This window comes from Leptothoe sp. LEGE 181152, assembly GCF_032906605.1.
Lineage (GTDB): Bacteria > Cyanobacteriota > Cyanobacteriia > Phormidesmidales > Phormidesmidaceae > Leptothoe > Leptothoe turfae.
The window spans coordinates 1-57,671 of the sequence record NZ_JASATU010000067.1 but is presented as its reverse complement, the minus strand read 5'-3'; the positions used below and the strand labels follow the sequence as shown (position 1 = coordinate 57,671).

The window sequence follows — 57,671 nt, the reverse complement described above, 5'->3', positions numbered from 1 at the left end:
CCTGGCCAATGACTAAATTAAACGTCCCAATCGGCACAATTTGCATAGTGCGACATTCAAATGCAACAGGAGATTCTGCAACCCTTGGCGCTTTCACCACCTGGCTAGGAACTGTTGTCAGGTCAATATGGTCAAACTCAGAATCACCATAGGGTAGCGGTTCTGATGCCTCAGCCACCTGACGAATGTACGGCGCTACTGCCAAGTTGATTACATACTCACCCACACCACCTTCAGAGACAGGACGTACATTGCGCAACGTGTCTTTTGCCGAACCGTCTGACTTTGGGGCAACGCTAAAGGCTAATGCCAGAGGGTTATGTCCCACTGCATTGAAATAGGAAAAGGGCGCTAAATTTGTTTTTCCGGTGGTTGAGATGCTGGAAACAAAAGCAATAGGTCGGGGCACCACTGTCCCAATCAGCAATTTGTAGCGAGATGGTGGATCGAGTGCTTCAGGATTGATTTCCATAGAGGGGCATGGACTAGTAGTACCAACTACTCCAAATTAGATTGAATATCATCGAATAAATCATAAAAGAATCAAAATGGCTTGACTATGGCAGGTGAGCTGCAATAACTCTTTCAAAAGTCTCGCCTTAAAACTTACTGTCGGATCACATTTACTAATGGTTTAAAGAGTTCTGTTAGCTCTTTTCGGGCGCTTAGTAATGTAGGAAATGGACGATTGCCATAGTTTTGACCAATCTTTAAAGGAAAAATATCTATGTCCTCTAAGGGAGTCCAGGCTGCGCCAGCCGCTTGAGTGATGGCCCAGACAGCGGCGATATCCCAAATTTTGGGTGTGGCTTCTACTGCCCCTAAGCTAATGCCTGCGGCTACGGTCAGTAAGTTATAGGTGGCTACGCCCAGCATGCGAATTTTGCAGGGGAAGGGGTTTTGTAATACTTTGAGGCTGCGGGCACAGAGGCTGAAGAATTGACTACCTGCAACATTGTCTGACGATGTATGAATAGGTTCGCCATCGAGAAAAGCACCACTGGGTCCCTCCAGACTGGAGGTGCCCATAAAGAACCCATGGAACCGCTGATCCAGCGTTGGAATGTACACATGGCCAAAAACTGGTGTGCCTTTGTATAACAGGCCTAAGGAAATTCCCCACAGAGGCACACCACGGGTGAAGTTTGTGGTGCCATCGATGGGGTCAATAATCCAGCAAAAGTCCTGTTCAGGAAAAATATGGGTGCCCTCTTCGCTCAGTACACCATGCTCTGGTAACTCTTTTTGTAACCGTCGCCGCAGTTCACCATCAGCCCACTTGTCTGATTGGGTTACCAGACTGCCGTCGGTTTTTTCTTCTGCTGTAGCCTTACCAAAATCTTTGAGTAACTGCGCACCGACAACGGTGGTTGCAGTTTCAGCGATGGTGAGAATGTGCTGCCAGTCTGGGGTCATGGGGTTAGTCCATATCACTTTCTAGGGCGGTTGCGATCGCACTCTTTGCAGTGGTCTGAAACTCGCGAATGTTCACACGACTGACAATGGCTACCGCAACTAACATACCAACTGCCTGCGTACCAAAAACCAAACCATAGGCAGGCAGCAGCTGCGATTCAGGCACTGGGCCACCCGCAATAGTTTCAACAATACGTTTGCCTAAGGAAAGTAAGCTGCCACCTAGCACTGTAGCCGTGCCTCGGGCAATGGCCTGGGCTAACCCCCAAGCACCAATAAAGGTACCAGCTACTTCTGTTACGGTTAAGTCCAACATCAGCAAGATTGAACCTGTCGTTAAAACCCCAGAAGCCAAGCCAAATAAACCCACACCTAACATCAGCTGTTGAGGATTCCCCGTGGTACCAAAGACAATTAACAGAATTAAGCAAAAGGCAGCCCACCAACAGCCAAATTTAATGGTGCGCTTTTTACCCAGTCGAGGAGCCAACCAAAAGCCAGTTGCGACAATGCCAAACAGAGTACCCATGCCAAAGTAAGCATTGAGCTGGGTAGTTTCGGCAATTGACATACCAAAAATCTGCCCGCCGTAGGGCTCCAAGACGGCATCCTGCATAAACAGGCTGAGACTGAGTACGAGCAAAAATACAAAGAACAACCCAGTCTGACGGCTGGCGGTTAAAACCTTTAAAGCCGCTCCAAACGTAATCTGATCGTCTCGCTGACGTGTGCGTTCTTTCAAGCGTGAATATTTTTTCTCAATGCCAAAGGTACTAATGATCGCAATCCCACAGACAATGGCAGGCGCAATGATAAACAACCGATTAATCGAGCGCCGTAGTTCATCAAGTGTGGGGGTCTCACCTAAAGAGTCGAGGACAATGGTGGTGATGATTACGCCTGAGACGATGCCCACCATCAACATACCCCAGCCGATTCCCACTAGCTTAGACTGGGTTTCCTCATCCGACACATCCACCAATAACGCTGTGAAGGGGGTAGACGTAGAGGCTAAGGCCAAACCATAAAGGGCAAAGATCAAGGCTAGTAGGCCAACCCAAGGATAGACATCAATAGTCCAGCCTGCAGTTTCAATGCGACTACCAATTTGCCAAACAATTTGGACAGCGCCAAAGGCCATCACCGCCATGGAAACAATGCCCAACCATATGTAACCGCTGCGATGGTAGCCAAAAAGTGGCTTAGAATCGGACATCTGACCGATCCATACACGGGCTGGGGCCATAAATTGATGGACTGCGATCGCACCCGCCGCAATCAAGGGAGGCATACTCAGCTCAGTAATCATGACGCGATTCAGCACCCCCAGTGTGAGCAATGACATAATGCCAAGCCCCATATTGAAAATGCCCAGCCGTAGCATCGTGAATAGGCCAAGTTTAGGAATAGCGGTGTCAGAAGCCGTATAGCTATTGGTCAGATCTGGACTGCTCATAGCCGTCGATTTTGCTCAAAGGATTTACTAATACGCAATACTCAGCTTAAACGCCAACAGCCCTTAACGCGTAACCTTTAGTTCCCAATCTATAACCCCGTAGGGGCTCCCCTGGTGGGTGCCCTGCCAAAATGTTTGCCCAGCAACCAACATCGCAATAAAAAAAGCGGCAGGTATTACCTGCCGCATAGCCAAACTAGGAGAGTTAGAGAAGAGTCATAGAGAATGGGTCAGGCGTGATTAGGTATTCCCAACTAAACACGCCTGTATACAACTAGAAGACGTTATTCAGCAGCTGTGTCAGCAACATTTACCTTAACTACCTGGTTACGAACTTCGGCAGCTTTAGGGACATGTATTGTCAAAATGCCATTGCTGTAGTCAGCTTTCACCTGCTCATGATCAACTGCTACAGGTAGATTGACTACACGCTGGAAGCTACCATAGCGACGCTCGCGACGGAGGATCTGCTGATCATCGCCAACCTCAGTAGCCGTACGCTCACCTGAAATAGCAATGTGCTTGCGGCTGGCTTCGATATTAATATCGTCAGCCTTGATGCCCGGTAGAACCACCTCTAGGACATAATCATCACCAGCATCAACGAGATCAACGGCGGGAATCCAATCTGTTGTTGTGGGGGTGAGATCCTCAAAAATGTTATCGAGCTGTTGTTTGATGGTTTCGATTTCTTGAAAAGGTTGCCAGTAGCGTACGATCATGTGTTGTTTCCTCAGTTCTCGATTGTGTTGTGTCGTAGCAGAAGAGAGACTGTTGTCTGTCTGTTGAACCTCTTCGCTTGCCTTACAGTCACTATGATGCCGTAATGCTTTTACTGTACCCAGGGGAGAGAACCCTACCCGAAATTAGGGCTTGCCGAAGAGATATTGCTGCCCAAATAGAATGGGGTGAAGAGAACCCTAATAGTTGGATCGGTTGGCCGTATCTTAGGGCTATGGTGGAGAAGAAATAGAGCTAAAACCTATGGCAAAAACAGCATTAATTACGGGCGCATCTGGTGGAATTGGATACGAACTGGCTAAGGTTTTTGCCACGAACGACTACGATCTGATTTTGGTGGCTCGCAGCACCGATAAACTACAGCAAATTCAAGCTGAGCTTACGCAGTCCAATAATGTGCAGGCCCATGTGATCAGTTTTGATCTGAGCCAACCTGAATCCCCATCAAAGCTATTTGAGCAAGTCCAGCAGCAAGGTCTGACAGTAGATGTTCTAATCAACAACGCAGGCTTTGCCGATTATGGTCCCTTTGCTGACTGTAATTGGGCTAAACACAGTGCCCTATTGCAGCTTAATATGGTCACCTTGACCCATTTGACACGGCTGTTTTTGCCGCCGATGTTGGAGCGGGGCTACGGCAAAATTCTCAATGTGGCGTCAACGGCTGCATTTCAGCCTGGTCCCTATATGGCCGCCTACTACGCCAGTAAGTCCTATGTCATGTCGTTTACTGAGGCCTTAGCCCATGAAGTCAAGGGGACAGGGGTGACGGCCATGGTGCTGTGTCCTGGCCCTACCCGTGGTACTGACTTTCAAGCTCGGGCCAATCTAGGCGATATAGAGTTCTTTAAGCAGCTAAAGCTACCCAATGCTACAGATGTGGCTCAGTTTGGCTATGATGCCTTAGGGCGTAACCAGGTGGTGGCTGTTCATGGTATTTTCAACCGTCTATTGGTGTTTACCAATCGTCTGATGCCCCGTCAGGCAGTGACTGACACCATTGGGCGGTTACAAGAGCCTAAGGAAAGCGTATAGATCGTAATTCTTAGGGGCGGATATTTTTATTGATCGTAAACGAGATGGATGGAGCGGCTTGGGTACGGGGTTGAGCTGGAGGGGCCGTTGCTGTGGTGGGCTGTTCGGCTTCTGCGGCATCGAGTGGCGTTGAGTTGCTGGTGTCAGCAGCGAGCGTCGTTGAAGCCGATTGGATAAGTTTGGGGGCGGTGTTGCTTGCGATCGCAAGCCCTATCCCTGCTAACACCGACATCGGCAGTGAAAAATCCGCCAGCCAATGTAGCCCGGTTACCCAGTTAAACAGTTCGATCCCTACGTATAAACAGACAATGCAGATTGCCCAGAAGTGCATTCTTCTTTACCAATGCTTTAACGTCGTCCCTTTGTATCACATCCCTTGAAATATAAATCTGAATTCCCAACCCTTGATTCTCTATGGGTATGACTCCTAATTTTTAATCAATTTTTCATTATCTAGCGGCTAGAGGATGGCAATAGCGCTAGAGTGAGGTAAGTGGGGTGACGCCCATTCGATAGACAACCATTGAACGAAACTATTGTGGACGCTGCTTTCAAAGGAATCATTCGGCTATCAAAACGGGAAATTGAACAGATGCGTAAGGCTTGCCAGCTAGCTGCGCGTCTATTGGATCACCTTGAGCCAATGGTTAAACCCGGTGTTAGCACCCTGGAACTTAATGACGAGGCTGAGCGTTGGACCCAGGCTCATAATGCCAAGAGTGCTCCCCTGGGATACCCTGGTGGCGAGGGCGTTGAGCCATTTCCCAAGTCTATCTGTACCAGCGTCAACGAAGTCGTTTGTCATGGTATTCCTAATGCCAAGCAAATTTTGCAAGACGGTGACATTATCAACATTGACGTCACCCCCATTTTGAACGGTTACCATGGCGATACCTCCCGTACCTTCTTAGTGGGCGATGTCTCACCCCAAGCGCGCCGATTAGTGGAGGTCACCCAAGAAAGTATGTACCGTGGGATCAAAGCCGTTAAACCCGGTGCCCGCATTGGTGATATCGGGGCTGCCATTCAGACCTACGCGGAAGCAGAAGGGTTTTCTGTGGTGCGTGACTTTGTCGGGCACGGCGTCCACCGCATTTTTCATACAGAACCTCAAATCCCTCACTACGGTACAGCTGGCAAAGGGAAAAAGTTGGCAACCGGTATGGTATTTACCATTGAACCCATGATTAATGTGGGTACCTATGACGTTGAATTATTGGCTGATGGCTGGACTGCCATTACCAAAGATCGAGCTCTAACCGCTCAGTTTGAACACACAGTTGTGGTGACTAAAGAAGGGGTAGACATCTTGACCCAGTTACCTGTGGCAGCAGCGGTTTAAGTACAGTTACTGCCTCAATTCATACGCTCAAGCCCATGCATAGAGTTTTATATTTACTTTTACTTTTGCCGATGTTGGCCTGTACGGGATCTCCAGATCCCAGTAGGCTAGACTCTGCACCGACTCCTGTACCTGAGACAGTGGCTGAACCTGTGGTTGAACCTCTTTCGACAAACCCTACCGATGCTAGCGGTCTCCCTGTGGCTGATATAGACGCAGTCGCCGTTACTGGTGAAGCAGGCAACTACACATTTGCCGTAACCATTAGCAGTGCTGATACCGGGTGTGAGCAGTATTCTGATTGGTGGGAAGTGGTTGATGCTCAATCAGGCGATCTCATTTATCGACGTATTTTGGCCCACAGTCATGTCAATGAGCAGCCGTTTACCCGCAGTGGTGGACCTGTTGCCATTGAGCCCGATCAAAAGGTAGTCATTCGAGGGCATATGGGGGGGCTACAGAGTCATTATGGTGGTCAGGCGCTGGGCGGTAGCGTGGAGTCTGGCTTTCAACCCGTTGAGGATTCTTTACCCAGCTTAGAGACTGTTGAACCTCTACCAAAAGGCTGCGCTTTTTAGAGGCCCAGCGTTGCTTAGGCGCTTGCAGCTAAGTAACCACCCATTTCCCATCCACAGCCCTAGCCTGGGACTTTATTGCTGGGTAGTCCCCCTAGTGGGATAACTATCGGCCATATTGAGCAACCTCAATTGTTTCAGGCCTCATGTACTGACAGCCTCATGTACTGACATAGGAACTGTTGCTAGAAAATCTCTTTTTTCTTTTTTACAAAGAATCTCTTTGTTACATTTTAAGTTCTCTTTTCTTACAAATTAACCACCCTATAATGCCTTAAGATTTCAAAGCATAGAATCTTTTTAACTGGCCAGGACACGGGGTTAATAATGTTGCTGAAAAACCGCGTTGCTCTCATTACATCAGGAGACTGTCGAGTAGGGCGTCGAATGGCCAGCTTGTTGGCACGTCATGGGGCTAGATTAGTTCTTTGTGGCATCAATAAAGCCCATGGTGACAAACTGGTTCATCGTTTAGAACAACAAGGCGCTAAGGCGAGATTTTGTCTAGTGGATGTGGCTGTGTCCAATGATGTGGAAACCGTCATTAAAGATGCGATCGCTACATTTGGTCGTATTGATATTTTGTGTAATAACGCTAGTTTTAGCCTCTTAGGGAATGAAGCCTCTGTTCTAGATCTCACTACAGAATCATGGGAGCATATCGTTGGCCTAAGTTTGCAAGGAGCCTTTCTGTTCAGCCAGTATGCTTTGCCATTTTTGCAGCGTTCGGCCACGGGTTCGATTATCAACATTGTGCCCTATCCCCATAAAGGAATGCATGTTGTAGAGGGCATAAGCCGGGGTTGGATGATGGCAATGACCCGTGACATTGCCGACGGCACTACTCAGTCAGGAGTGCGAGTTAATTTAATTTGGCCCCATGTGGCCGTCAGTGGAGCGACCCTATCGAGTTATCAGACTGCCCTTGCCCATAGGGTATTTCACATGGCTAAACGCGATAAAGATGCTGCCCGAGCCATCGCCCGAGCAACTCTATATCTGGCCTGTGATGCTTCTGTAGATATTACGGGCGCAATGGTTATAGTGGATGCCGACTACCCACAATGGACATAGTTTTTTCAGAAGGTTTGAGAGCAGTCGTTGGAAATATCCATCAAGTCTGCTACTAAGCAGCCAGATCATCTTGAACTTCTAATTCCCCTGTCCATACTTGTGTAAGCAGCTCAACACCAGCCTCACTTAGTAAAACGTCGCCTCCCTCATAATCAATGTCTTGGGCGGCACCCCCTGCAGCAATGACCAGATCTTCTATCCACAGATTGCAGGGAGTGAGGGGGGTAAGCTTGAGTAGCTGATCCAACTGCTGACATATTGCTGGTGGAAGATCCCGTTGGATGATTTGGTAGAGGGCGATTCCGGTGCGCTGTTCTATTCCACCGAGAACTTGATGCATATACCAAGCGGCTTCGTTCGTGGGGAGTTGTTCTAGCCGCTTTTGCAGTTTTTGTAGGAGGGTCGCTAGAAAATCAACACCGAGATGTTGATTCAGTCTTTGCACAGGACTATCTAAATCCCGTTCAATGACGTTAGAGATTTCATGCCAGTTAATATCGGGAAATGCAGTTTGCAGCAAAATAAAGCCGCGCTCGTTAATGTGACAAGTTCCTTGACTGAGGTCATAGGAGAAATCCTCCCCCGGTTGAGCCCCGGCTTCAATTAGCATACGAAATAGTTGAACGTTGTCAGAATTCATAATAAGAGCAGTTAGAGATGGTCGCTATACGTTTTTTAATATTTTGATTTTCATATCAACCTAGCTACTACGGATGAAGACTGGTGTATCTGTGAGTACAGAATCCTCAAAAGGATTATAAAATCAAGCCAAAAAATTGAGTTGTCAAAGTGTACGACGTGTATAGCTTTCCTGGTAGCGTATGAATACGTAGCTTGTGTCAGTTTCACCGTGCGTCTACGGAACCTAGGTTAAGCTTGAGTAGGCTTTGTATACGGTGCCTATCTAAATAATAGATAAATTTAAGTCAGTATAGCCTCACCCATAGGGGTACGCCTGCGTGCTATGGCTGCTCTCGATAGGCCGCATAGACAGCGTTGACGTTATACCAGTTCAGAAAAATGCGGGCGACTTCTAGGGAAAGCTGAGGACGTCCTTGGTCAATCAGCCACTGCAATAAAGGTTTGAGTGTGCGTTCGTTCAGCAGACCACCCAGGGAAAGCAGGCCCCATAGCAACCGATGTAACCAGGTCATTTGAATCATCATACGCACGTCCAGGGTGGGGTGTTTTTGATAAAACACGACGCCCATGCGTGCCCGCTGGATTTCTACATCAATGAGTCGGGGTAAATCGTCCAGGCTGAAGGGTGGATGCCAGTGATACCCTACGGCTTCCGGGCATTTGACTAGCTTTAGCCCTAAGTTTTTGAGGCGTACGCCTAGTTCTAAGTCTTCCCAGCCATATTGGGTGAACTGGGTATCAAATAATCCTGCTTCAGTGAGCCAATGTTTTGCGATCGCAACATTCCCTGTTGCAAAAAAGGCTTGGGAATAGTCCGTCACCTTAAAGGGTTCTGACGTAGGTTCGTCAAAATTGCAGGTATTCACCACTCGCCCATAGGTAAATACGCGGTCATTGCCCTGACTAGTGTAATGCTTGGTTAGGGCATCGGCATGGTGCTGTAAAAAGCCATCGAGCACCACTAAATCGCTATCGATAAAAATGATGGTATCGCCGATGGCCTTCTCTACTCCCAGGTTACGGGCAACGGCAGCGCCCCTGTGGTTTTGCTCGTAGAGTTTGACATGGGGAAATTGTTCAGACCGTAACCACTCAACGGTGCCATCAGTGGAGCCATCATCCACCACCACGATTTCATACCCTTTGATTTGTGTATTGGGGCGAACTATCTGGTGTTCCATGGCCCGCAGGCATTTTTCTAGAATGGGTCTGCGGTTGTATGCGGGAATAACAACACTGAAATACATGGATACATGATTAGGGGCATTGCCCTCTATGATAACGGTCTGGTCAGACTATCTCAGGCAAGTTTGTTGGCCTTCTCACTCTTGTCCGTAATAATTGGCGTGTCACGATTTAATCGCAAATATCAAGAATCTAGATACCTTGAGCCTTCTTAAACTGCAATAATAAATGGCTGTGATTTTATTTCTAGGTTAAAACTATGGGTCGGGCTGAACGGGTTGTACTAGCCTATTCTGGCGGTGTGGACACGACTGTGTGCATTCCCTACTTGAAAAATGAATTTGGCGTCAAAGAGGTCATTACTCTGGCGGCGGATCTAGGTCAGGGTGAAGAACTCGGCCCAATTCAGAAAAAGGCACAGGCCGCAGGCGTGAAGGAGTCGCTAGTGGCCAATGTGACCGAAACATTTGTGACGGACTATGCGTTTCCGGCAATTAAAGCCAATGCCCTCTATGAGGATCGCTATCCGCTGTCAACGTCCCTGGCCCGACCACTCATTGCCAAGGAACTGGTAGCTGCTGCGGAAAAATATGGGGCGGATGCAGTGGCCCATGGGTGTACAGGTAAAGGTAATGACCAGGTACGGTTTGATGTTGCGATCGCGGCCCTCAATCCCAACCTCAAAGTTCTGGCTCCTGCCCGCGAATGGGGCATGAGTCGTGAAGAAGCCATCGCCTACGGAGAGAAGTTTGGCCTCACCTTCCCAGTCAAAAAGTCTTCCCCTTACAGCATTGATCGCAACCTGCTAGGCCGCAGCATTGAAGCCGGTATCCTCGAAGATCCGTGGGCCGAACCCCCGGAAGAAGTGTATACCCTGACTAAGGCCATTGCCGATACCCCCGCCGAACCCGAGTACATTGAAATTAACTTTGAAAAAGGGATTCCTGTCGGCATCAACGACAACAGCCTGAGCCCGGTGGATCTGATTAGCCAGCTCAACGATATTGCAGGCAATCACGGCATTGGTCGTCTTGATCTGCTCGAAAACCGGCTGGTGGGTATCAAATCTCGCGAAATCTACGAAACCCCGGCTCTGATTACCCTACTTGCTGCCCACCGCGATCTTGAAAGTCTCACCCTGCTGGCCGATGTCACTCAATATAAGCGTGGCATTGAACAAACCTACAGCGAGCTTGTCTACAATGGTCTCTGGTTCAGTCCCCTTAAGGCAGCTCTTGATGCCTTTATCGACAAAACCCAAGAGCAAGTTTCTGGCACCGTTCGTCTAAAACTCTTCAAAGGCAATGCCACCATCGTGGGACGTAAATCCACTAACGCTCTCTACACAGAGGAACTAGCCACCTACGGCGCAGATGACCAGTTTGATCACAAAGCCGCCGAAGGCTTTATCTACGTTTGGGGTCTACCCACCCGTATTTGGTCAGAGAAAATACGCTCATCCTCATAATACCCAAATTTTGCCGGGGCATTCCTTGGTGGATGCCCCACTGTCTTAAATATCCCCTAATATTTAACATCCCCAATATTTTGGAATATTGTTGCTTCAACCTAAATTAAACCAACCCGTCATTGCAACGGCCAATGCATCAGCAGCATCATCTGGACGGGGAATCTTCTCAAGTTTTAATTCTCGCTTGACAGCTTCCTGTACATCTTGTTTATCAGCGTTGCCATGACCTGTAAGAGACTGCTTAATTTGGGCTGGGGTAAACTCCACAAAAGGTAATTTATGCTGGGCTAACACCAACATGACAACACCTCTCGCCTGGGCTACCAAAATTGTGTTGCCCATGCGATAAAAAAACAATTTTTCAATGGAAACAGAATCGGGATGATAAGTCTCAATCAAACTGTTGAGATCTTCGTAAATCGTACACAACCGTGAACCGACCTCGGTCCCTGCTGGGGTTTCGATAATACCAAAATCGACCACCGCGAGATCTGGTTTCAGATCTCGGGTGGTTGCTGGATCATATTCAAGAATGCCGAATCCTAAAATGGCTAAACCAGGGTCCAGTCCTAGGATTCGTTTGCGCATTTATCGAGCACCTACGGGAGTACGACCATTGGTAGACGGATCAGGGATAGTAACGCCAAAGACATTACCAAAGGTTTTCTCCACCTTGTATCCCGAGTCGATGGACTCCAGCGGATCTTTGCGCAGACGATGGCGCAGGCAAAGGGCAATCACTGTTTGGATATCGTCAAGGGTTACTTCAGTGCGGCCTTCGTAAGCGGCAAGCGCCTTCGCTGCCCGGTTAGATACAATATCGCCTCGCAGGCCATCCACATCTAGCTCAGAGCATACTTGAGACACTTGCAATTTATACTCTTTGTCAATGGTGACATCCTTGAGTCGTTGTTGTGCACTAACGATTTTGTCCTGCAAAGCCTTCTGCTCAGCATCGTACTTAGCCAAAAATGCGTCGGGGTCTTGGTCGAATTCAGAGCGCTGTTCCACAATCTGAACGCGCTGGACGGGGTCCTTCACGGTACGAATTTCAGCGTGCATGCCAAATCGGTCCAGCAGCTGAGGGCGAAGTTCACCTTCCTCAGGATTACCCGAGCCAATCAATACAAACTGGGCGGGGTGACGAATGGAAATACCCTCACGTTCTACGGTGTTACGTCCTGATGCAGCAGAGTCTAGCAGTACGTCTACCAGGTGGTCATCTAATAAATTGACCTCATCTACATATAGTAAGCCGCGATTAGCTTTAGCCAGCAGACCAGGTTCAAAAGCTTTAACACCCTCAGATAGTGCTTTTTCAATGTCAATAGTGCCGCATACACGGTCTTCAGTTGCACCCAGGGGAAGGTCCACCATGGGTACTTTCATGGTTCCTTCTGGAATAGACTGACCTTCGTACTCACGCTTAACCTCAGGATCTTGAGGCTCACGGTTAAACGGATCGTTCTCTACCACACTGATCTCAGGCAGCAGGTCTGCCAAGGCACGGATTGTCGTGGACTTGCCAGTACCGCGATCACCCATGATCATCACCCCGCCGATCTTAGGGTCAATGACATTCAAGATCAGGGCCAGTTTCATATCTTCTTGGCCGATTACCGCAGTAAAGGGAAAAACGGCGCGCCGGGTAGAGGTAGCAGTACTCACAGGGCTTCTTAAATGCAGGGTTATTTAACGACTAGGTTTTATTGTGCCACAGTGCGGTTCGCCTACTGCTGTCATTCAGTTTCTGCTCATTTAGGCCTCAGGTGCATACGTTAATCTATCAGCAGCTGCATTTGTCACGTTCTCTGTTCGCCGAAGTCATGAGCTTTATCCACATTCGTCCCAACTGGCAATTGCCTGAAAAATTCGCAACGTCAAAAGCTGCTTACCTAAACCGTCGTCGCTTTCTAAAGAACTTGGCCGGTGTGGGGCTGGGGATTGCGGCTACGAGCTGTACCGGTCGCCCCTTAACTGCACAAGGGACCGAGGAACTAGCCAGCACGTTTGGTGACCCCCTCAGTAATTTCACAACGAATTCGGTATTTGCAGATGCTGGGCGTTCGGTGACTAACCAATTATTTGCCAGTCGTTACAACAACTTTTATGAATTTGGCCTTACTAAGAATATCTGGTCGAATGCCCAAAGACTGCCCACAGATCCCTGGAAACTGGAGGTTTCAGGGTTAGTCAAAAACCCTAAAACCTATGATCTAGACGATCTCTATAATAGGTTTCCTCTAGAAGAACGCATCTATCGATTTCGCTGTGTTGAAGCGTGGGCCATGGTGGTTCCCTGGTTAGGGTTTCCCATGCGTAAAGTTTTAGAAGATGTAGAACCGACATCAGATGCCAAATTTGTGCGCTTTGAATCGTTCTATGACGAGAACATTACCGAAGGTCCCTCAATATCGTTCTCAAACTTACCTTGGCCTTATCACGAGGGGTTACGCATTGAGGAAATGGCCAATGACCTAGCCTTTTTTGCTGTGGGTATCTACGGTCGCACCATGCCCAAACAGCACGGTGCTCCGATTCGTATGGTGGTGCCCTGGAAGTATGGCTTTAAAGGCGCTAAATCCATTGTCAAAATCGAGTTCCTAGCAGAGCAACCAGCCACCTATTGGAATACAATTTCTCCCAACGAATACAAATTTGAGGCTAATGTTGAGCCTGACGTCCCTCATCCCCGCTGGTCACAGAAACGAGAACGCTTGGTGGGTGCAGGCGAAGCATGGGATTGGGAAAAGCAGGATACGTTGATTTACAACGGCTATGGTGACTATGTAGCTGACCTTTATGCCTAGGTGGGGAAAGTTTTGCTCATTTTGCAATGAACAATGCCAGCTTCTAAAAACTCAGGGCTCGTAATGTCATAGCCCAGGGATTGATAAAACGGGACTGCCATTTTCTGTGCATGGCACCATAGTTGGGGTAGCTGATGGTCGCGACCAATAGATTCGATTTCTTCCATGATTCGCCGTCCCAGTCCTCGACGTCGAAAGCTAGGTAATACGGCTAGGCGACCAATTTTTCCATCATTACGGATGTCTAGGCGGGCTGTGCCTGCAGGGCAGCCGTCAACCAAGGCCAGTACATGCTTGGCAATGGGGTCACGGTCATCCATCTCAAGTTCTACAGGTACACCTTGCTCAGCTACAAATACGGTTTCGCGGATGGTACGAATGGCAGAATCGTAGGCCGAAAGTTCGCAACGGACAATTTCGATGGCCATAGAGAGGGCTGAATTGGGTTATAAAAAACGAGTGCCACGGTCACTTTGCCATATTATGCATATTGCTGACCCCGACTATATCAATCCTGTTTTTTCCTTTCCCTATCGCGGTGTGACGATCCAAATTACCCGTGGCACCTATCTGGGAGCAACGATTTATACAGCCTGGGTTGACTATGCTACAGGCAGTGCGGTAGCTGTACCCAAGGCCTATAGCCGAAGTGAAGCAATTAGACGCGCAAAGGATTGGGTTATCAAGAAATTTGTGTTCTGAATAAAAAACAATTAGTGAGTGATCAGCCACTGGCTTACCCACTAATTGTTTTCATGTGACAAGAATTAAATATCATTGCTGATTTAGGGATGAGTTGATCTAGCAAAATTACCTTAGCCCTCATATCTTGCAGAGCAAATCCTCCCGAGGATAAGCAATGGTAATAATTTAGTCGATTGAGTCGGTTGATTCTTCAGTACTTACATCTTGAGCCGAGGAGGCATCTTCCTTCTTGTCTGGAATGAATAACTTTTCCAAACGTTCTTTCGACCAGCTTTCACTGACAAATGAGACGGCACTGATCTCTTCCAGACGCACTAGCCAAACGGTTCGGCGAGAGACTTCGTCGTCGGGCTCATCGTCTTCATCAGGCTCGTATACATGAACATAAACGATTTCAACACAGGTATCGTCCAGGTATACAGGAACACCACTTAACCCCCCCCAAGGAAGGCGAACCTGAACTTCAGTGCCTTCTTGCATCGCCTCATCTAGACGCTGATGTAAACGCCCAGAATAGGACTGCTTTTTATTATCCCCAACGAGGTAAGGTCCTTGCCGATTAGTAGTCATGGCGATCCCTGTCAGCTAATGAACAAATTAAATTAATCAATAGTTACGTTGAGGTTGACCAACGCGTTCAAAATGCAGCTATCAAAATGCTACTGTTTCGTTATGGTTATAGATCGATAACGATTGAACTTCATTAGATCCCCTTATTAAAGGTTTGGTTTCTTATTTGAATTACATCGCTAAACATGGATTTAGGGGTATCTTAACTATGAGCTTAGGACGATCATCCTGTATATCTAGCTTACTCAGTTGGCTTAGGCGTGACAGTAAGTATTTCTGCACATTGTGGAAATAAGCTATGGGGGGGCATCTGCTCACCTGGCTAATGCTTTCAGGCAGCAAAATGTCAAATGTCTTTAGAATTTTGGGCGGATTAGGTTGGGGGGACCTAAATTACCTGTGGTTATTGATGCTTGCACCGTTGCAAATATTCATGGGCAATTTCCTAAAGATTGCCTAGATATGTGACACATATTATACACAGGCAGTATGTTGCTGATTTCGCAATTCTAGCTGATCTTTTTAAGAACGGTTTGCTTTGATTTAATTAGCTTTGATGGTTATTGAGAACAATCTTTTTGATTGGCCTTTACCCAGAGAAAAAACTCTTGATATGTACGATTTGTCACATCTGTCAAAATTCGAGAGCGATACGTGAAATGGCCTATTAAAATGAGTCAATTCTGCAAATGTTCTTTAAGATTAAAGCAATCGAACAACCAGTTTGTAACCTGTCCTAGTAGTGGCTAGAGGCATGGAGCTGAACGCTACTGTAGTAGAAGTACATTGGGATATTATGGCGTTTGCCTTAAACCAGTACAGAAAAAAATTCCATAGGGGATGTAAACTCAGACTTACGGTTTCGAACTTTTTGTACTACAACTGTAGTATGTAAGTGTCCATTCTATATAATTCCTAAAAACGATTAATGAGCCTGAATACCAAGCTGCCCACTACTGATATGCAAGTCACTAGCATCCGTTTCGAGCGGGAGCTGATTGATAAGCTCAAAACCCTGGCAGGCAGTCGTGGGTATCAGTCACTGGTACGCGAGGTGCTGTGGGATTATGTGCGTCAACATTCTGATGATCCTGGCTTTCAGATACAGCGTCAGCAAATTCGTGCCATTATGGCTGCCGAAGCGCAACGTCGTGAGCGCTGTGCCCTAACTGGAGTCACCATTGAGCCTGAAGAGGAGATGTGGATGGCGTTTACAACGGATCATGAATTAGTGCCATTAAGTGTCGATAGCTTGGAAATAGACTAGAGTAGCGGTTTTGTGGCAAAAATTCTTGGTAGGACTACACCTGTTTGTGTATGGGGTTAGCCTTGTTCAACCCTATGTCTGGTAGTCTGGCGGCTATATGCTTCAATCTTGCCGTCAATGCTTTTAAATCTTTGCCCTTGTGGAAGTGGATCTGCCTATGCCAGGTGCTGTGAGCCCTATTTGATAGGGGGCGATGTAGCACCTACGGCAGAGGCTTTAATGCGATCGCGATATACAGCCTATTGCGAGGGTAATGTGGATTATCTACTCGCTACCCATCATCCAACCAAGCGGACGTTTGACGATCGCATTAACCTGCTTAAAAGTATTAAGACTACGGTTTGGCAATCCCTGACCGTGGTCAGCACCCGCAAAGGCCGTGCTAATGACACCGTTGGCCAAGTGGAATTTATGGCGGTTCACAGCCAGCCAGAGTGGGGCCAACTGCATGAACGTTCCAGGTTTACCAAAGAAAAGGGTCGCTGGTTTTATCTAGATGGTGAGATGCTGCCGCCGATACTACCAAAACGTAATCAACCCTGTTGGTGTGGGAGCGGTAAGAAGTTTAAACATTGCCACGGTAAATAGATTGTGAAGTATGGGTTTTGAGTTCTAAGGAGCAAGCCATAAATAAATTCCAAAAGTAAATGCTGAAGAGACGTTCCATGGAACGTCTGTACATCCAACAATTTGGAAATTAATTAATTTTTGCTTCCTAAGTCACTTGCTTTACGGCAAGTTAGGGCCAAATAAAGGACGCCAACTCTCATAATTCATCATTCAAAACTAAGAACTATTAACCTCAACCTGTTTACTACAAACTACGTAGCCAATTTACGCACTGGCCCTCACTCGATACCCTCCTCATTACGCTACGTTAGTCTCAGTGAGGAGACATCGGCTAAGTTTACGGTAATAAGGAGCGAATCATGGGCTGGATGACAATGCCTCAGATTTCAGGTTTGAAAATTCTCCCCTTCTCCCATATCCTATCGATCACTAAGGTCAGCGTACTTGCCTTAAGTGTGACATTGGGGCCTACTCTGGGGGGTGGTTTGGTTTTAGCCAATGACGGTGAAGAGGCTCCTGAACCTGTTAGCTCTCGGTTTACCTGTGAGATTCAAGATGGTGAGTACACAGTCATGTATCGTCCCAAGAGTGAGCCTGGTCAAGCATATCCTTGGGCTGTGCCCGCAGAAATGGGTGGTGGCTGGACTCCTGAACGTCGTTGTGAGACTATTAGTGCCCGACTAGAGGAGTATCGTCCTGACGGTCTTGTCGAGCTACGTACAGATGTTGAAAATGGTTACAACACGGTGTGTGCGACTACTGAAGAATCATTAGAATCTTGCCGCATCGTCTTTACTGTACCCCCCGGTCAAGACCCAGTAGCAACACGGGATGCTGTCTTTTCTAACATTACCCTAGCGGATGCCGGAACAGGTACTAACGCAGTCAATACCTTTGTGGGTGGTGCAAGATTGCCCGAGACTGATTTGTTCGGAGTCGGGGCTTTGGATAGTGAGATTTTGGGAGCGGTGGATGAGATTTTTGGAGGTCGTCGTTCCTCCACGCAGCATCACGGTATTTATCTGAAGCCTTATCTAGACCCTACAGATGGTGGTACTGGTGAGTATCTCAATCAGGCAGGTCGCAGTTTCAATCCTGACAATTTCCGTTAGGTATTAGTCCACACAGTTACATAAATGGGGGTGACACCACGATGGTGTCGCCCCCATTAGGTTGTAACTCTGACTAGCTGAGCCAGCCATTTATATCTTTGTGCCCATAATCTTTGTGCTCATGGTTCACACCCTATTGGAGCCTGCCCTAATAGGGTGGCAGTAACTGATCGGACCAAAGGCCTTTAGTCTCTAGCCATGCTCGGTTAAATATTTTTGACTGATAGCGAGAGCCACTATCACACAGTACGGTGACAATGGTGTGTCCGGGGCCTATTTGCTTAGCCAGGGCAACTGCTGCGCCTACATTGATACCTACGGATCCACCCATGTAGAGACCATCTTTATACAGAAGCTGATAAACCACGCGCAATGCTTCAGGGTCATCAATTTGAATGGCATCATCGGCAGGGGCTCCAGCCATGTTGCCGGTAACGCGACCGTTGCCGATGCCTTCGGTAATAGAGTTGCCTTCAGCCTGGATTTCACCTGTTTTGACGTAGCTGTATAGACCGCTGCCCATGGGGTCGGCTACTACACACTTAATGTCAGGATGTTTTTCTTTAAGAAACATCGCTGTACCGGCATAGGTGCCGCCGGTACCGGTTGCCGCAACCCAGGCGTTAATTGTGCCATCGGTCTGCTGCCAGATTTCGGGGCCAGTGGTTTCATAATGAGCCTGTCGGTTGGCCAAATTTTCAAACTGATTTGCCCAAATAGCATTGTCCATTTCTTCGGCTAGACGGCCCGATACTTTAACGTAGTTGTTGGGGTCGCGATACGGAACAGCTGGAACCGTGCGTACCTCTGCACCTAAGGTGCGGAGCAGATCAATTTTCTCTTTAGATTGTGTTTCGGGAATGATGATAACGCACCTGTAGCCCTTGGCATTACAGATGTGTGTTAGGCCAATACCGGTATTGCCAGCCGTTCCTTCAACAACGGTGCCACCGGGTTTGAGCAATCCTTTCTTTTCGGCGTCTTCAATAATGAAGAGAGCCGCTCGATCTTTCACCGAGCCACCGGGGTTAAGAAATTCAGCTTTACCTAAGATTTCACAGCCAGTTTCGTCGGAGAAGCTATTGAGCCGAATCAGCGGGGTGTTGCCAACGGTGCCAACAAAACCTTGCTTGATATCCATAGGAGCCTTCGTGCAGTAAACGTTGGTAATAATCAGTCTTTTTATCCTAATGGGGAATGGGACGTGGTTAACGGTGGAAAAGAATAAAAAGAAACGTAACGCCTTATGGCCAAAGGCTAAGGTCAATGGAGGTGGTTAACGGTGGCAGTGTATCAATTAAACCGGCCTGGGCAAGTTGCTGAGCAGAGTGCTGCCACCGTGTTGCATTGAGGGTGCCGATAGTCTGGTTACTGTTTTGTACATAGTTGGCAATAATCTTGAGGGATTGGGTTTGATAATCGGGATCTTGGTAGTTTGGTTCAACGTATTGCTCTACCAACAGACGGGCGGTTTGTTCGGGATGATTGATGGCCCAGTGCCAGCCTGCAAACGTGGCGGTCAAAAAGCGTTTTATGGTTTGGGGGTGCTTGGCGACTAACTGGGTAGGGGCAAAAATTACTTGGCTGTAAGCATCGAACCCGTAGTCATGGAAGGTCAACACTGTTGGTGATTGGCCCAGACGACGGGCAAAATCTAGGGGTTCATCCAGGGCATAGCATTGGACAGCATCGAATTCGCCATTGATTAGACGCTGAGGCTTATTGCGATAGGGAATAGTGACAATATCGATTGGGTCTGAAGGGATATGATTTTGGGATAGAATCTGTTCTAAGGCTTTGCGCCCGTCGCTATGGACGCCAACGCGTTTTCCGGGTAGCTGTTGGAGCTGGCTGAGGCCTTTTTGGGGCAGACTCATGAGGGCTAACGGAGATGCTTGGAGCATGGTTGCGATCGCAACCACATCCACTCCCTGAGCCTGGGCTGCTAAAATCAGCGACTCCTCAGCACAGCCAAGGGTATGGGGCTGTGAAGCCACTGTTTTCACCACATCCAGATTGGGCGGTGCCGGATTTAGGGTGACGGCCAGTCCCTGGCGGCGATACTCTCCATGGGCTTCTGCTACACAGAGTCCAGCAAATTGAGCATTGAGTCGCCAGTCGAGCTGCATGGTCAATGGCTGTGTCCTGCGCCAGGGAATTAGTCCGAGCCCAGCTTGCAACAAAAGGCGACGCGATAGCACTCCTATCTCTCTCCATAACAATTACCTGACCGCTTTACATCGTAAAGATATTTGCCCTCAACCACATCTAAAACAAAGGGGGCATTGCCCAATTGTGAGTTTTGGTCGTCGACAATCCGGGCAATCTAAACCCGTGGGTATGAAGTAGGAAAAGTTGATGGTTCAAGGCAGCGCAACCTTTGAAACCCTGGCGAATAGCCATCAGTTATGGACAACGCTATTCAACCATTTGAGCACAGCGATTCACCTTAAAACCCTTAAGGGAAAATGGCTCTATGCCAATGATGCCAGCTATCGCCTGTGGGAGCACGGTCCGATCAGAGGGGTGAGGACCCAGCTTCCTCAGACCGATCGAGAGCTCTTGCCCCTGGCCCAAATCGCAGACTTTGCCCAGGCAGATGCCCAGGTCATTCGCCACGGAGACTGTATTGAATTCACAACGCGATACTCACGGCGCGCCAGCACAATTTTCGTTCGCAAATCTTTGATTTCATTGCTGCCAGGCAATCGGTTAATTTTGACCGAATGCCAGGATGTGACCCAATGTTATGAGCAGTCTGCCGCCGTTGGTCCTGAGGCTTTGGCAGATGCCTTACAAGAATTACAGCAAACCCAGCTACAGCTGGTGCAGAATGAGAAAATGTCCAGCTTAGGGCAACTAATGGCTGGAGTTGCCCATGAAATTAATAACCCCGTTAATTTCATCTATGGCAATATTCGCCATGCCCAATCCTACACAGAGGAACTCATGGATCTGATTGATGCCTATCGGTCTGGGCATACCCAGCCTACGGCTAGTGTGCAAGCTATGCTAGATGAGATCGATTTTGATTTTCTCTCTGCTGATCTACCTAAAGTATTAGCCTCTATGCAAGTGGGGGCTGAGCGCATTCGAGCAATTGTATCGTCACTACGCACATTTTCGCGCATGGACGAGGCGGAAATGAAAACTGTTAATCTCCATGATGGCATTAACAGCACGTTGATGATTTTAGAGCATCGATTTAAGGCTAATAACCAACGTTCTGGCATCGTTGTTCAAAAACAGTATGGTGATCTACCTGCCATTGAATGTTACGCAGGACAGCTCAATCAAGTTTTTATGAATCTCTTGACCAATGCTATTGATGCGTTAGAGGAGACCATTGACCACAATGCTACACCCCTGGAAATTAAGATTTCGACTCGGTTAGAGCAGCAGCAGGCAATGGTTGCTATCCATAACGGTGGACCAGGCATTCCACCTCATATTCAGGCACGGCTGTTTGATCCTTTTTTCACGACTAAGCCGGTGGGCAAGGGGACGGGTATGGGGCTGTCCATTAGTTATCAGATCATTCATGAACGGCACCATGGCCAGTTAACCTGTGAGTCCAGCGATGCCACAGGGACAACATTTACAATTGCAATTCCCGTGAAGCAATGTTCCTGTACTATGGCACGAAAAAAGGATGCCCCAGTGGAGCATCCTTGATGGTTCCAGCAGAGTGGATGTTATTGCCTACTTGTTAGGCTGGGGAGTCATACGCAAATAAGGCTTGAGTTCTGTAACCCCCTTGGGAAACTGCTGCTTCGCATCTTCAGTAGAGATTGAAGGTACAACGACACAGTCGCCACCATCTTGCCAGTTAGCAGGGGTGGCAACCTTGTGGTAGTCAGTCAACTGTAGGGAGTCAATGACCCGTAGAATCTCATCAAAGTTACGGCCAGTGCTAGCTGGGTAAGTAATGGTGAGACGTAGCTTCTTGTTGGGATCAATGACAAATACGGAGCGTACAGTCAAGGTGTTACCAGTGCTGGAGTTGGGGTGAATCATCCCATATAGCTCAGACACTTTCTTGTCTTCGTCAGCCAAGATGGGATAGTCAACGCTAGTACTCTGGGTTGTGTTGATGTCACCAATCCAACCCTGGTGAGATTCTACACCGTCAACGCTGAGGGCGATAGTTTTAACGTTGCGCTTGTCAAACTCAGCTCGATACTTGGCTACAGTACCTAGTTCAGTGGTGCAAACGGGAGTGTAGTCAGCAGGGTGAGAGAAAAGAACGACCCAGCTGTCGCCAGCCCATTCATAGAAATTGATATCCCCAGCGGAAGATTTCTGGGTAAAATCTGGGACCTGATCCCCTAGTTGAAGAGCCATAACCGAATTTCCTGATATTTCCTTACATCAACAACGCTTGCATTAAAGCCATGTGATTAGGCTAGTTGCGCTAAGAATCTCATAAACCCCGGTATTCCGGTCGGAGTTTAGATGATTCTTAATCATCCTATCGTGAAAGGACCCAAATGGTATCAATTGCAGCAGTTGTCTACGGGCAAATATGTATATTTTTTAACCTTGCACAGACTGCTGTGTGAGTTCTGAATACAGGTCTACAAGGAGTCTTATGCCCCAATGTTGCCATTGGTAATTTACTGATAAATGTCAGGACTTGATATCAGTTCTTCTTAAATGACAGCGATCTCATCCTGGTTTTGTGGGGCTATCCAGGTGTCGTGACCCTGAGCGAAACGAATGGAATTTTGACGAACTTTGCACAAACGATGGTCAACAGTGAAGTGGGAAGATAGTATTTCCCAGAGTTGGGGACTGCATATGATGAGAGTACCCAATTCCGATTAAGCTTAGGAACTGTAGCATCAAAGGAAAAGCCATGGCAGAGGCAGCTAAACGAGTCCTGTTGGTAGATGATGAGCCCGGCTTGCGTGAGGCGGTTCAAGCCTATTTAGAAGACAGTGACTTTCAGGTGCGCACGGCCAGCAATGCCACTGAAGGACTAGAGCTATTGCAGCAGGAACCCCCGGATGTGCTGATCTCAGACATTATGATGCCTGAGGTGGATGGCTATGCATTTCTTAAGCAGGTGCGTGAAGATCCTCGCTACAAATCGCTACCGGTAATTTTTCTGACAGCCCGTGGGATGACTAGCGATCGCATCCAGGGCTACAACGCTGGCTGTGATGCCTACCTATCCAAACCGTTTGATCCAGAAGAGCTGGTGGCCATGGTCAGTAATCTGATCGAACGCCAGGCCGCACGTACGCCAGAAGCTGGAACCGTGCCTGATATCGCTGCTATGGCCCGCCAAATTGAGGAAATTAAGGCTCTGCTCACACAGCGAGGAACGATCCCTCAAAAAACATCGCCGATTCGTATTGATCTGACGCCCCGCGAACAGGATGTATTAAACCTGGTGGCAGAAGGCCTCATGAATAAGGAGATTGCGAGTCGTCTGGGCACCACAGTCCGCAACGTCGAAAAGTACGTCAGTCGTTTATTTGGTAAGACCGGTACTAATAGCCGTACAGAGCTAGTCCGATTTGCCCTAGAGCATGGGTTGGTAACTACGTAGGTCTCGCTTTGTAAGGATGCACTGCTGCTGTGCATTCAATCGAGTGCATGGTGGATATGTGCTGACATCTTGAAGGGCGTACGTCGGTACGCCCCCACTGGAGGCTGGTTGATTGTTAACCGCTCCCTTGTGCATCGACTAACGATCATTCATCAAATAAGTCCAATGGAAAAGGTCCATAGGTGCCATTAACCAGGTCATACTCGGGCTCACTAGCGTGGAAGGAGACCAAAACGCCGCGATTTGGCCCCCCATAGTCATCTAGATACCAAGCGCCTTTGAGGGTATTGAACTTCAGGTAAATAGCACCGTCTCGTTCAGGCAAGTCTAAATTGATGGGACGGCTGAGGCGACCGACATAGGCTTCGGTTGCTGCTTTGCCTTCGGCCAGGGTATCGGTACATACACCCAGGGTTTCGTAGTCAGCTAAATCGCTAAACCATAGCAGAGCATTAATGAGATCACGCTTCTGCGCTTTAGACAGCTGGGGGGGAACTGCCAAACAGCTAAATTGCGCTAACTGCTGGCGGACTTTTTTAAGGTTGGTGGGTGACGGGGTGAGGTTTAGCATAGCGTCTGAGTAAATGTAGGCTTCGCTATGATTTCGTGGTGATAAGGTCGCTCTTAGGCGGGCTGATGGGCTCACTAAATCATGATGCCGCGCTGCCTTAGAAAACAGTGCGGTGATTATTATGCCATTGCACCTCTATCTATGACACTTACCTGCGATCGCAGCCAAGAACAGATTCACAAACGCTACAATCTGCGGGTTAAAGATATGCCGACGGAGCAACGTCCCCGCGAGCGATTGATGGCCTATGGTGCTAAAAATTTAACGTTGGCTGAACTGCTGGCGATTTTGCTGGGCACAGGGGTTAGCCGTGGTCATAAGCTATCAGCTGTGAATCTCGGTCAATGTATTCTCAATCAACTTGCCCAGGATAGTGCCACAGCCCTGGATGCTTTACGAACTGTTACACCGCAGGAGCTGATGACCATATCCGGTGTCGGAGAGGCGAAAGCTGCTGCCATCTTAGCCGCATTAGAACTGGGAAAGCGAGTTTTGCAAAATCGTCCTGCTGATCGCACAATAGTGGATGATCCCGCCGTAGCTGCTGCTGCCCTCAGTCAAGATTTAATGTGGCAATCGCAAGAGAGATTTGCGATCGCACTGCTCGATGTTAAACATCGACTCCTGGGCACCAAAATTATTTCTCTCGGTACTGCCACTGAAACCCTAGCCCACCCAAGAGAGATTTTTCGTGAAGTCATTAAACAAGGGGCTACCCGTGTGATTGTCGCCCATAATCATCCCTCCGGTATTCTTGAGCCCAGTGATGCTGACTTAGCGTTGACCCGCCAGTTGCTGGAAGGAGCAAATATTTTAGGGATTCCTCTGTTAGATCACCTAATTTTAGGAAATGGAGACTTTGTAAGTCTACGACAAACTACAGAGCTATGGAATACGCAGGCTGAATAAGCTTGGCGGCACAACAACTTGTGGAAGTGATCATGGAGTATTTAAACCCCATTGGCTACGTATAACTCAATAAATATTCGTAAATAATTACCTAAAAGTATTCTTCAATACTCTGCTTCACATTCGATGATAGGTTTGAATTTACTTGACACACAGCTGCTATCGGTCGCCGCACTTTACTAAAGTGAGCTATGGACTCTAGCTTGATTCTTTCGAATGTTTTAAACTCACCTGTCTTGTTTTTCGTTATTGGCCTGACAGCTGTGTTTCTCAAGTCAGACTTAGAGATCCCTCAGTCGATCTCCACGCTGTTCTTTGTGTATTTATTATTTGCCATCAGCTTTAATGGGGGGGACGGATTCTACGAAAGCGGTTTGAGTTCTGAGGTGGCTATAGCCTTAAGGTCAACTGTGGTGGTGGTTGCTGTCGTCTCTGTTTATTCTTTCTTTATTTTACGGCTAAAGCTTGATCTCTACAATGCTTCAGCGATTGCAGCAATCGATAGCTTTCTCTGTGCGGTAACGTTTGTAACCGCTAGTTCGTTTCTCTCTCCAGTAAATGTTGACGTTGGCAATTATCTGGTAGCTACTTTAGCGTTGATGTCATCACCAGCAATGATTATGGGTCTTTTATCGGTGAGAGTGTTTGTCAATCGACTCAAGGATAAGAGTTTGCAAGACACACTTGATTGGGGAGAATGTTTCAGGAGTCCTGCCCGAATGGTTTGGCCTTTTTGTTGGTGGGTAGTTTGTTAGTGAAGCTAGTTGCCAGTGATTTTTTCCCTTCAATACCGGCATTTCTATTTACTTTCATTTAATTCAAAACGTTTGGAGTTAGATATCGATCATGGCATTGTCTCCATCTGTTCTACTGCCAAGTCTCAATTTCAAGAATCTGCGGGGAGACTTATTTGGTGGTGTCACGGCAGCGGTTGTTGCCTTACCTTTAGCTCTGGCCTTTGGTGTTGCTTCTGGAGCAGGACCCATTGCTGGGCTATATGGAGCCATGTTTGTTGGCTTTTTAGCTGCTCTGTTTGGGGGTACTCCTTCCCAGGTCTCGGGGCCTACAGGCCCAATGACGGTAGTCATGGCATCTACCTTTGCGGCACTGACGGCTAAGTACCCAGAGGCCGGTCTCGCCATGGCCTTTACGGTGGTTATGTTGGGTGGTCTGTTTCAAATTTTGATGGGGCTTTTGAGATTAGGAAAATACATTACTTTCATGCCCTACACCGTTATCTCTGGGTTTATGTCAGGGGTGGGGGTGATTATTATCCTGATTCAAATTGGCCCTCTGTTTGGGGCTGTCGGGCAAGGTGGTGTTGTTGATTCAATTCTGCTGTATCCAACTGTTTTTAGTACTATCAATCCTGTTGCTGCCGGGCTGGGGTTGCTGACTCTAGCGATTGTGTTTGCTGCCCCGCCAAAGCTGAATCGCATCTTGCCAGCGCCTCTGATTGCCCTGGTTCTTTGCACCTATCTATCAGTGAGATTCTTCCCCAATAGCGGTATTCCTCGCATTGGTGATATTCCTTCGGGCTTGCCTAGTCTGCATATGCCCTACTTCTCTTGGGGGGCTATGAAGGACATGCTGGGGTACAGCATTATGCTGGCTGTACTGGGAGCGTTAGATTCACTGCTCACCTCCTTGGTAGCCGATAGTATTACACGCACCCAACATGATTCTGACCGTGAGCTAATTGGTCAAGGTATTGGTAATTGTGTGGCTGGCTTGTTCGGTGGTTTACCCGGAGCTGGAGCTACTATGCGTACCGTGATCAATGTGCAGACGGGGGGTAAAACTAATCTTTCGGGCATGATTCATGCCCTTGTGCTAGCGGCAATCGTGCTTAAGGCTGGTTCTTTGACTGAACCAATTCCCCATGCTGTATTGGCAGGAATTTTGATCAAAGTCGGGATTGACATCATTGACTGGGGCTTTTTGAAGCGAGCCCATCGCCTGTCTACAAAAGGGGCAAGCTTGATGTATCTGGTCATGGGACTCACGGTTTTTGTGGACCTGATTACGGCTGTGGCCGTTGGGGTATTTTTAGCCAATCTGCTGACCATTCAAGCAATTACCGATATTCAGGTACAGGATATGCGGGCAGTGACCCATGGGGATAATGAAAACTGGCTCACCCCTGAAGAACGCTCCCTGCTAGAAGCTGCTAAGGGACGAGTACTCATGTTCCATCTCAGCGGTCCCATGAGTTTTGGCGCGGCCAAATCCATCGCTCGGCGCATGGCTATCGTAGAAAATTATGAAATCCTGATTCTAGATTTGAGCACTGTCCCTAGATTAGGAGTAACGGCTTTGCTGGCGATTGAAACCATGATTAAAGATTCCTTGGCTAAACGGCGAGAGGTATTTTTGGTAGGTGCCCATGGCCAAGTTGCCCACAGGCTTGAACGGTTAGAAATTTTGCAGAAGCTGCCTCCAACCCATCAGGTTACCGAGCGCATTATTGCCCTAGAGCGCTCGATAGAGCTGATTCGTGACTATGCTCCCCGTGCAGAGGTTTAGGTGAATCAGACTGGGGTCTCCTGGGGGGATAAATGACAGATCTCTCATAATTAGTTCATTCTCAGTGCACAACGGTCTTAACTCATGGTTAGTACGTTGGGGGCATTGATGATATTTCATTGATATCCCCCAACGTATCCTTGGAACGCATGAAAATGATGCTTTCTGAGCATGCTGAATCCCTGTGCCTAGTTTAAACATCGGACGTTTGAAGGATTATATATACGTCACGTTGTTGCTTGTTTGGAAAGTCTTTTTATGCAAGCATGCTCGATCTCGGATATTTCAGGTTTGGCAGATTTAGGTCGGATGGCGGATTTAATTGGGTCGTTTAGCGATCGCAACTATCTTCAAAAAATACCCGCTCTCTTTTATGAATTTGAGCAAAACTGCGCTAACGACAGCTTAGGCTATCGGCAGATTAAACAGGCCAATGTATCGGCTGATAAAGCTCGTCTATGTACCTAGGACGGCCAATTTAGCCTTGTCAATGGAACCTTAAGTAAGTTTTAGTGATCGTATCTCATAACATCCGTATCCATATCGGCGGAAAGCACCTAAACTAGGTGCTGTTCTTACCTGAGAGACCCATGGCACCACGCGATGCGAGTAAAACGTCCACTGCTGCTTCTGAAGCCGTGGATACTGCCCCAACCAAAGCAGCAACTCCCGCTAAAGCAGCAGATTCTGCTAAAGCAGCAGCTCCTGAAGCTGCACCCGCTGTAGATACTGGAAACTTGGACACGATCTTCAGCGCCCTCAAAACGTTAATGACCACAGTGGATAAGCTACAGAAGTCGCGCCAAGAAGTGGGCGATATCAAACCTTTAATTGTGCGGATGCTGGATGGAGAATTGCTGTCGGGAGATGAATTAGATCAGTTAAAGACAGGTGTCAGTGGCCTTTCTAAATTGGTGCGCATCTACAGTGACTACCAAACTGCCCTGGAAAAAGCTCAGCCAGCTAGAGAGATCTTAGATACGGTGCTGAAATAGCTATCATTCTCGTATCTGGAACGTTTGAGAGAAGACTGACTCGATCAACTATTCAGGACCTATATTTGTGGCAGAGAGAAGGTTGTTAGGTCTTGAATAGTTCTCCTTAGAATTTGACTTTAGCGCTGTGTTACGGCCAGAGATGTCTGTAAAAATCGACATCTGTATGAATGACATCCTTGATTGCAAGGCATGATGATTGGCTATGGGTCGTAGATCTCTTGTCCTTGGGGCTCGCTATACTTTCAATAACTCCTAGATAATGCTGAATCACAGCTTGGGTAGCATTAGGTGATTGATTGAGGGTGTCGTTGTGGCTAATCTACAGCATTTAGAACGGCTACATCAGGGTGTACAGCGATGGAATCAGTGGAGATTAAATAATCCTGAAATAGTGCCTGATCTAAGTGGTGCAACCTTATTGGCGGCTCAATTGAGTGGAGTGAATTTCAGCGGTGCCAAGCTCCATAGAGTGCAGCTAGATAAAGCGGAGTTAAGCGGTGCTAACTTGTATAAAGCTGATCTGACTCAGGCTCATCTATCGGAGGCTGACCTAAGCGGTGCAAAACTACGTAAAGCCAGGTTACGGGGTGTTAACCTAGCCAGAACCGATCTGCGAGGGGCCAATCTAACCAAGGCGCATTTACCTGACGTGGATCTAAGTGGTGCGAGTCTAAGTGGTGCGAATCTGAGTGGTGCGAATCTATGTAGGGCTAACTTGAGCAGTGCCAATTTGAGCAGTGCCAATTTGAGTGGTGCTGCTTTGATGCAGACGCAAGTGTTGGGTACTGTATTTGCCAAGGCAATGCTTACCGGTGCCTGTATACAAGACTGGACTTCCAATGGTGCGACGATCTTGGAAGGGGTTATTTGTGATCATATCTATCTCAAAGATGTGCCAAAAGAGCGACATCCCAAGACAAGAAATTTCAAGCCTGGTGAGTTTGCTAGGGGCTTTCAGCAAACTACACGTGTGATTGATCTTGTTTTTCAGGGGCGTATTGACTGGCAAGCGTTTTCCCAGGCTTTCCAAACGCTTTGCCAAGAATATGTTGATGCTAATCTCTGTATCCAATCGATTGAAAAAAAGCAAGGTGGTGCTTTTGTTGTTCGTTTAGCCATGGCTCCTGATACCGATGCTGCTGTGATTGAAAGTCGGGCAAAAGAGCAGTACATGGTTGAAATGCATACACTGGATGCACAGTATAAGCGGCGATTGCGATCGCAAGGATATCCTTTTAGCATGGCCCGTCATAGTATCAACATGGAGCGTCGGGATAAAGCCACCCTAATGGGCGTGTTGACCACGATGGCCAATAGTCAGCAGGGGCCCAAATATCGGATAGACAATACGTCCTTGTTGAATAGTTTGACCACGACGGGGCAAAACATAGAACTTAACGGTTATGACAAACATCCGGCTCATATCATAGATGCCCTCAGGAAAAAGGCTCTGAAAACAAGGACTTGTAAGCTAAAGGCTTTCAAGAACGTGGAACCTGTCCAAGCCAAAATTATTGAAATGTTGTTATCTGGTATGTCTCCATCGAGAATTACCAAAGTGATGCAGCTTGATCGGGGTCAGGTCAACCTTTACCAACGGCAGTCAACCTTTCGCACAGCCTTTTGGCGAGCCTTTCTCAAGAAAATGCTGGATTTTGTCGGGAGATTGCTAACCATATTGCAAAATCTGACTACTGATGCTCAGATCTCTTCAAAGTATCGTCTATGGCTTATAAAATGGTGGTTAGGCTGTTTTTTCGCAACTGTTGACTACCAAGGCCCCCCCCATGTACCTGTTTTACAGAGCGAGATTATTCATCTGTTGCTGTTTGGTATGACCCTCACAGAAGTAAGCGATGCTCTGATGATTGATCCTAGACAGGTCAACAAGTACCGACAACAACCTGCATTTCGGGTCGCATTTTGGCATGCCTACTGTCAAAAACTGCTGGTTTTAATCAGTAAGGCTACCGATACTGCTAAAGCTCTGCTAGTTAATCCTCAGATGACTTTTAACTGTCGTCTGATCGCAGTTGGCTACTTATTCCAAAAGTGCCCCACCGACTTTATGCGCACCCTTGAAAGAATCGAATTAGAACAGATGGCCTGCGTGCTGATATCCATTAGTGCGGGACAAATTTCTGGCGTATTACCATTGTCATAGTCTGCATGCGGTGCTGCTCCGCAATTCGCCGGGATAGTCTTCTTCGCCAACGGCTACTATCGTGTCCCACCGCTGAGTCGTCTTTGGGGCACACCGGGGGGAGCTGGCTGAAACGAACGCTCTACTGAAAGTTCCTGACATGGCCAATCCATTCTTATAATCAGTGGTTGGGCAACGGCATCTGCCATCAGACAATTGGGGACAATGATTGTGGCGCATGCCAGGTTCCGTAACAGACCACCCATGGGCAGATTTCCAAACAAACAAGGTCAATTCGGTGCCCGCAAGCAACCGCAATGACCTATCGGTGGTTAGTTAGACTTTACGACCAGGTTGTTGCAAAACTTAATTAAAAGCCGTTTCTGCTTTATATAGCTTGGTGCACATAGTTCACAACATCTACTGAAGACTGAGGGTCAGATTATAGGAAGCATCGCTAGAGATGCCGCCGACAACTACTTGGTAATCGCCGGTGTGAGGTAAGAAAACCGTCTCATTATTGGCGCTAAATGCCAGGATGTAACCGCTGGGGGAAATGATATCAAAAGCAGCGTTATTTTCTGTGGCCTGGAGGCTGATACTCATCTGCTGACCACCGTTAGCGTTGAACAGATAAATATCCCGGTCCCCTCGCACTACCCTATTGCTAGCAATGACATAGCGTTGGCCAGGGTCGAACTCAATCCGTTCGGTTCTGGCATTATTCGCTCCGGCCAGCAGGTCCTTGGCTTCAAGACCATTGTGATCTTGGAAGGCCGGATCAACCAGTTCACAGTCCGTTAGATTGAGGACGTTGTCTTTGGTTTGCAGTGTATTGCTGGTTAATATCCAGGTATCACGGGTGTCTTTGACGTCCTTGTCAATCCAGGTGGTAACGTCGACTATGGATGTGTCTGCGATTAGTGAACCTGAAAACACTTGGGCATAGGTTGTTGAACCGTTTGCTGCTTCGGTTTGAACCGATGAGCGCACATCGCCGCTAATCTGATGGTTGTCGAGGGTTAGACGCAAATACGTCGCGAGCATGCCGTTGTTTAATAAGTAGCAATAGCGACCTGGATCTAGCTCAAACGTCTTCGAGATGGACTCTGAGATGGTTTGAGGTGTGGATGCTTCAGGTGCGATCGCACCTGATCTAATCGTTTCCCGAGGGCTACATCCTATAAGCAGGCTGAGCAAACTAACAGTCAGCAGACTGATTGAAGTAAAGCGCATCATGATGACAAGCCTATCCTGGATAGGAATTGTGACGATGAATTTTAGCCGTAGTAAATGCGACTGCTCACCACAACATTAACGAGTCAGTTCAACTATTGCCTGGGTGATGCAACTCAACTCGGCAGGCTCAATGATATAAGGCGGCATCGTGTATATAAGTTTACCAAAGGGGCGTAGCCATACACCGTGCTCTACTACCTGTGGCTGAATTACAGCCATATCCACCGGTTCATGCAATTCGACAACGCCAATGGCTCCTAACACCCGCACGTCTTTGACTAAGGATGATGCCCGGCAGGGGGCTAGCTCTTGCTTCAGCTGTGCCTCGATTGTCTGGATTTTGGCTTGCCAATCGTAGCTGTCTAAAATGGCAAGATTCTCTAAGGCGACGGCACAGGCCAAAGGATTGGCCATAAACGTAGGACCATGCATAAACACCCCTGCTTCGCCCTGGCTAAACACCTGACTAATGTGGGGTGTGGTGAGCGTTGCCGCCAGCGACATAAACCCACCGGACATGGCCTTGCCGATACACAAAATGTCAGGGAAAATCTTTGCATGTTCGCAGGCAAAGAGCTGCCCCGTACGCCCAAAGCCTGTGGCGATTTCATCCAGAATTAACAGCACACCATACTGGTCACAGAGCTCTCTGGCACGACGCACATAGTCGGGACTGTAAAACCGCATGCCCCCAGCCCCCTGCACCACAGGTTCAAAGATGGCTGCGGCGATCTGTCCATGGTTTTCCGCCAAAAGTTGTTCAAAACTAATAATATCGCTGTCATCCCACAGTCCCCAGAACGGAATCTGGGGAATATCGGCAAAATACTGTTGTCGAAGAACCTTGCTAAATAGATGGTGCATGCCGTTGACGGGGTCACACACCGACATAGCATCAAAGGTATCGCCATGGTAACCGCCGCGCACCGTTAGAAAGCGATGCTTCTCAGGCTTGCCCAGGTTATACCAATACTGAATCGCCATCTTCATGGCCACTTCCACAGACACTGAACCAGAGTCGCAGAAGAACACCTGCTGGAGTGGTTCTGGCGTGAGTTCCACTAATCGCTGAGCCAGTTGCACCGCCGGTTGGTGGGTAAGACCGCCAAACATCACGTGGGACATGCGATCAATTTGATCGCGAGCGGCCTGGTTAAGCCGGGGATGGTTATACCCATGAATGCAGGTCCACCAGGAGGACATGCCATCCACCAGGGTCAGCCCTCCCTCTAGCTCAATGTAAACGCCCTGTGCCGACTTGACCGGAAAAATGGGTAACGGATTGGGCATGGCGGCGTAGGGATGCCATACATGTTGGCGGTCAATGGTGAGTAGCTGGTCCGTGGGTAAGGATTGCATAGGTGTTTGGATTGGGAGGGGGGGGAACCGCTGACGCTATGGGCTAAGCACTAGTTATTCAACAGTGACTGTGATTTTCTCTGAGATAACGGGTTTTTCGTGGGGAATATGGCTATAGTTGCCCAGTACCAACTGTAAAGTGTGTTTGCCCGGTTCTAGGGTCAGCTGAGTTTCGGTTTGACCGGCACCATAATGGAGAACTTGTTCAGAACCTTGCAATGGCTCTGTTAGAGGAGGTAGCTCATCGACATCGACGAGTAAATGATGATGACCTGTATTGGGACGATCTATCCCGGCAGGGGCAATTCCCATGCCCGACAGGCCAAACCGCACGGTGAAAGGTGCTGCGACCGTATCACCATTGCTGGGAGAAATAATATAAGCGGCGGCAGATTCGGGTGCAGGGGAGAGGTCTGCTGCATAAACTGGATGTACAAATGGGCCGACTAGAATAGTCAGCCATAGGGCGGCAAGGGCAAGGCTATACCGAAGACAAATCACCATGAATAACACACTCGGAAACAAACATTATCACAAACATTATCTATGGTAAGCCGTTGCGTTGCCACCACGGTCATATCCCTAACTGTCACAGTTCTAATGAATGATTTTTCAGTGGTTATAGCGTTAAAATTATAGTCCACCCAGAAAAAGTGTCCTCTGTTTTTACGCGTTCCTAGGGACTAAACGATACAACAAGACCATGCAAGCGAGGTTCAGTAATCTCTGGTACTAAATACCCATGGAAAACTAGCCCGTCTGCCATAAAACGTTTCGAGGAATTCAACCATGATGTTCAATCGTATTCTTTGCACGCTGGGGCTAACGGCTGCTGTTCTTGCTGCAGCTCCCCTCACCGCATTTGCTCAAGAAGCACCTGACTATAACTATGTCGGGATTGGTGGCGGTGATGAAGGATTTGTTGTTAACGGTAAACTCTCTCTTTCTGATAATCTTTCTGTCCGTCCCGCTGTCAGCACTGACTTTGACTTTGATGATGGCGAAGATGTGGCCTATGTACTGCCCATCACCTATGATTTCAATTCTCTTGATCCCGCTGGTCGCCTTAATCCCTTCCTAGGTGCTGGTATCAATGGTGAGCTAGGTGATGATAGCTCCATTGAAGCTGCTGTGACCGGTGGAGCAGACTATCGTGTTAATGACAAATGGTTGGTTAATGGCTCTGTTGTGTGGTCTCCATTCCAGGATGGTGACGATGATGTTGACTTCATCGCTGGTGTTGGATATAGCTTTTAACTAAAATCTCCTAGGCTGAAGATTTTAAATCAAGGTTATGACATCAGGGTAGCTCCCCATCTCAACAAAACAGCCCTGCCACGGCGGGGCTGTTACCAACACCAAGGATATTCTTAAATGTTGTCTGCTTCCGCAATCTCTGTGTTATTGGGAAATGTTGCAGTGTCAAAAAACTCAGAAAATGCCTCATTTAAGACAGTATATCCCTGGGCATTGAGGTGTAACTCATCTTTGCCGAAATCTTTGGGAATCATGCCTTTTTCATCGGCAATGGCTGAAAACCCATCAAACACCAGTACTTTATCACTTTGCAAGGAGTCAATATATCCGTTGACCTCATAAATGGCCTGGGCTATGTCATCTGACCAAACGGGTTTGCGTACAAGCGGCACTTCTCCCACTGGAAGAATAGTGGATATGATGACCGTGGCTCCCAATGCCTTAGCATCTTCTGTTATTTGTCGAATATTAGCGCGGCAAAGATCGATGATGACATTGCGTTCATCGGGCATCAGTGGAATGGCTTTGAGATCATTTATGCCTACTTGAATGACAACAATGTCTGGTTCTAAATCTCCTAAATGAAAATCGAATCGTTGACTTGTTTGTGCAGAGGTTTGACCGCCAACACCACGGTTGACAAATTCATATCCCTTAATTTGAGGGGTAGGCCAATCAGCAGCTCTAGAGTCTCCGAAAATAATGACTCGTTTATTGTCTCCCTTGTCATTCAAGTTAGAGTTTGGTTTATAGTAGCTAAGGCCCAGCGGATCTAAACGAACTTGATTGAGTTCAACGTAGTATTTTGTGAGTTGTCCGTATAGGAAAAAATTGAGCGCTACTGAAGCACCTACAAGAGGGATCCCCAAATACAGCAGCAGTGAGCTAACCTTGACCATTTTCATAGGGCCGTTTGCGGTATAAATTTGTTTGATCTAGAAGGACACTGTAATAAACCTTGATGACTAATGGTCCAACATAATTTGTTCCAAGCTACAGTATGTAACGTTATCGCTAACACCCTGAATGAGTTATGGGGAGATGCTTTTTGCCTGCTTTAAATCTTTGGCAAAATTTTGTAAGGCTAAGGTGTTGTACTTAGGCGGTTAGATACGGCGTCAAGATTTAACTATTGATAAGGGTGTATATGGATAGTTTGTCAGAAGTGAGTTTTCTGGTAGTCATATCAGGTGAACTACTCATGACTAGTTCACTATTCAGTACTCAGTTGTCTCATCCGAAATTTTCAGTTTGAGGCCGCTGTGTTTAAACGGCAACTGTTGCCATTTAACCCTGAGGCAAGGCATAACCATATATGACTGTTGGGTCTATTCACCGTTTGCTTTATGGTTGCTGAGACTGCGTTATTCTTTCCACCTAAACCTAAACCGTTACTGATTCGGTTGGTGCAGAGTGTGTCATATCTGGTGCTACAGCGGTTGTACCGATGCGGATTAGTGGTGTCCGATGACGATGTAGCTAAACTGCGGGCATTGGATGGCGCACGGGTGGTTTATGTGTGTAATCATCCCACTATGGAAGACGGTATGGTGCTATTTAGCCTGGCGGCACGGGTAGGCCAACTGTGGCACTATATTGTGGCTCGGGAGTCGTTCAAAGGGCTGCAGGGACCATTTTTACAATGGATGGGCTGTTACTCTATTCGTCGGGGATTGGGGGATAGGGCTAGCATTGCTCAGACGCTGAGTCTGTTAAGGGAACCTGGGGCGCAGGTGGTGATTTTTCCAGAAGGTGGCTGCTCTTATCAAAATGATACGGTGATGCCGTTTCGGTCGGGGGCAATCCAAATGCCGATGCAGGTAATCGCGCAGCTGATGAAGAAGACCCCTGATGCGGATTTGTATGTTGTGCCGATTTCGCTGAAGTATCGCTATACTCAGCCGATGACGTCAGTTATCCAGGAGACATTACAGGGTCTGGAGGACGAACTCGGTTTAGTATCTGAAGATCCCCAGGATTTTTATCAGCGGTTACTTGCGATCGCATCCTTGATCATCACACGTATAGAAACAGAATTTGGCTTAACTAGGGAACCGGATCAAGACTGGAATCAACGGATCAGCCGTTTGCGGAATCATGTCATCAGTCAGTGTGAACAGCAGCTGGATCTAGAATCCAATGGAGCACCGATTCGAGAACGAGTTTATCGGATCCAGGCATTATTAGAGGCAGAAGAACCGAAAACGGTTGCTGAAGGGGATGCCCTTTATTGGACGACGGTAAGATTGCTGAATTTTGATGCCATTTATGATGGTTATGTTGCTGCTAAGCCTACTCCGGAGAGGTTTCTAGACACATTGATGCGTTTAGAACGAGAGGTGTATCAAGTTGAACATATTCAGCCTAAGGCTCATCGCCAGGCTGTTTTCCGAGTCGGTGAACCGATTAATCTAAAAGATTACGTCAAGGAGTTTCGAGCTGATAAGGCAGGAACCGTGGCGCGGCTCACAGAACAGTTACGCACAGCTGTGCAAGACAATTTAGCTGTGTAGTAGGGGCTGTGCCTTGTGCTAACCCTTACAAAATGTTCGTTGTGATGGGCAATTTTCTCTCTCTTTTGTTTCCTGGATTGCTGTTATCTAAACAGATTAATAACAAAACAGCGAGTTTCTTTTGCCTCGCTTCATCCACAGATGTCACCCAGATTGTCGGGACAGGTTTGATCGTCAATATCAATGCCGCTGAGGTCAAGCAGCTGCCATTCTCCTTCTACGGCGGGGGTGAGAATTTCACCGATGGGACTAATATCTGTAAAGGGATTGTAACCAACATTGAGGGAGCGAATGGTGGGGATCTCAGCCACAGGTGCGATATTGTCGATTTGGTTGTAGCTAATATCTAGGGTGGTGAGTTGCCCTAGGGCGGTGAGGGCAGTAATGTTCTGTAGCTGAGTGTTGGCAAGACGTAGGGTTTGCAGCTGAGTGAGCTGAGCAATGGGGGCTAAGTCGCCAATGACGTGCCCGCTCAGGTTGAGAGCAGTGAGATTGGGGGTTGCGATCGCAATTATATGCAAATCCACACCCGTCGGAAAATCTACCATCAAACCGTTGTCTGGTACGTAGTTCCTCTGTATCTGTGCCCCCCGTAAAACCTCCATCGCAGCCAGCTGCTGTGCGGCTACATTACAGTTGCTAATGCCCAATGCCGACATCAAAGCTTCCACCGTTTGCCAGGAATAAGGGCGGCTGTATAGGGCACTACTCCACTCGCCTGCCCCCCCTTGAAATGCTTCGCACAAGTCAGCAAATGTGGGTTGAGGCAGTTCTATTCCATAGGTTGCAACTGGTGTAATGGCTGCAGTGCACCAGACGGTAGCTGCGCCAGCTAGTAAATGCATTGCCAAATGGTTGAGTTTGGGCATAATTACCTTTTGGGCACTAGACTCACCAGCATTGGACCATTAATTTCTCCCAATAGTCATTAATCTTTAATAACCATTCATATTTCGCAGATTTTAGAATACTCAAGCAGATATCTCGTCTTTTTTATCCCGATAATTTCTTAAACGTATCAAAGAACTCTCTTTGGTCTAAAGCAGTCAAAAGAATTCAAATTCAGAAACTAAAATGGGAACAATCAAAACGATCTTCTTCAGTGCTATTGTTCTCATTTTAGAAAGTATCGAAAATTACATAGGGTTTTGCCCCCTGTATGACTTGCAATAATGAGTGGTTTGGTCATTTCGTAACCACCATCACATGACAGAATCGCTATCATAGGAGAGAATGAAGTATGGCATCTAGGATCCGGTCGCAAGATTGTCCCATCAATGGTGGGGAATGAAGTTTATCTTGCTATGAGATTAGGTAGGGTGAGGGTCTATCGGTAATTACGTATTTTAATACGACGATATAAAAAGGCCCGATAAATTCTTCCGCAAATTCCGTATTCATTACTTCATGATGTGCGGAAGTCCCTATAGGACCAGGGTAATCTTAATATCAGGTAGTCTTGTCAGTCAGGTTTTCTATGGAAGGAGCGCAGCCATCGCTTCAAACCCAGCAGCGTGTCCTTGCCGCAATTGTGGTAACAGACGCTGTTGGGTTTAGTGCCCAGATGTCCTCTGATGAAGAACGGGCACTGGCGATTATTAATCGAGATCTTAAGCAGATTGCCGGACTGTGCAATGTGTTTAAGGGCCAGGTGCTTAAATCAACTGGCGATGGTCTATTGATGTGCTTTTTTAGCGCAGCTCAGGCCGTGGCTTGTGCACTGAATATTCAAAAAAAACTGCGCGGGGATAGCAAGCGGGATAGCTTTGACCATCGCATTGGCATTCATCTAGGCGATGTGTACATAAACAATTCCGACGTTATGGGGAATGGCGTCAACATTGCGGCTCGTTTAGAAAGCTTTGCCGCCCCTGGTGAAATCTGTGTTTCTCAGGTGGTCTATGATGTCGTCAAAAGTCGCCTAGATTTAGATGCGACATTTCTTGGCCCGCTAAATCTTAAAAATATTCAAGAATCAGTCCCTGCTTATCAGCTACGGCCAGTCATTGAGCTGGAGGTGTCTGATGCGGAGATGACCCGACCATTTTTTGCTGAAGGGTTTGAAGGTTATGCCTTTGAGAGCCCAATTGATCAGGCTTTACAAAGTCTAGGTGACCATCCCGACCATCTGCGGATCAAAAAACTGATTTTTGGTACCTGTCAAAACCTATGGGAAAACGACACTACCGTTCTGGATCAGTTTTCATTGCAGCATCTGATTGACGCATTGGTGCAGCGCAATCCGTCAGTGGAGCATTGCCGTGCGAGTCTTTACCGCATTGTGGCTACCCTCAACCATAAAGAGGTCTACTCTGATGTGGCTGAGGTGATTTTGCAGGCCATTACGCCGTTATATATAGAACGGGCGGCCAGTTTACTTCCTGGTGGGGAGCCAGAAGAAGCTGAGGATGCGGCAGAAGAAAGTGTAGAGGAATCTAAGGATCGCTATCAACAGGTGGCGGATGAGCTAGAGCGAGATTCCCAGATTATCCGGATAAAAAAAGTTTTATATTGTCTGTGCCATAAAGTTTGGGAAACGGATATCCGTAAAATTGAGCAAGCGGATACGGCGATTTTGATACAGCAGCTGTATCAGCTGACACCAACACCCAACGATCTTAAATATCGGTTACGTCATTTATTGCACCATCTAAATCGCAAAACTAAATACACCAAAATTGTAAATATTATTTTTAAGGCCTTTCATCCCCTTTATAGTGCTCAAACTGAGCTGATCCCGATGTCAACACCGGGGTTCTCCACTGCCAACGACACCGATAGTCCAGAAACCTGTTTTGGGGATCTGCCGGTTGGTATTCATCCTGAAAATACCGTCGCCTATTCAGCGAAGTCTTTAGAAGGACCTTCTATGGAGGTGGCCCAGGTGAAAGACCGGGCCGATTTGTTTGAGCTCAGGCTCGATATCATCAAATATTGCAACCCGCTACGGGCTAAAATCTTGCTGCATTCCACCCTTTACAGTCCCTTTACCGGAAGTTCACAAGAGTGGTCATTGCTACGTAGTAAAACCTTAGAAGACTTTTTACGAGAAGTTTTCAACTATTGTTCTTCATTCCAAGACTTGGAAAGTAAATTATCTATTATTGTTCACTGTTTAGAAGACACCGATGACAATGAGCCCGTTGTCACTGCTATTTTGAATGCTATTAAACCCTATTACGCTGAACCAGACGAAGTGGTAATCCCTGTCGATAGTGCTAGAGCTGCTGTGTCTGCTGTTACCTCAATGAGGCCTGCATCCTATGGATAATGCTGCTGAACTATTAGCCTGTTATAACAGTGGCCAAAAGGACTTTAGTGGTCTGTGCCTAGCGAATTTACAGATGCCAAAAGTGGATCTGATCGGCGCGAACTTTTCGAAAGCTGATCTAGAACGTACGGATCTGATGTTTGCCTATTTGAGCCGGGTGAATATGCAGCAGGCGAACCTTAGCCATGCCAACCTGAGCGGCGTCAATCTGAATCAGGCGAATCTGATTTATACCAATCTGAGTGATGCTAATTTGCATGGCGCGAGTTTACAGGGGGCCGACCTGCGGGGGGCTGATCTAACCCTGGCCGATCTATTTGATGTGAATTTAGCCGACGCCGACCTCCGTAATGCTGACCTGAGCGGTGCTAACTTAACTGGGGCTTGTTTACGGGGGGCGAATCTGCGGCAAGAACTGCGCAGTGAGCAAACAATTTTGCGGGGAGCCCATTTGCGTCAGGTGGATCTGCGCGGGGCTAACCTGAAAGGGGCGGATCTGGCCAATGTCGATCTGAGTGGTGCCAACCTGAGTGAGGCGTTTCTCAAAGATGCTGATCTGCGCAATGCCAACTTGAACGGTGCCAACCTTAAGGGTGCATCATTGGCAGATGCTCAGTTAGAAGGTGCTAATTTGCGCTATGCCAATTTGACCCGCACCCGTGCCCAGCGGGCAAATCTATCTGGCTGCGATTTCACTGGTGCTGATCTAAAGGGTGTGAATCTTACTGATACTAAGCTTTGTGGTGCTCAACTTTTCCAGATTGTTATGGTTGATGCCCGGTTGCTGCGTTCTGACCTGAGTCGAGCTAATCTAAGTGGTGCTGACCTGACCCAGGCTGACTTGACTAATGCTTATTTGGGACGCACTAATTTAGGTGAGGCGAATCTGACTGACGCGATTTTGTTTAAGGCTGAACTGAGTAGTGCGAACTTAGCTGGCGCTAAACTCAGTGGGACAACTATGCCTGATGGAAAAGTGCAGAACTAATAGTGAATTGTTAATCTAGACATCCCCGCAAGTGAGTGCCCCGTTAGGGAGGTCATCATAATGTCCTCTTTGGTGGTGAACCCTGTGAGGGGATTGTTTTCTGCACCAAAGATCAATGTGCCGTGGAGTTGATTATTGGGCTGGGGGGCCAGAACAATGTGGCTATTGCGGTCAAAATTTGAGGTGTGTGATCGGGAACTTGTTGTCTGGGGCGGTTCTGGCAAGAACAATGGATTTGTAGGGGTCGGGGACGTAGGTTTGTTTGCAATCATGAATAATATTAAATTGCGTAGTTGATTCTCTGAGTTGACTTCTTGCCTCTGCATTAAACGTTGGTAATGCACGTAGTATTCAGTATTCGTCAGGAACTCCTATGGCAAGCTTTCAGCCTCTGAACATTCCTATATCAAAGTGAACGAATACAACTAATTTTTCAGCTAGAGCATAATGCCTGTGAATAGCTATAAATTTCTACGTCTAACTGAATATGCTAGTGTTGCTGCTACTGTCGTTGGTGCGATCGCAACCATATCAACTCAGCAAGTCGCCTATACAGCGGTTCCTCTAGCCTTTAGCGTTAGCCTGAATTTAATCAGCCGTCGCCAGCAAGAAAAACGTTTAGAGCAACGCTTCAGCCAAACCCAAAAAGAGACTGATCAGCAACTACAGCAAATTCAGCGACGACTAAAAAAATTAGATCTCTCAATTGTCGATGTAACTTCCTCTGTTCAGACCGATAGTCAAGCCCTATCTGAGCAAGCTACCCAACAGATTCAATCGCTCTCCAGCGAGATTAGCTCATTGCAAGAGCACCTCGCTCAACAAAGCACCACCAGTCAAACTAGCGTTGACCAAGTCGTAGAGGAGTTGCGGCAGCTACAGCTATCGGTTCCAGAGGCCATCTCCTCAGCTCAACACGATAGCCAGTCGCAAGTTGAGCGCTTGGCTGAGCGAATTCAAGACCTGTCTAACGATACCCAATCGCTACGGAAGCACCTAGCTCAACAGAGTGATATCAGCCAAACAAGTATCGGCCAAGTTGCTGAAGAGTTACGGCAACTACAAGTATTGGTCACAGAAACAATTGCATCGACACAGAGCGAGCGTCAGTCTCTATCTGAGCAAGCTACCCAGCAGAGTCAATCACTTTCCAGCGAGATCAACTCATTGCGGGAGCAACTCGTTTACCAAGGGACCAGTAGCCAAACTAGCCTCGATCAAGTTACTGAGCGTTTTCGGCAATTACAAGTATCAGTCACTGACCTCACAGTTCGTTCTGAGAGAGTGCTTGACCAAGTTGCGAGTACCCTAGCCGAGACCCGCGAGCAAGTTATCCGTGAGCAGCAGGCTAATCTGGAGGCAACAACTCAGAGCCTAAGCAACAATATTACTCAGTTACAGGATGAACTCAATAGGCTCAAGCTAGATGTCGATGAGTTTAGATCTCGGCTTGAAGCTAGTCTCTCTGCTACTCAACCAGATTTTCCACACAATATTGTTCCAAATCTACCTACTGAGGATGAGTGCGATCGCGTAATTGTCTTAGGTATTGATTTTGGTACTGGTTTCACTAAAGTCTGTTTTTGGGATGTGGGAAGTGACCAAGCTGAGATTGTCACATTTGCCTCACCAGCAACAGAAGAATCTACGCTCGAACAGGCCTTGATTCCTACTAAGTTGGCTATTTTGAGTGATGATACTCTGCTTACTGGACTCACTATGACTGAATGGGAAAACAACACCTGTTCGATTAAGCACTCAGTAGACTTTATCAAAATGCGTTTAGCAGACTTAGATATGCCTGGGACTAATTCCTGGCGACTTGAACAGGTGCCTGAGTTAGATAAACCTGCGGCTGTTGAAAACATCTGTGCCTATTACCTCAGTCAGGTCATTACCAGAGCCCAAACTTGGATTCAAGACAATCGTCCCGATCTTTTTAAAAATCAAACGGTTCACTGGAGCGTCAATATTGGCGTTCCAGCGGCCTATTGTGATTCACCAGCCCTAGGACGTTTCCATCGAGTTCTCTCTTTAGCCTGGGTCTTAAATCACAGTTCTTTAGAGTCCGTAAAGCTTACACTACCAAAGCTTCAACAATTGAGTGACCACATTCAAGATTGGATGGATACAAACGTTACCTTAGATTCCCTAGATTGTATTACTACTCCAGAAATTTCTGCAGCGGCTTGGTCTTTCTTAAGTTCACCCGCTGCACAGGACGGTTTTTACACCCTATTTGACATTGGGGATGGGACGCTGGATGGTTCTGCATTTCGATTTTGGCGAGATGGCGGAACCCGGCATGTGGATATTTATAAAACTGAGGTACAGCCTCTTGGAGTCACTGCGCTAACAAAACAGGCCGCAGATGAACTTCACAGGTCAATTGAATCTGTACGCCACAGTTTAAACGATCCTCATGATCCGGAATTGCAGCAGCAAATTCAAAAAAGCGACAGTAGAAGGAAGGTGCAAAGCCTTGTTGCTCAGATTGTGATCGGTGGAAATGAAAAGCATCAAGATGCACGGCATGTTCTTACCGAGGATGACATTGGTCAGAATCTAAGAGTGTTGCTCGGCGGTGGTGGCAGTAATACTTCGTTTTTCCAGGATACAATCGAGTCTACTCATGGTGAGTTTAAACATGAGAGTATGGATATTCCTCCCTATCGACTTAAAAAGATTCCTGTGCCGGATAAGTTAGCGACTAATGGACTCGCACCCAAAGAGTTTGGTCGATTTACGGTTGCCTACGGCCTTTGTAAACTTCCTTATGAAGAAACAGAACTTATTCGCCTACCTAGTCAAGTAGAAAAGGATGAACCTCCTATACGTCCGACATACTTTCGCCGAGAAAGTTACGAAAATACGCGGGATATGATGTAAAAGTTGACGACCAAATCCATGACATCGACTAATAGCTGGAATCCAGAAATACCAGGACAAGATGTACGCTTGAAGGCCAATCCTGGAAAACGGGGTAAAACAACTGGACGAATCAGACGACTGGGTAATCTTACCCTGGTAGAAGTTGAATTTGGCCCTGCCGAAAAGATACACCGACCTAAAAGCCTCCTTGAACTCTGCTCTGATGACGAAAGTATTGAAGGCTTAATGCGGCAGGGCCGATTTGGCGGACCAGATGATCTGCGGCGTATTCTCACCTTTGAGAAAGTGAAAGGTCAGCTGACAAACGTGTTTTACAGTATGGAGGCTAGCCAAACAGATTTCTATCCTCACCAGTTTAAGCCTGTTCTAAAGTTTCTTAACTCCCCGGTAGGGCGTCTTTTGATTGCAGATGAAGTGGGCCTTGGTAAAACCATTGAAGCCATGTACATCTGGAAAGAACTCCAGACCCGAGAAGATGCCAGACGATTGCTCATTGTGTGCCCGGCGATGTTACGCCAAAAATGGCAAGATGACCTGCGACAGCGGTTTAATATTTTCGCGGATATTGTTGATGCAAAAGAGTTGTTGCGTCGAGTGAGGCTATGTCTTGAGCACCAGAAACCGCAAGCGTTTGTCTGTATCGCAAGTCTTGAAGGATTACGTCCTGGACGTAACTGGGAAGCTATTAATGCTGCCAATGCCCGTGATGAGCTAGCGCGTCTACTAGATGCTAACCCCAGCAGTGAGTCCCTGAGCCTGTTTGATCTGGCTATTATTGATGAAGCCCACTACCTGCGTAATGCAACAACGGCGAGCAATCAAGTAGGGCAGCTGATTCGCGATGCCGCCAAACACCTTATTTTACTAACGGCTACGCCGATTCAAACAGATAGCGCTAATCTGTATCAGATACTGCGCATCATCAGTCCCGACGACTTTTTTAATGCGGATATTTTTAACAATATGCTGGAGGCAAACGAACCCGTTGTCCATGCATTGCGCCATTTGTGGGCTAGCCCGCCAGAGCCTGCCAAAGCTCGCAAAGCTTTACAGCGGGCCTCCACCTCTGGTTACTTTGCGGATAATCCTTTACTTGAGCAAATCCAGCAAAGTTTATCAAATCTGAACCAAGTTGATGAAAGCGAACGGATTGAACTTGGCTACAAACTTGAAAAAGTTTCTTTACTAGGACAGTATATTACCCGTAGCCGTAAACGCGATGTCTTAAGCAACCGGGTTAAGCGTGATCCACAGACACTTGAGGTCAGGTTTTCATCCTTAGAACAAGAGGTCTATGATCGCGTTAGTGAATATATTCGTGAACAGAGTAAGGGCAAAAAAGGGGCACCACTCTTTCAGCTAATCTCAAAACAGCGTCAAATGGCCAGTTGTATGGTAGCTGCGCTGGAAGCTTGGCAGAATGATGCTTCTCTGAGTGCTCTGGTTGACGAAGCCCTGTGGGAAGATTTTGGCAAAATACCGGAGCAAAGGAGTACCAGTCCATTATCTGTTGCCACACCTTCAGCCCTGAAGAAAGTCAACATTCGAGAGTTAGAGTCTTGTGATAGCAAGTATTCAGAGCTGCAAGGCTTTCTCGAAAAAGAACTCAAGAAAAACTCTAACGAAAAATTTGTTATTTTTGCCTACTTTCGAGGGACGTTAAAGTACTTACAGCGCCGTTTAGAGGCTGCTAACATTTCTAACTGCCTAATCATGGGAGACATGGGAGACGATAAATGGACAGCCGTCGAACAGTTTCGCCAAGATAATGGCCCTTCGGTTCTGTTATCTTCTGAGGTGGGCAGCGAGGGCATTGATCTTCAGCATTGCCGTTTTCTGATCAACTACGATCTGCCATGGAACCCGATGCGGGTAGAGCAGCGCATTGGACGCTTAGATCGATTAGGTCAACCAGCAGAACGCATTTCAATTATTAATTTTAGCCTGGTCGATACTATTGAGGAAAGAATCCTCGAACGACTTTATGATCGTATTCAGATATTCAGAGAGAGCATTGGTGATCTTGAAAGCATTTTAGGTCAGGCTACCGAGAAACTATTAGTTGATCTTTTCTCTGCCGATTTAACCCCTGAAGAGAAAGAAGAACAAGCGGTCCTAACAAGTAAGGCGCTTATTAACAAACGGCTTCTGCAAAATGAGTTAGAGACCGAAGCTGTCAATATGTTAGCTTTTGCAGATCACATTTTGGACTCTATCAATCAGAGTCGAGATCAGGGACGATGGCTTCAACCCGACGAACTGCTAGCCTTTGTAGAAGATTGTTTTTCTCGTTACTACCCTGGTACGGTCATTGAGCCAAAACCCAATGAACCTAAGCTTTATAACATTACATTATCCGAGCAGGCCAAGATTGATCTACAATTTTTTATAGGTAAAAATCGCTGCGCTACGCCGACACAGCTACATAAGTCAGGTAGACCCGTGAGCTGCTTTTTTGACCCTAAAATTTCAGGCAGTATGGGTAAGCGCAATGAGCTTTTAGACCCCACCCATCCGCTGATCCTATGGATTCGTGAGCGATATACTACGTCGGAGCAAACTCTACATCCAGTGTCTGCTATCAAAACACAAGCAAACGAGATCGATCTATTATCAGGGCTTTATGCCTATTCGGTGCATCGCTGGACATTTTCAGGCATTAAAACAGAAAGTCAAATCGCTTACAAAATTATTCGTATAGACGATGGCCATGTCCTATCTGATCAAGATTCTGAGGCCATACTTTCTACGCTAATGAAACAAGGGCAGATAAAGCCCAATGCACAAAATTTCATTGAGGATATTGACGATGTGCTTGCCCATCTATCGACCTGTAATGAACATATTGACCAAGCATTTAACCAGGCACTTGAAGATTTCTATATTGATAACGAGAATCGCTGTAATATTCAAGAAAAGAGTGCGCGTGCCTTTGCTGAACGTAAACAGCGTGAATTAGAATCTCGTTTAGAACGTTTTCGTCAGGCGGGTAAAACCCAAATTATTCCAGCAACAGAGGGACAACTTAAAAAGGTTAAGCGAGAGCTGGAAGTTAAGCTTAAAAATATTCAAGAAAAACGTGATGATCTAACCTGTGAGCCTAAACCTTTAGCTGCTGGTGTTATCTTCGTTGAAGCAAAAATCGGTTAGCTAGATTCTCCCTTATGCAGTGAGATAATCTCGTAGGGGTGGTGCCTTGTGCCCACCCCGCAACATCTAAGGCCATTAACCAGAATTCTTGCTGTGCGAGATCGAGTGGGTAGCGTTGGTTACCCAGGATAGGTACAAGACCTTCTGCCTCTACAAATATCTCCTACAGGCGTAGCCTGGGTGGAGTGTGCTCAGCCAGAGGCTGGGCAGTAGCTTGTGCTGGGTGAGCAGAGCCGAAGCCAGACCCATGCAACAACGTATAAAAACAAGGAATTACAAATAACGTCAACACCGTTGCCAACGACAATCCCCAAAAAATTACCACACCTAACGGTTGCAAAAACTCCGACCCCTCACCTAGGCCCAATGCCAACGGTAACATACCCAACGCCGTCGTCACCGTCGTCATCAAAATCGGTCGCAACCGCTGCGGAGCCGCTTTAAGCATAGCCACCATGCGACTACATTCCTCTGTCACATAAATCTGATTCGCCAGCTCCACTAAAATAATTGCATTGTTCACCACAATGCCCACCAGTAGCACCGCCCCCACAACCACCGTTGCGCCAATGGCTGTCTCAGTCATATACAGTCCCAAAATCCCGCCCGCTAAGGCCAAGGGCACCGTCAACATGATCACTAACGGATCAATCAGTGAATTGTACTGCACTGCCATCACAGTAAACACTAAGAAGACTGCCAGACCCCCCAGCAGCCTTAGCCCATTTTGAATGGCCTCATTACTCTGGGCACTAAAGCTAGGTAGACGAGTGACTCCCTGCGGTAGCGTTACTGTTTCCATTACCCGGTCCACCTCATCCAGGGCCTCACCCAGGCTAGCCTCTTCTGCTAAACGACCTTCGATAATAAACACCTGTCGCTGGTTAATCCGCTGAATTTCACCCAGCGACTGACCCTTTTCAATACTGGCCACATCACTCAGGCGTACTTGCTGATTACTACTCAACAGCGGCAGCTGACTGAGCTGAGCTGGATTCTGTACCAGACTATCCGGTGTTTGTACCCGTACATCAATCAGCCGATCACCGCGCTGCAGTTGTGTGGGCACCACTCCCGAGAGAATCGTCTCAACAGTACGACCAATCTCCTCAGCCGAGAGACCTACATCAGCCGCCCGCTCCCAGTCAGGTCTAATCTGGATTTCCGGCTGAGGCGGATCAGCATCGGGTAAATAACTAGCCAGTGTAGCTTGCTCACCCAGCGCATCAAGCACTTGCTGTCCTGCTTGTTCCAACAGTTCTGTATCACTACTCTGCAAAACAATGTCCACATCGCTGCGAACAGGAGAGTTACTTAAAATCAAGCCCCGCACAGAACCAGGCGAAACCCGTAAACGCGTTTTCACTAAATTTAACTGACCTAACTCCTGGTTCATGCGGTCAGTAAACGCTTCCACATTGGTTCCAGGCTTTAGCGTGAGCGTACTTGAACCCCGCAGAGCATTGTCGATACTCGTGCTACCAAACAGAAAACCACCGGACGTACTAAACACATAGTCAGATTCCGGCTGTTCTATGAGAATGTTGTCCAGAGCTGCCATCACCTGACGGTTTTCCTCTAGGGTGGTTCCAGGTGGCAGCTGCACCCACACCCTGGCTTGACCATTACTAATGCTGGGCAAAATCTCCTGGGGAATCTGGCGCATCATAAACCAGCTGCCACCACCAAAAAGAAGAATAATTGCAGCTATTACGGCTATTCTCTGCTGTAGTACCCAGCTCAAGGTTCTGGCATAGCTCAATGTCAAGCCTTGCAGACGCCGACCAAACCAGCGTATGGGCCAGAAAGTACCGACTTTGCTGGAGGCTTTGATTGTTAGCAACCGTGCGGCCAGGGCAGGTACCACCGTTAACGCCACTAACAGCGAAGCCGCTACCGCCAGGCTGATGGTAACGACTAGCTCGCTAAACAACAGTGAGATAAATCCGCCCATTAGCAAAAATGGCAACACTGCTACTAGATTTGTTGTTGTGGAAGCCACCAGTGCTGATTCTAATTCTTGACTGCTGGTTTCTGCCTGACGAATGGCAAGGCGCGGACTACGAGCTACACCCTTAGCAATGTTTTCTAACATTACAATGGCGTTGTCTACAACAATGCCAACGCCCAGGGCTAATCCTCCCAAGCTAAAGACATTGAGTGATAGCCCAAATAGTCCTGATAACAACAGCGTCACCAGGGTGGCTAAGGGAATCGCTAATACAATAATAAATGTCTGTCGCAAAGAGCCCAGAAACATTAAGACAGCGATGGCAGCCAGAACAGTACCCGTTAAACCCGCCGTTGCTACGTTTCGAATCGAGTTTTGAATAAAGACAGATTCATCCAGGGTGACGTTGATGATCAGGTCGTTGGGCACCAAACCAGAGGCTTTAAACTGCTCTAACTGCTGTTTAACTCCCTCTACTACAGCAATTGTGTTTGCTGTTGGCTGTTTCTGAACACTCACTTTCACGGCTGGCTGACCGTTCAGGTTCACAAAAAGCCGCTGCTCTTCGGTGCCATCTATCACATCAGCAAAGTCTCGCAGATACACCTGCTGATCACCCACCTCAAACAGCAAATTCCGAATCTCTTCTGCATCACGGAATTTACCAGAAACCCGTGTTAGAGGCTCGCTGTTGGGTCCTTTTATGCGACCTCCAGATGTATCCTGATTACGCTCTTCAAGAGCATCCAGGACATCGCTAATTCCTAAGCCCAGTGCCTGTATCCGAGATGGATCCAGATTGACCTGAACTTCTTCCTGTACACCGCCCGATACATCGACACTCGCCACACCCGGTACAGTAGATAACTCCCGCGCTAATTCCTCGTCAGCAAACACCCGCAGATCCATACCCTGCAATTTCTCTGAAGTGAGGGCCATTTCATAGACCGGCAACTGAGACGGGTCAAACTTAAACAACCGTGGCTGATCAATGTTATCTGGCAAACGGTTCCGAGCACGGTTCAGCGTTGCCGTAGCGTCGTTTAATGCCTGGTCAATGTCGCCACCCGGTTCAAAATATAGGTCAACACTGACCCGTCCTTCTCGTGTCTTCGAAACGATCTGCACTACACCTTCCGTAGCGGCGAGTGCTTGCTCTAGAGGTCGGGTGATTTCATCCACTGCTACGTCGGGAGACACTCCGGGTGAATCAGCTCGCACTCCGATGCGTGGATAGGTAATGGACGGTAGCAGGTCTACTGGTAGTTGAGTGGTGAAGAATAGACCTAAGATGATGATGGCTACGGAGAGCATCAACGTAGCAATGTGACGACGAATGGCAAGTTTGCTGAGGCTCATTATTTACTCTCCCACACCCTCAGACAAAATGCTTAACCTGACTGCTTGCCCATTTTTCAAAGGCTTATCACTCTGCACCACAAACGGCTCACTTGCCTCCAGCCCAGAGAGAATTTCTACTCGCCCTTGTTCGGTCTGGCCCACTTCCACTGACCGGGCAACCACCGTAGTCTGTTCATTGTCTTTTTCAATCACAAAGATTGTGTTTTCTTCTGTTCCACTCTCTAAAGCACTCACAGGCACAACAATTCGCGTTCCATCCGGTGGTGTAAATTTCACCCGTGCCAATAGACCGCTCCCAATACGACTATCTGGGTTTGGCATGGTCACTTCTACTGTCACCAGGCGGGATGTGGCATCAGCCACTGGGGAAATGCGGGAAATGCGCCCGATGATAGTGTCTAGATTTGGAAAGGCATCAAGACGAATCTGGGTAGGTTGTCCAATGGTGAGTTGCCCGAGGTCTAATTCAGAAACTTGGATGGTAACTTTTAAGGTGCTGAGGTCGCCGAGTTCTAAGAGTGTTGTTCCGGGTTGCACATAGTCACCGGGGTCCACCAGTCGAGTGAGAACAGTGGCAGGGGTTTGAGCTGTTAACTCTACCCATCTAAGTTGCTCTTTGGCTTCGGCAACGACGGCTTGCTGGGCATCGACCCGACCGGCGGCAGCTGCGATCGCATTCTGTCTGGTCTGCACCTGAGCCTCAGCGGAGTTAACAGCCTGCTCTGCATTAATCAAGGCTAGCTCAGCCGCCTCAGCCGCCTGTTGGGAAACGGCCCCTTGGTTGGCCAACTGTCGCAGCCGATCGGCATCAATTTTTGCCTGGTCCCTGGTCGCTTTGGCCTGGACAACAATTGCCTCAGCATCAGCGATGGATACCTGGTCTTGGGCAATTTCTGACTGTCTGACTGAAAGTTCTGCTTGGGCTTCATTCACCCGAGCGGTGAGGAGCCCACCATCTATTTCCCCTAAAACCTCGCCTGACAGTACCAGATCACCCACGTCTACAGTAAGTGCAATCACCTCACCTGCGGTTTGGGCTCTTAGAGCAATCTGTTGCTGTGGTTGAGTAGTGCCCGTATATTCCAGTGCTTCTATGAGGGTGCTGCTTTGGGCGCGGGCGGTTTCTACGGCTACGAGCCTATCTTCTTCACCAGGGCCACCTGGACGACCTGCCTGGGCTTCGCTGGGGGCAAAGAAACCACAGCTGGATAGCAACATAGCCAACCCGAACCCGGCAGTCAATTTAACACTGTGCTGAAGTCTTGTATGCCAAATGATCATGGGCTATTCCTTAGGTTCCCAAATCTCGGTCTAGGCAGGTTTAAACAATGGCTTCGTATCCCAAAACGCAGCCCGACACATCAGATTTGTTTTGCTAGGATACATCGATATTTTAACTTTTGTTAACAAAAACAGACACATAAAATTTTGCAGCCACTACTGTAAAGACAAAGTTAAATAGCATGCGTGTGTGGTAACTCAGCTGCCTACTCTTTTTATCCGTGTGTTGGCTAACACCATGTTAACGAGTGTAACGAATCCCTGGTGCTAACCGCAGGTAATAAGACGGGCAGACAGCTATATTTATTTAGCCGTGCGTTCAAAGAGGTGGTATAAGCAACCTTTTCTATTCGTCTAGACGTGTGTTCCACTGATGATATGTGAGTGTGCTGCGATCTTCAGCAGACGCAAACTATGATGGCTTAGCAATCGTCACTGAGTTCAAATGGAGTACTGGATCGATGACTCAACCCATTAAGTATGCCGATGTCGCAGATATTTACGATAATTATGTTCAAACGACCCTAGATATTCCTTTTTTGCTTGACCAAGTTAAAGGTGTATCGTCAGAAGTTTTGGAGCTCATGTGTGGTACAGGACGGATTTCCCTGCCACTGATTGAGGCAGGACTGAGGCTTACCTGTGTCGATAAGTCCCCTGAAATGCTGGCCGTTCTAGAGCAAAAGCTTGTTCAACGAGGCTTCTCTGCGACGCTGCACACTGGTGATGTTTGTGACCTTGATCTAGGTAAACAATTTGACCGTATTTTGTTGCCGTTTCAATCGTTTGCAGAGATCATTTCTCCAATTGCTCAACAGCGAACACTTGCTTGCATCCATAAGCATCTATCCTCAAATGGGCAGTTTATCTGTTCACTGCATAACCCCAAAATTAGGTTGAAGACAGTCGATGGTAGATTGAAGTTAAAAGCCCGTCCACCCCTGCCCAATGGAGCAGGCTCACTAATGCTTTGGGCTATGGAGACCTATGATCCTGAGAATAAAGTTGTCCATGGTCTCCAGTTTATTGAAACCTATAATCAGTATGGTATTCTTCAGTCTAAAAGATTTATAGATATTCAGTTTAGTGTGCTTGAAAAGGAGACATTTGAGAGCATGCTCAGCGATGCCGGGTTTAAAGTGTTAGCGCTATATGGAGATTATTTCTATGGAGACTTTCAATCCATGACAAGTCCTTTTATGATTTGGATACTTGGGAAGAAACCATAAAGCAGCATGGATGTTAGTGAATTAAGACAAGAATATATTCGAGAAGGGCTCAGACGAGAAAACCTCAACTTAGATCCCTTTAATCAATTTGAAAAGTGGTTTCAGCAAGCTTGTGAGAGCGATGTACCAGAGCCTAATGCCATGAGTCTTGCAACAGTATCGGCGGCTGGTGAACCGTCACAACGGATGGTGCTGCTCAAATATTTTGATCGCCAGGGGTTTGTGTTTTTTACTAACTATGAAAGTCAAAAAGCACATCACATAGATGAAAATCCTCACGTGTCCCTCTTATTTTTCTGGATTGCCCTAGAACGGCAGGTGCGCATATCAGGTCATGCTGTCAAGGTTTCCACAGGTGAATCCTTTAAATACTTTGCCACACGCCCACGGGGTAGCCAAATAGGTGCCTGGTGTTCACAACAAAGTTCAGTTATCTCGTCTCGTCAGGTTCTAGAACTAAAGCTGGATGAGATGAAACGCAAGTTTCAGAACCAAGAGGTTCCCCTACCTTCAGCATGGGGTGGTTACCGTGTTGTTCCCAGTCGATTTGAATTTTGGCAGGGCAGACCCAATCGATTGCATGATCGCTTTGCATACTCGCTTACAGAAGACCCCTCTAGCTGGCAGGTTAAACGGTTAGCTCCTTAAAGGATTCTTGGGACATTTCTGGTAAAGAAGTTACCCGTTATCCAGGCCCCCAACCCCCCGTAATTCTGTAGGGTTGACTCTTTAATCAAAAGGGGGCCTTCAACACCGTCTGCTTATGCTGGATCGCTCCTTAACTTACAAGCCAGTTCTCCGCCGCCGCCATGCCCTGACTTAGTATAGTTATCAAAATTAATAGGCGATGGAGCAACCTTCCAGATATTTTGACAATACTCCTGGATAGAGCGATCTGAAGAGAAATTACCCATGCGAATAGAATTTACAATGGACATATAGGTCCAATCTTCTATGTCACGATAGGTCTGACCAACAACCTGTTGCCAATCAACATAAGACTGATAGTCAGCCATCAGCATGAAAGGATCTTCGGTCAGCAATTTATCTAGGATGGGTCTAAACAGTTCAGTATCTCCCTGGGAAAAATGGCCCGAAGCAATCAGGTCGATAGCATCCTGTAAATAAGGATTAGCTTCATAATAATCCCGAGGATTGTAGCCTTTAGCTTTCAGCTCAGTGACCTGAGTAGCCGTTAAACCAAATAGAAAGAAATGGTCTTCTCCTACGGCTTGCCGAATTTCAACATTAGCACCGTCCAATGTCCCAATAGTGAGAGCACCGTTCATGGCGAACTTCATATTGCCAGTGCCAGACGCTTCAAATCCAGCGGTGGAAATTTGTTCTGATAAGTCAGAGGCTGGATAAATTCTCTGGCTGTTGGTGACATTGTAATTGGGTAAGAAAACCACCCGTAATTGATTATGCAGATCAGGATCTTTGTTGATCATATTCCCCACTGAGTTAATCAGTTTAATGATCAGCTTAGCCATGTGATATCCCGGAGCTGCTTTACCCCCAAAGATAAATGTGCGCGGTGTAACTTCTAAGTTGGGATTTTGTTTGAGCTGACTATACAGAGTAATAATGTGCAACACATTCAAATGCTGACGCTTATACTCATGGATACGTTTCACTTGGACGTCGAATAAGGAGGCGGGATCTACCAGAATGCCAAATTGATCATGAATACGACTAGATAAATCTCGCTTGGCAGATTGTTTAATCTTTCTCCAATCTTCTTGAAATGCAGCATCGTGGGCTAAAGATTCCAACTGCTGTAGCTCACCCAAGTTTTTGAGCCAGTTATCGCCAATATGTTGGTTAATCATCTGAGTTAAACGGGTGTTACTCAGAGCAATCCAGCGACGGGGGGTAACCCCATTGGTCATGTTGCAAAACTTTTCTGGAAATAGGTCGTAGAAGTCTTTGAGGACGGTCTGCTTTAACAATTCGCTGTGGAGTTTTGCCACACCATTGATGGTATGGCTACTGACACAGGCTAAGTTTGCCATGCGGATATAGCGTTCGCCACTTTCATCGATTAGGGACATCCGAGCTTGGCGAGCTGTATCTTTAGGAAATCGTATGCGGACAAGCTCTAGAAATCTGGCGTTGATTTCATAGATAATTTCCAGGTGACGCGGTAGCAGCTTGCCAAAGAGGCTGACTGACCATTTTTCTAGGGCCTCAGGCATTAAGGTGTGATTGGTATAGGCCAGGGTCTTTTGGGTGGTTTCCCAGGCTAAGTTCCAATCCATGTGGTACTCATCCACCAGTAGACGCATGAGTTCTACAGATGCGATCGCAGGGTGTGTATCGTTCAACTGAATCGCAAATTTCTCAGGAAACTTCTCAACAGGAATATTTTGTCCCTTTAAAATACGAAACATATCCTGTAAAGAGCAGGAGACGAAGAAATACTGCTGCTCTAACCGTAGCTGTTTACCAGCCAAGGTTTCATCGTTAGGATAGAGCACCTTGGTGAGATTTTCCGAAGACACTTTTGCCTCAACGGCACCGTAATAATTACCCTCGTTGAATACAGCGAAATCAAAGGACTCAATTGCTTCCGCTTTCCACAGCCGTAGCGTATTTGCGGTATTTACCTGGTAACCCAGAATGGGGGTATCGTAGGGAATTCCTAAAACCTCGCGGTCTGGCGTCCAGTGAACCCGATACTGGCCTTTGTTATCCACATGGGCTTCAGTATGTCCTCCAAATTTGACTTCCATGGCCCATTCTGGGCGGGCTACTTCCCAAGGGTTGCCGTAGCGTAACCATTTGTCAGTGCGCTCTACCTGCCAACCATTACGAATCTCTTGGTGAAAAATGCCAAACTCATACCGAATGCCATAGCCTAACGAAGGTATTTCCAGAGAGGCTAGAGAATCCAAGTAGCAGGCCGCCAGTCGTCCTAGGCCACCGTTACCTAGGCCTGGTTCCTCTTCTTGGGCCAATAATGCGTCAAAATCTAACCCCAGCTCCTCTATGGCTTGCTTAACTTGATTGTAAATCCCCATGTTGATCAGGTTATTGCCCAAGTGGGGACCCATCAAAAACTCAGCCGAAAAATAGCAAACCGTACGAGCCCGATCCTGGGTATAGCTTTCTGCCGTGCTATTCCACCGATAGAGCATGCGATCGCGCACGAGATGTGCCAGAGCCATGTAATAGTCATGCTGAGTTGCTAAGGCAACGGGTTTTCCCTGGACAAAAAAGAGGCTGTCCAGAAAAGCCTTTTTCAATACTTCAACTGTGATACCTGTGCGATTTTCTGAAAGGGGTGTGGTGATCTCGGCAGATTGAGTTTTGAGAGAATCGCTCATAGGAATTCACAAAGCTTCCAAAATGAAAGCTCTCTAGGGTTGCTACTAATTTAATCAGATCAAATAACACGCAAAAAATGTGTTGTTTAAGACACAGTTTTATTGAGTCTTAAGCTTTGCAGCCTAAAACAAAACTAGTGATACAGTAATTCTTTGCGTCTCGTTTCAGGCTTGGCAGTAACAAAAGTCTACTATTTTACTCTACATAAATTAAACTTGTTGTCACTATCGTTTTTCTTTTCTGTAGAACAAGACTGTTGGTTTTGAATGATGGGGTCACTAATTTGAGGAGAGAAAACCTGGTTTTGATATCCTTTGTTGAATATGGGATAGGGTATTTCTTGGAGCTGCTGCAACTTAACTAAACGCCATGTTTTTGTAGACACCAATTTGGGCAAGACTAAAAGAACAGTCTGATCGCCAGCATGGATCAAGTCCATGAGTCTCTGCATTGCAGTAGTTCTGAAGGTATTGTCAATCTCATGCTCTAATAATTGGCTTAAGCCAATTATTAGAGCATGAGGTGCTAGTCTGTCTAGACTTTGTTGAACTAAGAGCTGAATTTCTTCCTGTGTTTGCATTTGATGCAACGTTTTAATGAGAGGCGAGACAATGGCGCTACCAAACTTGTGTAACTTTAATGCAAGTTGTTGGCGCACTTGCTGTGCTTGAGTTGTAATAAAGAGATGGACGGTGAGTCCGAGGAAGTCGTCAAAACTATAAGTTGAGAAATTATCGTCTACGCCTTCATCATGGGCGCAAGCACAAATTTCCCATAAGTCTTGGCTTTGAATGGAGTGCTGACTATGTAATGCAACTAAGGAAGCATCAAACAAGATAGACATGATCAAAAATACTAGCTGTAGGCTAGGACGGATGGTGGCAGATCAAACTAAAGTCTCTCTTCGAAGTCAGACTGTGAATTGAAAATGTTAGTAATAATGAGGGCTGTAACTTCAAGAACTGAGGCGTTTCCTAACCTGCCAAGGCTAAATCGTCACTTTGTACCTTGGTTCTAACTGGTCAATCTGGATAACTGGATATTAATTACCTAAATTTAGGCCAAATAAAAGGCACGATGCTCAATGCCGAATCGCTGAACGTATTGCCAAAAGAGGAAAGGTGATGAACCCTTGAAAAACAAACCATCGTTTTTAAGGTGCATCACAATGGAT

General features: G+C 47.2%; 51 protein-coding genes (1 of these 51 running past the window's edge). 26 read left to right on the top strand and 25 right to left on the bottom strand.

Features of this window, described 5'->3' with window-relative positions; all coding sequences use genetic code 11:
• From QGP82_RS32525 to QGP82_RS32510, 4 genes are all read right to left on the bottom strand, one after another.
• Positions 1 to 472 carry the 5' portion of a flavin reductase family protein gene (locus tag QGP82_RS32525; protein WP_163703021.1) on the bottom strand. The gene continues 146 nt to the left of window position 1, outside the view, so 472 of the gene's 618 nt are visible here — the first part of the coding sequence; the start codon lies at positions 470 to 472; the stop codon falls past the left edge of the window.
• A gap of 134 nt (positions 473 to 606) precedes the next feature.
• Positions 607 to 1,416 (bottom strand): inositol monophosphatase family protein, encoded by an 810-nt coding sequence (locus QGP82_RS32520; protein WP_499062101.1) that lies wholly within the window; start codon positions 1,414 to 1,416, stop codon positions 607 to 609.
• Positions 1,417 to 1,420: 4 nt separating this feature from the next.
• A complete protein-coding gene (locus QGP82_RS32515) occupies positions 1,421 to 2,872 on the bottom strand; it encodes a BCD family MFS transporter (protein WP_163663373.1) in 1,452 nt (483 codons plus the stop codon).
• A gap of 284 nt (positions 2,873 to 3,156) precedes the next feature.
• Positions 3,157 to 3,594, bottom strand: a complete 438-nt coding sequence (locus QGP82_RS32510) for an Hsp20/alpha crystallin family protein (RefSeq protein ID WP_163703024.1) — start codon at positions 3,592 to 3,594, stop codon at positions 3,157 to 3,159.
• 262 nt (positions 3,595 to 3,856) lie between these two features.
• Here QGP82_RS32510 and QGP82_RS32505 point away from each other — a divergent pair, with 262 nt between their 5' ends.
• Positions 3,857 to 4,648 carry an SDR family NAD(P)-dependent oxidoreductase gene (locus QGP82_RS32505; RefSeq protein ID WP_499062100.1) on the top strand — a complete coding sequence of 264 codons (792 nt, stop codon included), beginning with the start codon at positions 3,857 to 3,859 and terminating at the stop codon, positions 4,646 to 4,648.
• 10 nt (positions 4,649 to 4,658) lie between these two features.
• Here QGP82_RS32505 and QGP82_RS32500 read toward each other — a convergent pair whose 3' ends face one another.
• Positions 4,659 to 4,979 carry a hypothetical protein gene (locus QGP82_RS32500; protein WP_499062099.1) on the bottom strand — a complete coding sequence of 107 codons (321 nt, stop codon included), beginning with the start codon at positions 4,977 to 4,979 and terminating at the stop codon, positions 4,659 to 4,661.
• A 192-nt stretch (positions 4,980 to 5,171) separates the two neighbouring features.
• Here QGP82_RS32500 and map point away from each other — a divergent pair, with 192 nt between their 5' ends.
• From map to QGP82_RS32485, 3 genes are all read left to right on the top strand, one after another.
• Complete coding sequence (gene map, locus QGP82_RS32495; RefSeq protein WP_284681703.1) at positions 5,172 to 5,990, top strand: type I methionyl aminopeptidase; 819 nt, start codon at positions 5,172 to 5,174, stop codon at positions 5,988 to 5,990.
• Between the two features lie 35 nt (positions 5,991 to 6,025).
• On the top strand, positions 6,026 to 6,568 hold the full coding sequence (locus QGP82_RS32490) for a hypothetical protein (RefSeq protein ID WP_250564900.1): 543 nt from the start codon (positions 6,026 to 6,028) through the stop codon (positions 6,566 to 6,568).
• Between the two features lie 324 nt (positions 6,569 to 6,892).
• Entirely contained in the window at positions 6,893 to 7,639 is a 747-nt protein-coding gene (locus QGP82_RS32485; protein ID WP_163663365.1) for an SDR family NAD(P)-dependent oxidoreductase, read from the top strand.
• A 52-nt stretch (positions 7,640 to 7,691) separates the two neighbouring features.
• On the opposite strand, the gene QGP82_RS32480 is transcribed toward QGP82_RS32485, so the two are convergent.
• Complete coding sequence (locus QGP82_RS32480) at positions 7,692 to 8,279, bottom strand: protein kinase family protein (protein ID WP_163663363.1); 588 nt, start codon at positions 8,277 to 8,279, stop codon at positions 7,692 to 7,694.
• Positions 8,280 to 8,601: 322 nt separating this feature from the next.
• Positions 8,602 to 9,528, bottom strand: a complete 927-nt coding sequence (locus QGP82_RS32475; RefSeq protein WP_163663361.1) for a glycosyltransferase family 2 protein — start codon at positions 9,526 to 9,528, stop codon at positions 8,602 to 8,604.
• Between the two features lie 197 nt (positions 9,529 to 9,725).
• On the opposite strand from QGP82_RS32475, the gene QGP82_RS32470 reads away from it, so the two are divergent.
• Entirely contained in the window at positions 9,726 to 10,934 is a 1,209-nt protein-coding gene (locus QGP82_RS32470) for an argininosuccinate synthase (protein WP_163703029.1), read from the top strand.
• 96 nt (positions 10,935 to 11,030) lie between these two features.
• On the opposite strand, the gene ruvC is transcribed toward QGP82_RS32470, so the two are convergent.
• Both ruvC and bchI read right to left on the bottom strand, forming a co-directional pair.
• Complete coding sequence (ruvC, locus tag QGP82_RS32465) at positions 11,031 to 11,525, bottom strand: crossover junction endodeoxyribonuclease RuvC (protein ID WP_499062098.1); 495 nt, start codon at positions 11,523 to 11,525, stop codon at positions 11,031 to 11,033.
• Positions 11,526 to 12,605, bottom strand: a complete 1,080-nt coding sequence (bchI, locus tag QGP82_RS32460) for a magnesium chelatase ATPase subunit I (protein WP_348917922.1) — start codon at positions 12,603 to 12,605, stop codon at positions 11,526 to 11,528.
• 158 nt (positions 12,606 to 12,763) lie between these two features.
• Between bchI and msrP the strand changes: the two genes are divergently transcribed.
• On the top strand, positions 12,764 to 13,747 hold the full coding sequence (gene msrP, locus QGP82_RS32455; RefSeq protein ID WP_163703709.1) for a protein-methionine-sulfoxide reductase catalytic subunit MsrP: 984 nt from the start codon (positions 12,764 to 12,766) through the stop codon (positions 13,745 to 13,747).
• Here the strand turns inward: msrP and QGP82_RS32450 are convergent.
• Positions 13,744 to 14,175 carry a GNAT family N-acetyltransferase gene (locus tag QGP82_RS32450; protein WP_499062097.1) on the bottom strand — a complete coding sequence of 144 codons (432 nt, stop codon included), beginning with the start codon at positions 14,173 to 14,175 and terminating at the stop codon, positions 13,744 to 13,746. The genes msrP and QGP82_RS32450 overlap by 4 nt on opposite strands.
• 55 nt (positions 14,176 to 14,230) lie before the next feature.
• Between QGP82_RS32450 and QGP82_RS32445 the strand changes: the two genes are divergently transcribed.
• On the top strand, positions 14,231 to 14,449 hold the full coding sequence (locus tag QGP82_RS32445) for a hypothetical protein (RefSeq protein ID WP_163671613.1): 219 nt from the start codon (positions 14,231 to 14,233) through the stop codon (positions 14,447 to 14,449).
• Between the two features lie 168 nt (positions 14,450 to 14,617).
• Here QGP82_RS32445 and QGP82_RS32440 read toward each other — a convergent pair whose 3' ends face one another.
• Positions 14,618 to 15,022, bottom strand: coding sequence for a hypothetical protein (locus QGP82_RS32440; protein WP_163660576.1), 405 nt, complete (start codon positions 15,020 to 15,022; stop codon positions 14,618 to 14,620).
• A 928-nt stretch (positions 15,023 to 15,950) separates the two neighbouring features.
• On the opposite strand from QGP82_RS32440, the gene QGP82_RS32435 reads away from it, so the two are divergent.
• The 3 genes from QGP82_RS32435 to QGP82_RS32425 all read left to right on the top strand — a co-directional run bounded on the left by QGP82_RS32435 (position 15,951) and on the right by QGP82_RS32425 (position 17,971).
• Positions 15,951 to 16,289 carry a hypothetical protein gene (locus QGP82_RS32435; RefSeq protein WP_006518245.1) on the top strand — a complete coding sequence of 113 codons (339 nt, stop codon included), beginning with the start codon at positions 15,951 to 15,953 and terminating at the stop codon, positions 16,287 to 16,289.
• Positions 16,290 to 16,406: 117 nt separating this feature from the next.
• A complete protein-coding gene (locus QGP82_RS32430; RefSeq protein ID WP_163660578.1) occupies positions 16,407 to 16,877 on the top strand; it encodes a YchJ family protein in 471 nt (156 codons plus the stop codon).
• 341 nt (positions 16,878 to 17,218) lie between these two features.
• A complete protein-coding gene (locus QGP82_RS32425) occupies positions 17,219 to 17,971 on the top strand; it encodes a COP23 domain-containing protein (RefSeq protein ID WP_499062096.1) in 753 nt (250 codons plus the stop codon).
• A gap of 148 nt (positions 17,972 to 18,119) precedes the next feature.
• Here the strand turns inward: QGP82_RS32425 and QGP82_RS32420 are convergent, their stop codons facing one another.
• Both QGP82_RS32420 and QGP82_RS32415 read right to left on the bottom strand, forming a co-directional pair.
• A complete protein-coding gene (locus QGP82_RS32420) occupies positions 18,120 to 19,112 on the bottom strand; it encodes a cysteine synthase A (protein WP_499062094.1) in 993 nt (330 codons plus the stop codon).
• A gap of 103 nt (positions 19,113 to 19,215) precedes the next feature.
• Entirely contained in the window at positions 19,216 to 20,172 is a 957-nt protein-coding gene (locus tag QGP82_RS32415; protein ID WP_499062093.1) for an ABC transporter substrate-binding protein, read from the bottom strand.
• 157 nt (positions 20,173 to 20,329) lie between these two features.
• Between QGP82_RS32415 and QGP82_RS32410 the strand changes: the two genes are divergently transcribed.
• Positions 20,330 to 21,646 (top strand): ATP-binding protein, encoded by a 1,317-nt coding sequence (locus QGP82_RS32410; RefSeq protein ID WP_499062092.1) that lies wholly within the window; start codon positions 20,330 to 20,332, stop codon positions 21,644 to 21,646.
• Between the two features lie 27 nt (positions 21,647 to 21,673).
• On the opposite strand, the gene QGP82_RS32405 is transcribed toward QGP82_RS32410, so the two are convergent.
• Complete coding sequence (locus tag QGP82_RS32405) at positions 21,674 to 22,315, bottom strand: peroxiredoxin (protein ID WP_163660588.1); 642 nt, start codon at positions 22,313 to 22,315, stop codon at positions 21,674 to 21,676.
• 514 nt (positions 22,316 to 22,829) lie between these two features.
• On the opposite strand from QGP82_RS32405, the gene QGP82_RS32400 reads away from it, so the two are divergent.
• Positions 22,830 to 23,528: a response regulator transcription factor gene (locus QGP82_RS32400; protein WP_163660590.1), complete on the top strand. Its 699-nt coding sequence runs from the start codon at positions 22,830 to 22,832 to the stop codon at positions 23,526 to 23,528.
• Between the two features lie 145 nt (positions 23,529 to 23,673).
• On the opposite strand, the gene QGP82_RS32395 is transcribed toward QGP82_RS32400, so the two are convergent.
• Complete coding sequence (locus QGP82_RS32395; protein ID WP_163660592.1) at positions 23,674 to 24,099, bottom strand: DUF1824 family protein; 426 nt, start codon at positions 24,097 to 24,099, stop codon at positions 23,674 to 23,676.
• A gap of 141 nt (positions 24,100 to 24,240) precedes the next feature.
• Between QGP82_RS32395 and radC the strand changes: the two genes are divergently transcribed.
• The 6 genes from radC (at position 24,241) to QGP82_RS32365 (ending at position 30,696) form a co-directional block, all read left to right on the top strand.
• Positions 24,241 to 25,008, top strand: a complete 768-nt coding sequence (gene radC / locus QGP82_RS32390; RefSeq protein WP_163660594.1) for a RadC family protein — start codon at positions 24,241 to 24,243, stop codon at positions 25,006 to 25,008.
• A gap of 191 nt (positions 25,009 to 25,199) precedes the next feature.
• The gene (locus QGP82_RS32385; protein WP_163660596.1) at positions 25,200 to 25,763 is read left to right on the top strand and encodes a sodium-dependent bicarbonate transport family permease; all 564 of its coding nucleotides are present in this window, start codon (positions 25,200 to 25,202) and stop codon (positions 25,761 to 25,763) included.
• Positions 25,764 to 25,854: 91 nt separating this feature from the next.
• The gene (locus QGP82_RS32380; RefSeq protein ID WP_163703036.1) at positions 25,855 to 27,534 is read left to right on the top strand and encodes a SulP family inorganic anion transporter; all 1,680 of its coding nucleotides are present in this window, start codon (positions 25,855 to 25,857) and stop codon (positions 27,532 to 27,534) included.
• A gap of 258 nt (positions 27,535 to 27,792) precedes the next feature.
• Positions 27,793 to 28,002: a hypothetical protein gene (locus QGP82_RS32375; protein ID WP_348917889.1), complete on the top strand. Its 210-nt coding sequence runs from the start codon at positions 27,793 to 27,795 to the stop codon at positions 28,000 to 28,002.
• A gap of 122 nt (positions 28,003 to 28,124) precedes the next feature.
• Positions 28,125 to 28,529 carry a hypothetical protein gene (locus QGP82_RS32370; RefSeq protein WP_163660600.1) on the top strand — a complete coding sequence of 135 codons (405 nt, stop codon included), beginning with the start codon at positions 28,125 to 28,127 and terminating at the stop codon, positions 28,527 to 28,529.
• 313 nt (positions 28,530 to 28,842) lie between these two features.
• Positions 28,843 to 30,696: a pentapeptide repeat-containing protein gene (locus QGP82_RS32365; protein ID WP_499062091.1), complete on the top strand. Its 1,854-nt coding sequence runs from the start codon at positions 28,843 to 28,845 to the stop codon at positions 30,694 to 30,696.
• A 56-nt stretch (positions 30,697 to 30,752) separates the two neighbouring features.
• On the opposite strand, the gene QGP82_RS32360 is transcribed toward QGP82_RS32365, so the two are convergent.
• The 4 genes from QGP82_RS32360 to QGP82_RS32345 form a co-directional block, all read right to left on the bottom strand.
• The gene (locus QGP82_RS32360; protein WP_499062090.1) at positions 30,753 to 30,941 is read right to left on the bottom strand and encodes a hypothetical protein; all 189 of its coding nucleotides are present in this window, start codon (positions 30,939 to 30,941) and stop codon (positions 30,753 to 30,755) included.
• A gap of 154 nt (positions 30,942 to 31,095) precedes the next feature.
• Positions 31,096 to 31,914, bottom strand: coding sequence for a TolB-like translocation protein (locus tag QGP82_RS32355; protein WP_499062089.1), 819 nt, complete (start codon positions 31,912 to 31,914; stop codon positions 31,096 to 31,098).
• Between the two features lie 75 nt (positions 31,915 to 31,989).
• Positions 31,990 to 33,273: an adenosylmethionine--8-amino-7-oxononanoate transaminase gene (gene bioA, locus QGP82_RS32350; RefSeq protein ID WP_163703041.1), complete on the bottom strand. Its 1,284-nt coding sequence runs from the start codon at positions 33,271 to 33,273 to the stop codon at positions 31,990 to 31,992.
• 54 nt (positions 33,274 to 33,327) lie between these two features.
• On the bottom strand, positions 33,328 to 33,777 hold the full coding sequence (locus tag QGP82_RS32345; RefSeq protein ID WP_499062088.1) for a DUF4399 domain-containing protein: 450 nt from the start codon (positions 33,775 to 33,777) through the stop codon (positions 33,328 to 33,330).
• Between the two features lie 285 nt (positions 33,778 to 34,062).
• Here QGP82_RS32345 and QGP82_RS32340 point away from each other — a divergent pair, with 285 nt between their 5' ends.
• Positions 34,063 to 34,530, top strand: a complete 468-nt coding sequence (locus QGP82_RS32340; protein WP_163660612.1) for a porin family protein — start codon at positions 34,063 to 34,065, stop codon at positions 34,528 to 34,530.
• A 113-nt stretch (positions 34,531 to 34,643) separates the two neighbouring features.
• On the opposite strand, the gene QGP82_RS32335 is transcribed toward QGP82_RS32340, so the two are convergent.
• Positions 34,644 to 35,435: an SGNH/GDSL hydrolase family protein gene (locus QGP82_RS32335; RefSeq protein WP_163660614.1), complete on the bottom strand. Its 792-nt coding sequence runs from the start codon at positions 35,433 to 35,435 to the stop codon at positions 34,644 to 34,646.
• A 441-nt stretch (positions 35,436 to 35,876) separates the two neighbouring features.
• Between QGP82_RS32335 and QGP82_RS32330 the strand changes: the two genes are divergently transcribed.
• Positions 35,877 to 37,043, top strand: coding sequence for a 1-acyl-sn-glycerol-3-phosphate acyltransferase (locus QGP82_RS32330; protein WP_163660616.1), 1,167 nt, complete (start codon positions 35,877 to 35,879; stop codon positions 37,041 to 37,043).
• 131 nt (positions 37,044 to 37,174) lie between these two features.
• On the opposite strand, the gene QGP82_RS32325 is transcribed toward QGP82_RS32330, so the two are convergent.
• Positions 37,175 to 37,912 (bottom strand): hypothetical protein, encoded by a 738-nt coding sequence (locus tag QGP82_RS32325; RefSeq protein WP_499062087.1) that lies wholly within the window; start codon positions 37,910 to 37,912, stop codon positions 37,175 to 37,177.
• A gap of 608 nt (positions 37,913 to 38,520) precedes the next feature.
• Between QGP82_RS32325 and QGP82_RS32320 the strand changes: the two genes are divergently transcribed.
• From QGP82_RS32320 to QGP82_RS32305, 4 genes are all read left to right on the top strand, one after another.
• Positions 38,521 to 40,314 carry an adenylate/guanylate cyclase domain-containing protein gene (locus QGP82_RS32320; RefSeq protein ID WP_163660620.1) on the top strand — a complete coding sequence of 598 codons (1,794 nt, stop codon included), beginning with the start codon at positions 38,521 to 38,523 and terminating at the stop codon, positions 40,312 to 40,314.
• Entirely contained in the window at positions 40,307 to 41,302 is a 996-nt protein-coding gene (locus QGP82_RS32315; protein ID WP_163660622.1) for a pentapeptide repeat-containing protein, read from the top strand. Before QGP82_RS32320 ends, QGP82_RS32315 begins: the two co-directional genes overlap by 8 nt.
• Positions 41,303 to 41,755: 453 nt before the next feature.
• Positions 41,756 to 44,191, top strand: a complete 2,436-nt coding sequence (locus tag QGP82_RS32310; RefSeq protein ID WP_163660624.1) for a hypothetical protein — start codon at positions 41,756 to 41,758, stop codon at positions 44,189 to 44,191.
• A gap of 18 nt (positions 44,192 to 44,209) precedes the next feature.
• Positions 44,210 to 47,344 carry an SNF2-related protein gene (locus tag QGP82_RS32305; protein WP_499062086.1) on the top strand — a complete coding sequence of 1,045 codons (3,135 nt, stop codon included), beginning with the start codon at positions 44,210 to 44,212 and terminating at the stop codon, positions 47,342 to 47,344.
• A gap of 163 nt (positions 47,345 to 47,507) precedes the next feature.
• On the opposite strand, the gene QGP82_RS32300 is transcribed toward QGP82_RS32305, so the two are convergent.
• Positions 47,508 to 50,654, bottom strand: coding sequence for an efflux RND transporter permease subunit (locus tag QGP82_RS32300; protein WP_499062085.1), 3,147 nt, complete (start codon positions 50,652 to 50,654; stop codon positions 47,508 to 47,510).
• 3 nt (positions 50,655 to 50,657) lie between these two features.
• Positions 50,658 to 51,938, bottom strand: a complete 1,281-nt coding sequence (locus QGP82_RS32295) for an efflux RND transporter periplasmic adaptor subunit (RefSeq protein ID WP_163660630.1) — start codon at positions 51,936 to 51,938, stop codon at positions 50,658 to 50,660.
• Between the two features lie 461 nt (positions 51,939 to 52,399).
• On the opposite strand from QGP82_RS32295, the gene QGP82_RS32290 reads away from it, so the two are divergent.
• Complete coding sequence (locus QGP82_RS32290; RefSeq protein ID WP_163660632.1) at positions 52,400 to 53,167, top strand: class I SAM-dependent methyltransferase; 768 nt, start codon at positions 52,400 to 52,402, stop codon at positions 53,165 to 53,167.
• Positions 53,168 to 53,173: 6 nt separating this feature from the next.
• Positions 53,174 to 53,815 (top strand): pyridoxamine 5'-phosphate oxidase, encoded by a 642-nt coding sequence (gene pdxH / locus QGP82_RS32285; protein ID WP_163660634.1) that lies wholly within the window; start codon positions 53,174 to 53,176, stop codon positions 53,813 to 53,815.
• 113 nt (positions 53,816 to 53,928) lie between these two features.
• On the opposite strand, the gene QGP82_RS32280 is transcribed toward pdxH, so the two are convergent.
• The gene (locus QGP82_RS32280; protein ID WP_163660636.1) at positions 53,929 to 56,496 is read right to left on the bottom strand and encodes a glycogen/starch/alpha-glucan phosphorylase; all 2,568 of its coding nucleotides are present in this window, start codon (positions 56,494 to 56,496) and stop codon (positions 53,929 to 53,931) included.
• Between the two features lie 191 nt (positions 56,497 to 56,687).
• Entirely contained in the window at positions 56,688 to 57,341 is a 654-nt protein-coding gene (locus QGP82_RS32275; RefSeq protein WP_163660638.1) for a hypothetical protein, read from the bottom strand.
• Between the last annotated feature and the right edge of the window lie 330 nt (positions 57,342 to 57,671).

Bases quoted from the DNA above. Each gene is read 5' to 3' on its own strand.
- QGP82_RS32480 (WP_163663363.1), bottom strand. From the start codon at position 8,279: ATGAATTCTGACAACGTTCAACTATTTCGTATGCTAATTGAAGCCGGG.
- QGP82_RS32385 (WP_163660596.1), top strand. From the start codon at position 25,200: ATGGACTCTAGCTTGATTCTTTCGAATGTTTTAAACTCACCTGTCTTG.
- QGP82_RS32295 (WP_163660630.1), bottom strand. From the start codon at position 51,938: ATGATCATTTGGCATACAAGACTTCAGCACAGTGTTAAATTGACTGCC.
- QGP82_RS32340 (WP_163660612.1), top strand. From the start codon at position 34,063: ATGATGTTCAATCGTATTCTTTGCACGCTGGGGCTAACGGCTGCTGTT.
- QGP82_RS32490 (WP_250564900.1), top strand. From the start codon at position 6,026: ATGCATAGAGTTTTATATTTACTTTTACTTTTGCCGATGTTGGCCTGT.
- QGP82_RS32500 (WP_499062099.1), bottom strand. From the start codon at position 4,979: ATGCACTTCTGGGCAATCTGCATTGTCTGTTTATACGTAGGGATCGAA.
- QGP82_RS32470 (WP_163703029.1), top strand. From the start codon at position 9,726: ATGGGTCGGGCTGAACGGGTTGTACTAGCCTATTCTGGCGGTGTGGAC.
- QGP82_RS32335 (WP_163660614.1), bottom strand. From the start codon at position 35,435: ATGAAAATGGTCAAGGTTAGCTCACTGCTGCTGTATTTGGGGATCCCT.
- ruvC (WP_499062098.1), bottom strand. From the start codon at position 11,525: ATGCGCAAACGAATCCTAGGACTGGACCCTGGTTTAGCCATTTTAGGA.
- QGP82_RS32375 (WP_348917889.1), top strand. From the start codon at position 27,793: ATGCAAGCATGCTCGATCTCGGATATTTCAGGTTTGGCAGATTTAGGT.
- bioA (WP_163703041.1), bottom strand. From the start codon at position 33,273: ATGCAATCCTTACCCACGGACCAGCTACTCACCATTGACCGCCAACAT.
- QGP82_RS32410 (WP_499062092.1), top strand. From the start codon at position 20,330: ATGGTTCAAGGCAGCGCAACCTTTGAAACCCTGGCGAATAGCCATCAG.
- msrP (WP_163703709.1), top strand. From the start codon at position 12,764: ATGAGCTTTATCCACATTCGTCCCAACTGGCAATTGCCTGAAAAATTC.
- QGP82_RS32355 (WP_499062089.1), bottom strand. From the start codon at position 31,914: ATGATGCGCTTTACTTCAATCAGTCTGCTGACTGTTAGTTTGCTCAGC.
- QGP82_RS32475 (WP_163663361.1), bottom strand. From the start codon at position 9,528: ATGTATTTCAGTGTTGTTATTCCCGCATACAACCGCAGACCCATTCTA.
- QGP82_RS32445 (WP_163671613.1), top strand. From the start codon at position 14,231: ATGCATATTGCTGACCCCGACTATATCAATCCTGTTTTTTCCTTTCCC.
- QGP82_RS32300 (WP_499062085.1), bottom strand. From the start codon at position 50,654: ATGAGCCTCAGCAAACTTGCCATTCGTCGTCACATTGCTACGTTGATG.
- QGP82_RS32420 (WP_499062094.1), bottom strand. From the start codon at position 19,112: ATGGATATCAAGCAAGGTTTTGTTGGCACCGTTGGCAACACCCCGCTG.
- pdxH (WP_163660634.1), top strand. From the start codon at position 53,174: ATGGATGTTAGTGAATTAAGACAAGAATATATTCGAGAAGGGCTCAGA.
- QGP82_RS32315 (WP_163660622.1), top strand. From the start codon at position 40,307: ATGGATAATGCTGCTGAACTATTAGCCTGTTATAACAGTGGCCAAAAG.
- QGP82_RS32305 (WP_499062086.1), top strand. From the start codon at position 44,210: ATGACATCGACTAATAGCTGGAATCCAGAAATACCAGGACAAGATGTA.
- QGP82_RS32290 (WP_163660632.1), top strand. From the start codon at position 52,400: ATGACTCAACCCATTAAGTATGCCGATGTCGCAGATATTTACGATAAT.
- radC (WP_163660594.1), top strand. From the start codon at position 24,241: ATGACACTTACCTGCGATCGCAGCCAAGAACAGATTCACAAACGCTAC.
- QGP82_RS32485 (WP_163663365.1), top strand. From the start codon at position 6,893: ATGTTGCTGAAAAACCGCGTTGCTCTCATTACATCAGGAGACTGTCGA.
- QGP82_RS32395 (WP_163660592.1), bottom strand. From the start codon at position 24,099: ATGCTAAACCTCACCCCGTCACCCACCAACCTTAAAAAAGTCCGCCAG.
- QGP82_RS32435 (WP_006518245.1), top strand. From the start codon at position 15,951: ATGAGCCTGAATACCAAGCTGCCCACTACTGATATGCAAGTCACTAGC.
- QGP82_RS32370 (WP_163660600.1), top strand. From the start codon at position 28,125: ATGGCACCACGCGATGCGAGTAAAACGTCCACTGCTGCTTCTGAAGCC.
- QGP82_RS32450 (WP_499062097.1), bottom strand. From the start codon at position 14,175: ATGGCCATCGAAATTGTCCGTTGCGAACTTTCGGCCTACGATTCTGCC.
- QGP82_RS32405 (WP_163660588.1), bottom strand. From the start codon at position 22,315: ATGGCTCTTCAACTAGGGGATCAGGTCCCAGATTTTACCCAGAAATCT.
- QGP82_RS32280 (WP_163660636.1), bottom strand. From the start codon at position 56,496: ATGAGCGATTCTCTCAAAACTCAATCTGCCGAGATCACCACACCCCTT.
- QGP82_RS32330 (WP_163660616.1), top strand. From the start codon at position 35,877: ATGGTTGCTGAGACTGCGTTATTCTTTCCACCTAAACCTAAACCGTTA.
- QGP82_RS32275 (WP_163660638.1), bottom strand. From the start codon at position 57,341: ATGTCTATCTTGTTTGATGCTTCCTTAGTTGCATTACATAGTCAGCAC.
- QGP82_RS32505 (WP_499062100.1), top strand. From the start codon at position 3,857: ATGGCAAAAACAGCATTAATTACGGGCGCATCTGGTGGAATTGGATAC.
- QGP82_RS32425 (WP_499062096.1), top strand. From the start codon at position 17,219: ATGGGCTGGATGACAATGCCTCAGATTTCAGGTTTGAAAATTCTCCCC.
- QGP82_RS32510 (WP_163703024.1), bottom strand. From the start codon at position 3,594: ATGATCGTACGCTACTGGCAACCTTTTCAAGAAATCGAAACCATCAAA.
- QGP82_RS32440 (WP_163660576.1), bottom strand. From the start codon at position 15,022: ATGACTACTAATCGGCAAGGACCTTACCTCGTTGGGGATAATAAAAAG.
- QGP82_RS32515 (WP_163663373.1), bottom strand. From the start codon at position 2,872: ATGAGCAGTCCAGATCTGACCAATAGCTATACGGCTTCTGACACCGCT.
- QGP82_RS32345 (WP_499062088.1), bottom strand. From the start codon at position 33,777: ATGGTGATTTGTCTTCGGTATAGCCTTGCCCTTGCCGCCCTATGGCTG.
- QGP82_RS32325 (WP_499062087.1), bottom strand. From the start codon at position 37,912: ATGCCCAAACTCAACCATTTGGCAATGCATTTACTAGCTGGCGCAGCT.
- QGP82_RS32320 (WP_163660620.1), top strand. From the start codon at position 38,521: ATGGAAGGAGCGCAGCCATCGCTTCAAACCCAGCAGCGTGTCCTTGCC.
- QGP82_RS32360 (WP_499062090.1), bottom strand. From the start codon at position 30,941: ATGGGTGGTCTGTTACGGAACCTGGCATGCGCCACAATCATTGTCCCC.
- QGP82_RS32380 (WP_163703036.1), top strand. From the start codon at position 25,855: ATGGCATTGTCTCCATCTGTTCTACTGCCAAGTCTCAATTTCAAGAAT.
- QGP82_RS32430 (WP_163660578.1), top strand. From the start codon at position 16,407: ATGCTTTTAAATCTTTGCCCTTGTGGAAGTGGATCTGCCTATGCCAGG.
- QGP82_RS32520 (WP_499062101.1), bottom strand. From the start codon at position 1,416: ATGACCCCAGACTGGCAGCACATTCTCACCATCGCTGAAACTGCAACC.
- QGP82_RS32400 (WP_163660590.1), top strand. From the start codon at position 22,830: ATGGCAGAGGCAGCTAAACGAGTCCTGTTGGTAGATGATGAGCCCGGC.